Here is a 56446-nt window from a genome sequence, read left to right as displayed (position 1 = left end):
ATCGGTGGCGTCGAGAACCGCGCTGCATGCCCCGGCGGGGAAGATGCTTCGCGCCGTATCGGGCGCGTTGCCGTGGCTGCTCTCGTGGATATCGCCTCGCGGCTCGACTGCGTCACTCTGCGTTCTGCCGGGCACGTCGATCGGAGCCGGCTCGAGCCCGGTGTCCGATGAGCCATCGAGGGCACTGCGGTCCGCCTTCTCCGGTGGCTCGACCGGCGCGCCGGCCTGTTCCCGAACTGTCCAGGGGATTGCGGTGAACCGCAACGGTTCCGGAGGCGGCGGTACGGGCTCGTCGAGGAGGCGGCGTAGTCGTTCCTCGGCATTGCGGACCCGGCCGGCCAGCGACTGCTGAACCCGCCCGCCTGCTCGGTCGTAGGCCATCTTGTTGTTGTCCTTCATCGCCCGGCCCGGCGCCACACGGCGCGCCGTGGTCGCGATGGTTTCGCGTAACCGCTCGGTATCGGACTGCCACTGCGTGTACGCCTGCGCCCACCGCTGCCGCGCCGCGGCTTTCTCGGTCAGGAAGCCTCGGTAGCCGTTGCCGTAGCGGAGCACGCCCCGGCGGTCGGCGTCGACCTCCAGCAGGGTGGTGGTGACCCGCTCCAGGAAGACCCGGTCGTGCGAGACCGCGACCGTTGTTCCCGGGCGGGTCCGCAGATGGTCTTCCAGCCAGGTCAGGGCATTGTCGTCGAGGTGGTTCGTGGGCTCGTCCAACAGCAGCACTTCGGGTGCGGCCGCGAGTAGGGCGGCCAGTCGCAGGCGGACCTGTTCGCCGCCGGACAGCCCGGCGACGGTGCGCTCCCGGGAAACCAGACCCAAGCCGAGTCCGTGCAGGGCGCGCTCCACCCGGGCATCGGCGTCGTAACCACCACGCAGCTCGAAAATGGTGGTCAGTTCGCCGTATTCGGTCAATCCGGAGTCGTCACCCGCGGCCATTCCGGCCTCGAGGCGACGCATCCGTGTCTCGATCCGGCGCAGATCGCTCAACGCGCGGTCGATGATCTGCTGGACCGTCAGCTGTGCCGGTAGCTGTTCGTCCTGGGCGAGATAGCCGATACCGCCCGCGGCATCGACGACGATCTCGCCCTGGTCGGGCGTTGCCTGCTCGGCGAACAGGCGCAGCAGCGTGGATTTACCGGACCCGTTCTCCCCGACGATCCCGGTGCGTTCACCCGCGCCGAGCGTGCAACCGACCTCGTCGAGAACGAGCCGGCCGTGGAACGATTTGCTGACCGCGTGTGCGGTGATCTGAGTGGGCATACAGGAACTCCGAAGTATTCGAGGGCGCGGCCACCGACGACCGCAGGACCGGGGAAACACTTCGGAAGAACATCGGCACCCTCACTAGTGCGACAACAGTTGCATTAGGATGATGCCACGGCACCACCCATTCGAGCAACCGGAAACCGACGATGAACCCACACGACCCGCCCCGCCCCCGCCCCGGCGGCCGCACCGCCCGCATCCGCGAACAGGTCCTCGACGCCGTGCGCGCGGAACTCACCGAACACGGCTACGACGCCCTCACCGTCGATACGGTCGCCGCCCGAGCCGGTGTGCACCGCACCACGGTGTACCGCCGCTGGCGCGATACCGGCGGCCTCATCGCCGACCTCTTCGCCGCAGCCGCCGATATCGACTGGCATCCCCGTGACACCGGGTCGCTACGCGGCGACCTTGCCGCACTCAACGCCGAAATCCAGGAATCCTTCACCGAAAAACCCTCGATCGCCGCGGCTCTGGTCGCGGTGTCGTTCCGCTCGGACGAGGCAGCCCGGGCCCTGCAACAACTCTGGGAAGACCGCTACGCCCAATCCGAGATAGTCGTCGAACGAGCCCTCCGCCGCGGTGAACTCCCACCCCACACCGAACCCCGCGCCCTCCTCATCGCAGCCACCGCCCCCCTCTACCACCACCTCGTACTCCTGCGAACCCCACCCGACCCCGCCCTACCGGACCGCGCTGCCCACGCGGCCACCCTCGCCGGCCGAGCCGGAGCCTTCGCCCCACCGCAGTAGCGCTGTTCGCAAATCGGTCGACACCCTGTATGCCGATCGGGTTGCATCATGCCGTGATCCGATTTCGATTCGAGCTGGCACCGGTCGACGAGGTCCAACCGTGGGGGGTCGACCGGCATCTGCACTGGTTCGCGCTCACCGAGGGCTGGTACTGCCCGGAGGTAGGCGGTATCGAATTACTGCGATATACCGAGCAGACGATCGCCGGTTTGTCCGCCGAAGCTCCACGCACAGGGCCACCCTGGGCGGACTATTACGTTGTCCGCCTATGGGAGGACCTGTTACAGGCATTGCCCCATATTCTCGAGCCCGTGCCGCACGATCTGGTGGACTTCATCGCTGCCGGGTCGTCGCGCCGACGTGACCTCGGTGAAACCGAGTTACCGGACACGGCCTCGGTCGATGCTGCCGTCGCTGCCTACTGCGATCGACTCGTTGACACCGGCTACCTGCGTTTCGGTCCTTGGTTGCAGTGGTGGCGCACAACGGATCCGGTGGACACAGTCACACTGTATTGGCACTTCCCGACCGATCCGGAAGGCGAGATCGGCTTCACCGCACCGCTGTCCGGTCGAACCTCGGTGACCACCGACGAATTCGTCGCCGCAGTGCAGGATCTCGACCGAAGCCTGTTCGAAGCCATGCAGGAACGAGTGGACGGCATCGTCGCCACCGGACCTCCTACCGGGGCCTCCGTCGATCTCCCCGGCCTGTATCGCGAGCACGCCGACCGGCGGACCCGGTTGTCGCGTGCGCTGGCACGCGAAGTCCGCACCGATTGGGATGCGGTGCGGTCCGGTGCGTCGGTATTGCTTCCGCGTTCGGGGTGATACCGGCCTTCCGGTCGTGCCTGATGTGGTGATCAGGGAGTTCCGCCGGCCGTTACTTCGTACTGCCACTGTTCGACCACTCGCCCACCAAGAGATCCGGTGGCGTACTTGTCCTTGTGCCCAGGGTGAGTATGCGGGTGCCCGGTCAGACGGTCAGCAGGACCTTGGTGGCGCGGCGTTCGTCCATGGCGCGGTAGCCCTCGGCGGCCTGTTCCAGCGGGAGAGTGAGGTCGAAAACCTCGCCGGGGTCGATTTCGCCACGGACGATGAGGCCGATCAGGTCGGGTAGGAAGCGGCGTACCGGGGCGGGGCCGCCGTGCAGGTGCACCCCGGAGAAGAACAGCTGCATCCCGTCGAGTTGTACATCGTGCGCGACGCCGACATAGCCGACGTGCCCGCCGGGGCGGGTCGCGCGGATGGCCTGCATCATCGACTCCTGGGTGCCCACGGCCTCGATGGTCGAATGCGCGCCGAGCCCGCCGGTGAGTTCCTTGATCTTCGCGACGCCTGCTCTACCGCGTTCTTCGACGATATCGGTGGCGCCGAACTTGCGGGCCAGCGCTTGCCGGTCGGCATGGCGGCTCATGGCGATGATGCGGTCGGCGCCGAGGTGTTTCGCGGCGAGTACGGCTAGCAGCCCGACGGCGCCGTCACCGACAACCACCACCGTTTTCCCGGGCCCAGCTTCGGCGGCCACTGCGGCGAACCAGCCGGTACCGAGCACGTCGGAGGCCGCGAGCAGGGCCGGGTACTGCGCGGGGCCGGGGGAGCCGGGCACGGGGACGAGGGTGCCGTCGGCGAGGGGGATACGGGCGCGTTCGGCCTGGGTGCCGATCGATCCGATGGGGACGCTGTGCACGCAGCGGCTCTGGTAGCCGGCGCGGCAGATCTCGCACGTGTTGTCGGAGGCGAAGAACGATCCCACCACGAAGTCGCCCACCGCTAGGTTGCGTACGTCCGGGCCGGTCGCTTCGACCACCCCGATGTACTCGTGTCCCATCGGAGCGGGTCCCTCGACCTGCTCGATACCGCGGTAGGGCCACAGATCCGACCCGCAGATACACGTGGCGGCGATCCGGATGATTGCGTCGGTGGGTTCGGCGATCACCGGGTCGGTACGGTCTTCGACACGCACGTCGCCGGGGGCGTACAACATGACTCCACGCATCTCCAGGGTTCTCCTTCTCCGGTGTTTTCGGGGATCGTCCCGCCACCCGGCGGTAACCGTGGGGCGCCACGCGGCGGTGTGATGGAGCAGAGACCAGGCTGTCAGGGTCCGCGTCCAGGGATACACTGCGCCCGGACCGAATCGCCGACCCCGGTCGGCCGAACCCTTGTACGAGGAGGGCCAGTATGCCGCCTGCACCGCTACCGCAATCCGAAGAAACCGATCTGACGCAGCGGGTGGCGCGATTGGAGGCGGTCGAGGCGATCAAGGCTCTCAAGCATCGTTATCTGCGGGCGTGTGATGCCAAGGACCCGAAGGCTTTCCGGGAGTGTTTCGTCGCCGCGGGCGCCGCGGTCGACTACGGGGCGCTCGGCTCGTTCGACGCCGACGGTATGGCGGCGGTGTTCGAGAGGATCGCGTTGCAGAAGGTCGACGGGAAGAACGTGATCCTCGATATGCACCACGGGACCCACCCCGATATCACCGTCCACGACGCGGAGCGCGCCTCCGGGAAGTGGACACTGAAATTCCGTCAGGTGAACTTGATCGAGAACACCGAGACGGTGATGACCGGCGAGTACGACGACGAATATGTTGTCGAGGACGGCGGATGGAAGATCGCGGCCTGCCGGTTCGAGCAGTACTGGTCGATCACGCGGCCGGTCGACGACACCTGCCGGGTCGCGCAGTAGGTACTGCGGGCCGGTTGATGCGCTCGCGTGGAGACGGCGTCAGGCGTCCTCGATACGGAAGAGCGTGCACCGGCCGGCCAGGGCGGCGAACTCGTCGGGGTCGTCGCCGGTCACGACCCCGGACTTGATCATGACCGGTACGCCGGTGGGTACGAGTCGCGGGAATTCCCGCAGCACCGGCTCGCTGTCGGCCGCCGGGATCTCCACCAGGTGCACCGTCCGCTTCCGCCGCCCGACCTTCAGTTCCGCGGTATCGGCAGCCTGGACGTTCTTCACCCAGTCCGCGCCGGGAATACCGCCGAGAACGTACTCGGCGCCCTCGTATTCGAACGGTGTCACCGGTGTGGTACGGAGCTTGCCCGATTTCCGGCCCGGAACGGTGAGCAACGCCATCGGCAGTGCGACCCCGACCCGGCTGACGGCGACCATCGCCCGGTTCATCGGTTTCAGCCAGCCGGGAATCTTGACGGTGTCGTCTGCCATCGCGCGCTCCTCCATCTCGGGCACCTGGTCCGTGCCCCGAACGAAGCGAGCCGTCCGAAGCGGCCCGCTCCGGCAGCGTAGCGGTTGCGGGTGACAACCGCCGTCCCCGCTGAACTCCCGGGCCCTGGCGACCGGTGGACGAGAACTGTCACAGGATCCGGTAGCGAATGCGCGCCTGGCCGGCCGCTGCGATTTGCTCCGGTGGAAGTGGTGCGCCTCGCCGTGGGTTCGGCACACCGTGGTCCGGGGTACCCGAGCCTTATCGTTACGTGGCCCGCGGAATCGGGGGCAGGTGACGGCACCACTCGCGGGACCTCGCCGCGTGGTGGTCCGGATGAGGAACGGAGGAACCATGGGGCAGGTCGACCGACCCCGGGAACAATGGGGTACACGAGCCGGATTCCTGCTCGCCGCGATCGGTTCGGCGGTGGGACTGGGCAATATCTGGCGATTCCCCTATGTCGCCTACGAGAACGGGGGAGGCGCCTTCTTGGTGCCGTACCTGATAGCGCTGCTCACGGCCGGTATTCCGGTATTGATATTCGACTACGCGATGGGTCACAAGTTCCGGGGTTCGCCACCGCTGGCATTCCACCGGCTGTCCCGGCGGGTGACGGCGCTGGGCTGGTGGCAGGTGGCCATCTGTTTCGTGATCGCCACCTACTACGCGGTGATCATCGCCTGGGCGGCCCGCTACGTGGGGTTCTCGGTCGGCCAGCAGTGGGGCGACGATCCCGATGCCTTCTTCAGCGAATTCCTGCACCAAGCCGACGAACCGTCCTTCGGGACCTCCTACGTTCCCGGCGTCGCGATACCGCTGATCGTGGTCTGGCTGGTGACCCTGGGTGTGCTTGCCTTCGGGGTGCGCCGCGGTATCGAATCCGCCAGCAAGATTTTCATCCCGCTGCTGGTGGTGCTTTTCGGCATCCTCGTGGTGCGGGCCCTGTTCCTGCCCGGTGCGGCGAGCGGGCTCGACGCGTTCTTCTCGCCGGACTGGTCGGCGATCACCGACGGGAAAGTCTGGGTGGCGGCCTACGGGCAGATCTTCTTCTCGCTGTCCGTCGGGTTCGGCATCATGATCACCTACTCCTCGTATCTGCGTCGTAAGGCGGATCTGACAGGTTCGGCACTGGTCACCGGATTCGCCAACAGCTCGTTCGAGATCCTTGCCGGAATCGGTGTCTTCGCGGCTCTCGGATTCATGGCGACCCAGGCCGGCACCGCGATCGACGAGGTCGTGACCGATGGTGTCGGGCTGGCGTTCGTCGCGTTTCCCGCCATCATCTCCGAACTGACTGCCGGGGCGGCCTGGTTCGGCATCCTGTTCTTCAGTTCCCTGCTGATCGCGGGTTTGACCTCGCTGATAAGCATCGTGCAGGTGCTGGTGTCCGCGGTGCAGGACCGTACCGGTATGGACCGTGTGCCGACCGTGCTCATCGTCGGCGGTGCTGCCGCGGCGGTCTCCATCGCTCTCTTCCCGACCCGCGGCGGCCTGTTCCTGCTCGACGCGGTCGATCACTTCATCAACGCCTACGGCGTAGCGCTCGCCGCTCTGGTCGCGGTCGTGGTGGTGGCCTGGGGGCTGCGGAAACTGCCGCTGCTGCAGGCCCACGTCGACGCGGTATCGGTGGTGCGCCTGGGCTGGATATGGAAGTTCACCCTGGGCGTCGTCACACCGGTCGTGCTCGGCTGGATGATGATCGATTCACTGCGCGCGGAGTTCGCCGAGAACTACAGCGGTTACTCCGGCAGCTTTCTGATGATCGCCGGCTGGGGTGTGGCGCTCGGCGCCATCGTGGTGGGCATCGTGCTCGCCCTGATCCCCTGGCGTAATGCCGGTCCCGCACCCGCCACGGACGGAACCGGCACCCCGGCACACGAGGCCGTTACTCCGGCCGGAAAGGACGAGAGCTGATGTCCACTGGAGCGATCATCATGCTGATCATTTCGATCGTGGTGGTGTGGGGCGGTCTGGCCGGGGCGCTGTTGCTGATCCGGCGTCACCCCGAAACTCCGGGCGACGACGAGGATGCCGCCGGGGCCTGAGGGCCGGCCGGTACCCACGTGATCTGAGCACGCGAACGCCACCGGCACGAGCAAGGTTTCGGGTGCCCGTGCCGGTGCACGGAGCAGAAGTTTGGTTCCCCCCGTATCGCTACCGGGGGACCGAATCCGCGCGGACGGCCTGCCATCAGGCCATCCAGGTCGGGCTACCTTCCGGCCACGCCAGACCAGCCGTAGTGCCGCTCGATCGAATGCGGCGGCACGACCGCGATGGGCCGGCCGCCGCAGTTGTTGTTGTCGAACAACAGATAAGGCCGTGAACTGCGGTTGTCGATAGTGATGTCCCGCGGGAAACCGCTTGCCCAGCAGCTGTCCAGATTACTGATTTCCGCCTTATTGTCGATGATCACCACCTCCCGGCCGCTCCCGAAACCCGCCGAACCGGTGGGGATCGCAGAAACGACCGGTGCTGCCACAGACATTGCGGTGACGGCGAGTGTGCTTGCAATAGCGAGCTTTCCGTATTTCACACCAGAACCGTACCGGTACCGCACAGCGACACCGTCCGGCGCCTCGGGTAGGTGAACTGCGCCGAGATGATCGACACCGGCGCACAGGGATCTCGCCAAAGCTTCCCGATCCCGTGTGCTCCGCGGGCCGTGCCGGACGGGCGGGTCAGAAGTCCCAGTCGTCGTCTTCGGTGTTGACTGCCTTACCGATCACGTAGCTGGAACCCGAGCCGGAGAAGAAATCGTGGTTCTCGTCGGCGTTGGGGGACAGCGCCGACAGGATCGCCGGGTTGACCTCGGTTTCGTCCTTCGGGAACAGGCCCTCGTAGCCGAGGTTCATCAGCGCCTTGTTGGCGTTGTAGCGGAGGAACTTCTTGACGTCCTCGGTGAGGCCGACCTCGTCGTAGAGATCCTGGGTGTATTCGACCTCGTTGTCGTACAGCTCGAACAGCAGCTCGAACGTGTAGTTCTTCAGCTCGTCGCGTTCGGCCTGGGTGACCTGCTCGAGGCCGCGCTGGTATTTGTAGCCGATGTAGTAGCCGTGCACCGCCTCATCCCGGATGATCAGGCGGATCATATCGGCGGTATTGGTCAGCTTGGCGCGCGACGACCAGTGCATCGGCAAGTAGAAGCCGGAGTAGAACAGGAAGCTCTCCAGCAGCGTCGAGGCGACCTTGCGCTTGAGCGGATCGTCGCCGCGGTAGTAGTCGAGGACGATCTCGGCCTTGCGCTGGAGGTTGCGGTTCTCTTCCGACCAGCGGAAGGCGTCGTCGATCTCCCGGGTGGAGCACAGCGTGGAGAAGATCGAGCTGTAGCTCTTGGCGTGCACCGATTCCATGAACGCGATATTGGTGAGCACCGCCTCTTCGTGCGGCGTCAGCGCATCGGGGATGAGGCTGACCGCGCCGACCGTGCCCTGGATGGTGTCCAGCAGGGTGAGGCCGGTGAACACCCGCATGGTGAGTTGTTTCTCGTCCGCGGTGAGGGTCGCCCAGGACGGGATGTCGTTGGATACCGGGACCTTCTCGGGAAGCCAGAAGTTACCGGTGAGCCGATCCCAGACCTCGGCATCCTTCTCATCGGGTACCCGATTCCAGTTGATGGCCGAAACCCGATCGATGAGCTTCATGCTTTTTCCACACCCTTCCCACGAATCCGACGACAACCCTGCGCGACAACGCTGCGCGTGCCGTAACACTACCCCTTGGGGGTCGAATCACCGAGCGGCACCAGAACTTGTGTTTCTCGCGTCGAATGCGCTAGAGGAGCAGGCACTTCGGCGCACCGGCGACTGCCGGCGCCGAGCGTACTTCAGTCGTCGCCGGGGCGGTTGTGCCGCCCACCGGTTCCACCATCGCCCGAGGAGGAGGGGGACATGGCCAGACCGAAGGCCAGTCCGAAACCGATACCGAGACCGACCCCCAGGGCGAGATTGCCGAGGACCGCGAGGCCGAGCGGGATCCCGATCGCCAGTCCGATGGCGATCCCGATACTCAACCGGTAACCGAGTGAGCGGTCACCACCGGTGCCCATCCTTCGACGGTACCGGTATCACACCGTCTCACCTGCGAGTTCAGTATTCCAGGATGGTCTCGGGGAGGTCGCGAACGAGTAGTCGGCGAGAGATTTCGCGGGCGGGAAATCCGCCGGTTCAGTTCCGGGATCACTCCATCACGTAGGAGTTGAGGCTGTCCTGGATATCGGTGAGTACCGCACGCGCCGAGGTCAGGCCCGTGGTGTGCCAGAGAGCGTCGTCGACCACGAAGGTGCGGCCGTCGGTGGCGGCACCGAGTTCCTCCCACTCCGGCGAGCGCATCACCGATTCGCCGTGTTCCTGGCCCTCCGGTCCGGCGAACATGACATAGATGAGATCGCCTTCCGCGGCCACGGGATCGGATTCGTCCAGCGGCTCCGATTCGTCCCGCTGCGCGGTCGGCCGCTGCGCGCCGGTATCGGCGAGGACCTGCGCAGCGAAGGTTTCGCTGCCCATGATCTCGCTGCCGGTGGCAGTGAACCGGACCAGTGATGCCTCGGTGAACGCCGCGTTGATGGATTTACCGGTATCGGCGGCCTCGGTGCGGTAATCGTCCAGCGCCTCGCGCCCGGCCGTGGCGCGGCTCATGGCACCCGCGAAGGCGCTGAACTGCTCCTCCCAGGTCTTGTCCGTGCCGATCAGGACCGTCGGGGCGATATCGCTCAGGGCGGCGTAGTCGGCTCGGCCGGCCGGTACCTCGCCGATGATGAGATCGGGATTCAGCTCGGCGATGAGCGCCGGATCGGGATCGGTGGCAAGCCCGACACCGGGAACCTCCAGCACCCCGTACCCCAGGTACCCCGGCTGGGGCGCCGGGCCGGGCACGGTGGTGGCGCCGACGACCCGCTCCCACAGGCCCACGGCGCAGGTCGCGTCGAGTGCGGAGGTACCGAGCACCACGATCCGCTGCGGGTCGGCCGGAACCCGCGATTCACCCGAGGCGTGCCGGACGGTGCGGGTGGGGCCGTCGGCCGGATCGGCGGGGGTGGGCAAGGAGCAGGCCTGGGTGGTGTCCCGCTCGATCCCGACCACGCCCGCGCCGGCGATCTTGGTGGTCGTGCGGACGATCGACGCAGAGTTATCGGGTTGGCTCGCACATCCGGCCACCGCCACCGCGATACAGGCGAGCGCAGCACCCACCGAGCGGTGGGCGCGGCGCACCCGGGTGGAGTTCCGGGGTTTGCGCACGGCTGGGGTACGGACAGCAGGGCTCACCGGCATGCCGGGAAGGGTACATGCCCACCGGGAATTCTTGCGCGCCAGCGCCTGCCGCCGACCGCGGCTCCTGCTCGCCGGGGCGGGTGCCGGTACCGCGCGCGTAGGCGGACGGGCAGGTCGTGCGGGTGCGGGCGGCGCCGGCGGCCGGTCGCGCAGCACGCCGGTGCTGCCGTGATCACGCAGCTCGGTGGCCGGTTATCGGGCACTCGGCGCGCAGGTTGTACAGCATTCGGCGGCCCGGTGACACGGCACCCGGTGAGCCGGTAGTACGACACTGAGCGGGCCGGTAGTACGACACAGAGTAGGACCCGTTCGGTCGCCGCTCGGCGGACGGTTTACGATTCGAGAAGCGCAAGCTAACCGTTGGCTGTCCCGCGCGACGGGGCAGCGGGCAAACAGTGGAGCCTGCGGAGCGACCCTAAAGGCACCTTCAGGAGGATCAGTGACTGCCGTAGAGCCCAAGCCAGTCCCGCAGGGGGTGGAAGCGACTCGGCCATTTCCGGCGCGAATGGGGCCGAAGGGGTCGTTCATCTACAAGATGGTGACCACCACGGACCCGAAGGTCCTGGGCATGATGTACCTGGTCACGTCGATCGCGTTCTTCGCCATCGGTGGCTTGATGGCCCTGATGATGCGTGGTGAACTCGCCAGGCCGGGGATGCAATTCCTCTCGCCCGAACAGTTCAATCAGCTGTTCACCATGCACGGCACCATCATGCTGCTGTTCTACGCGACCCCGATCGTGTTCGGTTTCGCCAATGTCATCCTCCCGCTGCAGATCGGCGCACCCGACGTCGCCTTCCCGCGCTTGAACGCGTTCAGCTACTGGCTGTACCTGTTCGGCGCGACCATGGCGACCGCCGGTTTCGTCACGCCGGGCGGTGCCGCGGACTTCGGCTGGACGGCCTATGTGCCGCTCACCGATATCCTGCATTCGCCGGGTGTCGGCGCCGACCTGTGGATCATGGGCCTGGCCGTCTCCGGCCTGGGCACCATTCTCGGTGGTGTGAACATGCTGACGACCGTGGTCTGCCTGCGCGCTCCGGGTATGACCATGTTCCGGATGCCCATCTTCACCTGGAACATCGCCGTCACCAGTGTGCTGGTACTGCTCGCCTTCCCGCTGCTGACCGCCGCCCTGATGGCCCTGGCCTACGACCGGCACCTGGGTGGCCACGTCTACGATCCCGCCACCGGCGGCATCCTGCTCTACCAGCATCTGTTCTGGTTCTTCGGGCATCCCGAGGTGTACATCATCGCGCTGCCGTTCTTCGGTATCGTTTCCGAGATCTTCCCGGTGTTCAGCCGTAAACCGATCTTCGGCTACACCACGCTGGTCTACGCGACCCTCGGTATCGCGGCCCTGTCCATCGCCGTGTGGGCGCACCATATGTACGCCACCGGTGCGGTGCTGCTGCCGTACTTCTCGTTCATGACCTTCCTGATCGCGGTCCCGACCGGCGTGAAGTTCTTCAACTGGATCGGCACCATGTGGAAGGGGCAATTGACGTTCGAATCACCGATGTTGTTCTCGGTGGGCTTCCTCGTCACCTTCCTGTTCGGTGGTCTGTCCGGTGTCATCCTGGCCAGCCCGCCGCTGGACTTCCACGTCACCGACTCCTACTTCGTGGTCGCGCACTTCCACTACGTGCTCTTCGGCACCATCGTGTTCGCCACCTACGCCGGTATCTACTTCTGGTTCCCGAAGATGACCGGCCGCATGCTGGACGAGCGCCTGGCGAAGTGGCACTTCTGGACCACGTTCATCGGGTTCCACCTCACCTTCCTGGTGCAGCACTGGCTGGGTGCCGAAGGTATGCCCCGCCGTTACGCGGATTACCAGGCCGGCGACGGTTTCACCACGCTGAACACGATCTCCACGATCGGTGCCTTCGTACTGGGCGCCTCGATGCTGCCGTTCTTCTGGAACGTCTTCAAGAGTTACCGCTACGGCGAGGTCGTCACGGTCGACGATCCGTGGGGTTACGGCAACTCGCTGGAGTGGGCGACCAGCTGCCCGCCGCCACGGCACAACTTCTACGAGCTGCCGCGGATCCGGTCCGAACGCCCCGCTTTCGAACTGCACTATCCGCATATGATCGAGCGGATGCGCACGGAAGCGCACGTCGGGCTCAACGGTGGAGCCAAACACCACGATCCCGAAGTGGAGAAGAAGCTGGTCAAACCCTGACCCGCTCCCGCAGTACACAGACGCGCCCGTCGGCCCAGGTCGGCGGGCGCGCTGTATTTCGGTCGCGAAACCCAGGGGCCGTCGGCGGAGCGCCGAGTGCCGAACGCTTAGATTATGGAGGGCCTCGCACAGTTCCGAGTCCTCCGAGCGGCACAGCGCAGCGCCCCCCGGATTCGTCCACCTCCATGGTTTGGGGCCCGTCTCGTTCTGGAGCGACAGAGCGGGGGAGCGAAGCGGAGGAGCGGCGGAGTGAAGAACGAGACCCATAGGGCCCCAAACCACGCGGCGCCGGAGGCGCCGCCATGATACAGAGAGTGAGCAGGTTCTTGGCCGAGACGACCGTTCTCGTCACCGTCACCGGGCCCGACCGTCCGGGGGTCACTTCGGTGCTGTTGACCGCGCTGTCGCGGCATCGGGTGAGTCTGCTCGATATCGAGCAGGTGGTGATCCGCGGCCGGCTCACCTTGGGCGTGCTGGTCAGCTGCCCCTCCGATCCCGAGGCCTTGCAGGACGAGCTCGAAGAGGCGATGAACACCGTCGGTATGCAGGTCGATGTGGATGTCGATGCCGATGCCGCCCGGGCACCCGTTTCCACGCATGCCGTGGTGGTACTGGGCGCGCCGGTGACGGCGCGGGCATTCAGCGCGGTATCGCGGGAGCTGGCCGCGCTCGGTGTGAACATCGATCTGATTCGCGGGATCGCCGACTATCCGGTCACCGGTATGGAGCTCATGGTCACCGCCCCGGACCGGGCCGGTGATACCGATTCGCGGTTGCGGACGGCGCTGGCCGAGGTCGCGGTCACCGAGCGCGTCGATATCGCCGTGGAGCGGGCCGGGCTGGCCCGGCGGGCCAAACGGCTGATCGTGTTCGATGTGGACTCCACTCTCATCCAGGGTGAGGTCATCGAAATGCTGGCGGCATACGCGGGTGTGGAGGAGCAGGTGCGCGCCGTTACCGAGGCGGCGATGCGCGGTGAGATCGATTTCGCGGAATCGCTGCGGCAGCGGGTCGCAACCTTGGCCGGGCTGGACGAATCGGTGATCGCGGAGGTTGCGGCGACCATTGCCCTGACGCCCGGCGCGCGCACGACCATCCGGACCCTGAAGCGGCTGGGTTTCCGGTGCGGTGTCGTCTCCGGTGGTTTCCGGCAGGTGATCGACCCGCTGGCCCGTGAACTCGAACTCGATTTCGTGCAGGCGAATGTGCTGGAAGTGGTCGAGGGCAAACTCACCGGCCGGGTGGTGGGCCAGATCGTGGACCGCGCCTACAAGGCGACCGCGCTGCGGGCGTTCGCGGCCGAATCCGGGGTCCCGATGGAGCAGACGGTCGCCGTCGGCGACGGGGCCAACGATATCGATATGTTGAACGCGGCGGGTCTGGGTGTGGCGTTCAACGCCAAACCGGCGCTGCGGGAGGTCGCCGATACGGCCCTGTCGCACCCATATCTCGATGCGGTGTTGTTCATCCTCGGGGTCACCCGCGACGAGGTGGAGGCCGCGGATGCGGAAGACGGGCTGCTGCGGCGGGTACCGCTGGGGTAGTGGCACCGGGGTCGTGGGGCGGAAAACGTCGGCAACCGGCCGAGGCAGCCCGGTGCCGGATCGGTGTATAGGCCACCTGCCCGTACCGGAGCCGGTTGCGCGGACAGGTCCACGGCGGGCGGGGTGCGGATGCGTAGGTAGGCTGTCGACCGGTGTTGGTCGGGTGCTTGGAGGCTTTGTGTGATGCTGCCGGATAGCGGCGGGGATGTGGTGGCGGACGGTCGAGAATGGGCCGAGGTGGGGGACCTGCCGCCGGACCCGGATATCGATTTCTTCGGTGACCCAGGGTTTTCCGAGCGCCACGCGGAACTCGCCGCGGGTTACGGGGGTTCGGGGGACCCCGATGATCCCGCACAGGTCCAGGCCATGCAGATGGTGTTGCATCTGCCCAAGAACGATCCGCCGGCGCGTAGCGATCTGCTCGCCGCGGCGGCCGGTGCAGCGGTGGCGCTGTGCCTGGATCCACGGGTCGGTTCCGCGGGCGAATGGGAGCAGCCGTATCTGGCGTGGAAGCGGTCGCGGATCCGGAAGGTCGCCCGGCGGGCGCGGGGTGCGCAGTGGGCGGCTGCGAACGAGGTGCCCGGGGTGACCGTCGAAAGCGGTGGGGCGCTGGTGCGGGCTTTGGTGCCGGGGCCGGTGGGAGCGGTGGATCCGCGGATCCGGCGGCTCCAGATCGGTGGCACCGACCTGGAATCCGACGATCCGGGCCCGGTTCCGCTGGATGTGCCGGTGTTCTGGGTGAATGCCGCGCTCGGCATGACGGTCGGTAAGGCCGCGGCGCAGGTCGGGCATGCGAGCATGCTGTTCGCCGGCGCACTTCCCGTCGAACAGGCGCGGGCCTGGGCGCAGCGCGGATTCGCCTGTGCGGTGCGCGAAGCCGAGCCCGACGAATGGGAGATGCTGCGCACCGCGGTGGCGCGTAGCGCGGCGACCGCCGTCCGGGACGCGGGTTTCACCGAGGTGGCCCCCGGTTCGACCACGGTGATCGCCACCCGTCCGGCGCGACTCGATCAGCGGTAGCGTGCCCGGTGCCGCGACCGAGTACCTCTCGAGACAAGATGGAGGCTGTGGCGCACCCCGATCCAGATCTGCTCATCGACTTCACCGACGTTTCCATCCGCCGCAACGGGCATACGCTCGTCGGGCCTGTCACCTGGCAGGTCGAACTCGACGAACGCTGGGTGATATTGGGGCCCAACGGGGCCGGTAAGACGTCGCTGCTGCAGATCGCGGCCGCCGAAGCGCATCCTTCTTCCGGGGCCGCCTACGTGCTGGCCGAACGACTGGGCCGGACGGATATCAGCGAACTGCGGCCGCGGATCGGCCTGTCCTCGGCAGCGCTGGCGGCCCGGATCCCCGCCGAGGAACGGGTCGCCGATCTGGTGGTCTCCGCGGGTTACGCGGTACTCGGCCGGTGGCGCGAGAAATACGATGATGTCGATATCGACCGCGCGATCGATATGCTGGAAAGCCTGGGCGCGGAACATCTTCTGGACCGCACCTACGGCACCCTCTCGGAGGGCGAACGCAAACGGGTCCTGATCGCGCGCGCCCTCATGACAGACCCGGAGCTGCTGCTGCTCGACGAACCGGCCGCCGGTGTGGATCTGGGTGGTCGTGAGGAGCTGGTGGAAAGCCTCGGCGATCTCGCCGCCGACCCCGACTCGCCGGCCCTGGTGCTGGTCACCCATCACGTCGAAGAGATCCCGCCCGGTTTCACTCATTGCATGCTGCTCAGTGAGGGCGAAATCGTCACCCAGGGCCTGTTGGACGAGGTGCTGACCGCGGAAAACCTCAGCGAGGCGTTCCGCCAATCCATCGCTTTGGACCGGATCGACGACCGCTATTTCGCCCGCCGCGCCCGCCGCCTCGGCCGCCACCGCTCCCGCTGAGCTGTGTCTATGGCGCCGCCTCCGGCGGCGCGGGGTTCGGGGCCCTATGGGTCTCGTTCTTCACTCCGCCGCTTCGCTCCCCCGCTCTGTCGCTCCAGAACGAGACGGGTCCCGAACCACGGAGGCTGCCTGATCGGATGCGGAGAAACTGGCTGGAATCGTATGCGGACCGGCTGGGCGGTATCCGAAACGGATGTGCCCGGTGGCGGCGCCGAGTTCAGCGGTCCCCACGTTCGCGGCCAAGGCCCGGCGCTGGTGGTGGGCGATCGGGCGCGGCGGAGGGCAAGAGTTACTGTGCAGGGGTGAGTGAGACGACTGTGCCGGAACCTGCCGAGGTGCCCGAAGCCAAGGACGCGTCGACAGTGATGCTGGTGCGTGACGGTGCGGCAGGCCCGGAGGTTTTCCTGCAGCGGCGGGCCGGGGCGATGGAGTTCGCGGCGGGGATGACCGCCTTTCCCGGTGGCCGGGTGGATCCGGTCGACGCGGAAGTCGATATCGACTGGGCCGGGCCGGCGCCGGGCTGGTGGGGGCAGCGGTTCGGGGTATCCGAGGAGCGGGCCACGGCACTCGTCTGCGCCGCGGTGCGGGAAACCTTCGAGGAGTGCGGGGTGCTGCTGGCCGGCCCCACCGCGGACACTGTGGTCGCCGATACCGCCGGATACCGGCGGCAGCGGGAACGGATCGAGGGGCGCGATCTGACCCTGGCCGAGTTCCTGGCGGAGGAGAAGCTCGTCCTGCGCGCCGATCTGCTGCGGCCGTGGGCACGGTGGATCACCCCGACCGTGGAGCGCCGCCGCTACGACACCCACTTCTTCGTCGCGATGCTGCCCGCGGGCCAGCTGGCCGACGGGGCGACTTCGGAATCCGACGGCGTGCACTGGTCCACCCCGGCCGCCGCACTGGCCACCTGGAAAGCCGGTGACCAGGTGCTGCTGCCCCCGACCTGGTCGCAACTGACCTCACTCGGCGCCTACGCCGACACGGCGGAGATCCTCGCCGCCGAACCCCCGATCGAACCGATCCAGCCGGAATTCGGTCCCGTGGACGGGAAGATGCTGCTGCAATTCCCCGACAACATGAGCTATTTCGCCGATATACCGGATGCGTCCCGGCTCCAGGGGTCCAAGGGGATGCGCGAGACCGATCCCTCGCTGCTGGGTGGTTCCGGGCGCGGCGGCGCCGGTTCGGGCGCCCGGTAGCGTATCGGCTCATGGCCGAATTCGTATCCCTGTCCCGGCTCGAACCCGACCACGCGGGCGGTTCCGGCCGCTGCGTGGCGGTGCTGCGGATCGCCCGGCCGCCGCTGAACCTGTTCGGTACCCAGCTGATCCGGGAGATCGCCGCGGCCGCCGTTGCCTGCGGTGCGGATTCCGGAATCGCGGCCCTGGTGGTCTACGGCGACGAGCGGGTGTTCTGCGCGGGCGACGATCTGGCCGAACTCGCCGCGCTACCGGCCGAACAGGCCACCGCCATGGCCGCCGATCTGCAGACGGCACTGGGCTGCCTGGCCCGGATCCCGCAACCGACGGTCGCGGCGATCAGCGGGTACGCGCTCGGCGCCGGGCTGGAACTGGCCCTGGGCGCGGACCGGCGGATCATCGGCGACAACGTCAAACTCGGGCTTCCGCAGATCGGCACCGGAATGATCCCGCTCGCCGGTATCCGGCGGCTGTCGCTGCTGATCGGGCCGGGCGCCGCCAAGGACCTCGTCTACACGGGTCGTTTCGTCGAACCGGACGAAGCCGCGCGGCTGGGTCTGGTGGATCAGGTGGTCGCCCCCGACGATGTGCTCGATTCGGCGATCGCCTGGGCCCGGCAGTTCATCGGTGGTCCTTCCCGGGCGCTGGCGGCCGCCAAAGCGGTGTTCGAGGCGGGACCGCACGGCCACGAACGGGCCCGCACCGAATGGGCACAACTGTTCGATACCGCCGATCAGCGCTTGGGAACACGGTCCTACCTGCGGGACGGGCCGGGGTTCGCCGAGTTCACCGGCGCCTGAACGAGGCTTGCACCACCCGGACCCACCCGGTGGTATCAAGCCACCCCGAAGCAAAGGATAGGCGATACCTCCGCCTTCGCTCCGGCCGTGCGCGGACTGCGGATGGGCTCCGCCCAGCAGCACCCACTAGGCTCTCCGACCATGACGGTACGCCCCGACGACCCCGCACCACATCCGCACGCCACCGCCGCGGAGGTCGAAGCAGCATTCGAGGACACCAAGCTCGCCCAGGTGCTCTATCACGACTGGGAAGCGGAGACCTACGACGACAAATGGTCGATCTCCTATGACGAACGCTGTATCGAATACGCCCGCGGCCGGTTCGACGCCGCGGTCGGCGAGGCGGACCTGCCGTACGAGCGGGCCCTGGAACTGGGCTGCGGAACCGGTTTCTTCCTGCTGAACCTGATGCAGTCCGGTATCGCGAAGACCGGTTCGGTGACCGACCTGTCGCCCGGCATGGTGAAGGTCGCGCTGCGTAACGCCGAGCATCTGGGCCTGGATGTGGACGGCCGGGTCGCGGACGCGGAAACGATCCCCTACGACGACGACACCTTCGATCTGGTGGTCGGACACGCGGTGCTGCATCACATCCCGGATGTCGAGCAGTCGCTACGCGAATGCCTGCGCGTGCTGAAACCGGGTGGCCGCTTCGTCTTCGCCGGTGAACCCACCACCGTCGGCAACTTCTACGCCCGCAATCTGGGCAACATCACCTGGAAGGCCACCACCGCCATCACCAAGCTCCCGTTCCTGCGGGATTGGCGCCGGCCCCAGGAGGAACTGGACGAATCGTCGCGTGCCGCGGCCCTGGAGGCCGTGGTCGATCTGCACACCTTCGACCCCACCCAGCTCGAGGATATGGCCCGTTCGGCCGGCGCTGTGGACGTGGCCGCGCATACCGAGGAGTTCGCCGCCGCCCTGTGGGGCTGGCCGGTACGCACGTTCGAGGCCGCGGTACCGGACGAGAAACTCACCTTCGGTTACCGGATGGCGATGTACCGGGCATGGCTGGGGCTCAGCTGGGTGGACGAGAACGTGATGAGCCGCGTGGTTCCGCGCCAGTTCTTCTACAACGCCATGATCACCGGAGTGAAGCCGGCCGCCGGTAAGTAGATGGGCTACGGCTTCAGCGCGGCCGATATCGCCTATCTGCTTTCGCCGGCGGGCGCGGCCGCGCTGGCCGAGGTCGCCGGGCTGGAGCTCACGGCCGCCTCTCAACTGGCCGATGTGGCGGCGGTACGCCACGCGCATGGAGAGCGGGCGCCCGCGCTGATCGAAACCGTGCGCCTGCGCCGCCGGGCAGCGGCCAAGCTGTCCGGGGCGCAGGACTGGCTGTTCACCGACGATGCGCTCCAGCAAGCCACCCCGACCCTGGTCGCCCGGCATCGCGCCGCCCGGCTGGCGGGTCGCGATGTGCACGATGTGACCTGCTCGATCGGTGCTGAACTGGTCGAGCTGGCGCGGGTCTGCCCACGGGTTGTCGGGAGCGATCTGGACCAGGTGAGACTTGCGATGGCGCGGCACAATCTGTCCCGCCCGGTGTCTCCCGATGATGCCGGACGGGAGCCCGGACCCGCGGCGCGGGCCGGCGTCGGTCAGGAGTTCCGCAGGGACGAGCCGGCTTCGGCGGGGTGCGTTTCGGCGGTACTCGATGCGGGCACGACGCCTGCCGTCGGGCCGGATGCGGTGCCGTTCGCCGGGGCGGGAGGGACATTGACGAACACCCTGCTCGTCCGGGCCGATGCGCTGGTGCCGTGTACCGCCGGCACGGTTGTCATCGCGGACCCGGCCCGCCGGGCGGGGGGGAAACGCACCTTCGACCCGGCAGCGCTACAACCACCGCTGCCGGACCTGCTGGCCGCCTATCCCGGCCGGGACATGGCTGTGAAATGCGCGCCGGGATTGGATTTCGATCGGCTCGGCTGGGCGGGTGAGGTCGAGATCGTCTCGCTGGACGGGGCGGTCCGCGAAGCATGCCTGTGGTCTGCGGGCCTGAGTGAACCGGGCGTCAACCGCCGGGCGACGGTGCTGACGGAGGCGGGTACGGTGACGACCCTTACCGACGCCGAACCCGACGAGATCCCGGAGCGGGCGCCGGGGGAGTGGATCATCGACCCGGACGGTGCGGTTGTTCGCGCCGGGCTCGTCCGGCACTATGCGGCCCGCCACGGCCTGTGGCAGCTCGACCCCCGGATCGCCTACCTCACCGGTGACCGGCTTCCCATCGGCGTCCGCGGGTTCCGGATCATCGATCGGCTCGAGTTCCGGGAGAAGACCCTGCGCGCCGAACTCCGCCGCCACGACTGCGGTGCCCTCGAGATCCTGGTCCGGGGGGTGGACATCGACCCGGATGTACTGCGGCGGCGGCTGAAGCCCACCGGATCCCAGCCCTGCACACTGGTGATCACCCGGATCGACCGCACCGCCACCGCCTTTCTGTGCCGCGCTTCCCGGTGAGTCGAGCTTCCCGATCATGCGCTCTGTGCCGGTGCGGGTGATTCCCTCCAGTTCGAGCCCGTGTCGGCCGACACGACTTGCCTCGTTGTCCGACCGGAATCGAGCGTCGGGGCGACATTGTCGCCGGTGGGATCGTTCTCGGCGCAGTGAACTGGATCGGCCCGTGGCGTGCGCACACCTACCAGCAGAAACACACTGGTGCCGACCACTGTCGGCGGTGTAGACAAGCGGTAACCGACCCGAGGAGTGCCATGCGAAGCGAGTTCTGGCAGCACCCACCCCGGCTACGCGGCGATCATGTGCTGCTGCGCCCCCTCGAACCTGGTGACGCCGACGATTTGGCCGCCGCGTACGACGACCCCGACACCCTGCGCTACTTCCCCGACGGCATCGAATCACAGCCTCCCTCCGCCGAAACCGTGGCCCATGCCCTGTCCTCGGGCCGCCAGGTACTCGTCCCGGTCGACCTGCGCGATAACCGGATCGTCGGCACCACCTCGCTCTACAGCATGGATGAGCGGCACGGCCGGGTGACCATCGGCTTCACCTGGTATTCGCGCCGAGTCCGCGGCACCGTGATCAACCCCGAAGCGAAACGGCTACTGCTCGACCATATTTTCGGCACGCTCGCCGCCCACCGGGCGGAATTCACCATCGACGACCGCAATACGCGTTCCCGCGCAGCCGTCACCGCCCTCGGCGCGACGCAGGAGGGCATTCTGCGGCAGCACGCCCTGCGGCGGGACGGCAGCCGCCGCAACACGGTGGTCTACTCCATTCTCGCCGAGGAATGGCCGGCGGCCCGGGACCGGTTGACCGCACGTCTCGCGCGCCGCGCGGCCGAAGCGGTGTCACCGGAAACGCGCCCGGCGCCGCCCGGCTCGCCCGGGCGCTGAACCGGCCGCCTGCGCCGGCAGCCACTCCGGCTCGCTAGCGGGATTCGAGATAGAGCGGTGGCGCGCCGTTCCTTGCCTCCAGGATCAATATGGGCTTATCGATCGGCAGCCCCTTGTCGTCGAAGTCGAGTCTCCCGCTGGCGGCGTTGAACGCCGAGGCCGAATACAGTTGTTTCATCGCCTGGAGGACACCGTCCGAATCGACAGCGTCACCGGGTACTCCGGCCGCGTTCCGGGTCGCCCGCACGGCCGTTGCCACGGCGTCGTGTTCCATCACGGCCGCGAAATCGTGCACATCGCCATCGGAGAACTCGTTGTAGCAGACCGGGCCTTCGCACTCGGGTGAGAACAGGTCGACCGCGAACATGTTGAATCCGTCCGGGTTTTCGCGCCAGGCATCCGGATGGACGAGCCCGGTGTACCGGACCTTGATATTGGCTTCGAGCGCCTTCCCGGCGAGACTCTCCGAGAGCTGGTAGTACGGCATATCGTCGGCGGTGATCACCTGGATCGGTTTCTCGCGGCAGTCGCGTTCGGTGAGCGCGGTGAGGAATTCGAGGGCGTCGGCACCCCGGCCCGCGAAATAGATGGTGCTCGGCTCCCGGTCGCAGATATTCGGCATGATGGAGCGAAACGCGATCGACACCTGGCCGTATCCGGCATCGTAGGGCTGCGGCCTCCCGGCGAATCGTTGCGAATCGCTGGGGAATTGAGATTCGAAGGCTTCGGCGAGGGTGCGGCCGTAACGGTCGGCCGGGTTGTCGTCGCGGACGATCAGGATTCGTTCGTCGCTGTCGGCGAGGAATTCCGCGGCGGCCCGCGCGTGTTGCGAGGCGGCCGGCGAAACCTTGAGGAAGGCACGCGAGGTCGGAAGATCATCGATCGTGAGTGTCGAGGCGATCACCCCTATAGGCTTCTCCGGAGCGGTCGGAACGGTAAGCCGTTCGATGGAGTCGAGCGCCGGCTCGAGACTGAACGAGATCCCGGTGACCGCGACGATATTGTCGGTGGTGCGGCGGGCCTGTATCTCGCGGACCACTAGTTCCCACGAGGCAAAATCGCTGCCCGGATTCGCCAGTAGTAACCGGATCTTCGGGCTGTGATCCCAAATGCCGGTCTTGTTCGCGGCGAGCTGGGCCAGATGTGCGCCGGCCAGCCGGTGCCGGATACCCGACATCGTGACGAAACCTTCTTCGTTGTCGCCGGACGTCATCGGCGTCAGCAAGACGATGCTCACGTACGGCTCTCCGGATTCCACGACGGCGCTGTTCTCGTCGTGGATCCGCTGTTCGAGATCGGCGATGTCGGGGGTGAAACTCGCGCTGCCGTCGCTGATTCCGACGCATTGACCGTTGTCGTTGCGGGTGACACCGCCGCCGCAGCCGCTGTCGGCCCGGAAGCGATCGGGCAGCCAGATCACCGCGGCGACGACCAAGGCCACCACCAGGAGCCCGGCGGGAACCCACCACCATTTCCGGTAGCCAGGGGGTGGCGGCTGGATCAAGGTGGTCATCGGTACCTCTCCGCTCGTTCGTACAGCAGCAGGGCCCCGCGGCCGAGCCCCCGGGCCAGCTGCCGGAATTCGTTCTCGATGGTGCGATCGAGGGTCCGTTGCGGATCGCCCAGTGGATCGTTGGAAACCCACAGCGCGGCGATCAGCCACGCCATCTCGTGTTCGGGCTCCAGACCGTTGTTCCGGACGATCGCCTCGACCTGTGTGAACGGATTCTCATCGGCGTCCGGGCGACGTGGGGCCGAGGTGATCAGATCCAGATCGGACAGCCACGCAGTGGCCGCGGTATGACCGAATTCGGTCTGCCCGGGCAGGAACGGCCGTTCCAGGTATTCGATGGCGGCACCCAGCCCGCCGAGAGCGAGATCGTGGTAGACGGCCGCTGTTTCGGCTGCTGCCTCGCCCTCCTCGAACTTGCGCCGGTAGACATCCCGGCAGATCATATGGGTGGCATCCCAGTTCCGGGGATCGTCCGGTTCGCGGTCTGCCAGTTCACAGAGCAGGATCCGGCGCAGCCAGGTATCGAGCACCATCTCCGGCTCCGGCCCACCGGCCGTCCGGATCCACAGCCGGTTGCGCAGTTCCTGGAGCAGCGCCTCCCCGTCCGGCAGGGCGGAATCCAGAATCTCCCGCTGATAGAGAACATCCACCGTGCGTCCCGCGGCGGCGGTAACCAGATCGCGTAGGGTCTCGGCGGCCGCGAAATCGCCGAACAGCCGTTCGCGGGCCCGCTCCAGCACAGTGCCGGGTGCGTCGACCGGCTCCTGCCAGGGATCGTGGTGGGTACCTACAGCGCTGGTGAGGACGGACCGCGCGCAGGCGAGTGGATCATCTTCCCCGGTCTGTCCCAGCGCGGCCAGGACATCGGTGGTTGCGGCGGCGTTCCCGCCGGTGAGGGCCCGGACGAAATCCGCGACCCGGGGCACCGAGCGCATCCGCTGATCGGCGGCGAGATCACCGGTGGTCTGCGCGCTCAACCGGCTCAGATCCACGAGATACCAGGGAAACCAGGAGGCCGCCGGATTATCGGCGGACGCCCAGTCGGTGAAGATATCGGGTGGGGTGCGCGGTTCCGGCCATTCGATACCGCCGGTCCGGTGGTCGGGTTCGCGGCGCTCGGTGTGGTCGCTGAAGCGGTGCATGCCGGGACGGTGCCAGCATTCGCTCCAGGCGGGCAGCCATTGCGCGCTGGTGGCGACGACCACCAGTGGATCCGGTTCGGCACCGTTGCGCCGCCGCGCCTCCCGCAGGGTCTGCAGGAAGTGCCGGCCCGAGGGGCTGTGCGCATTGTCCAGCAGCAGTATGGAATTGAGGGTGCGCCCGGTGCCCCGCATACCGCTGTAGGCGTGCCGCAGATCGTGCAGGAATGCCATCCCGAAGATGGCGTCGGCCTCGGCGCGGGATTCGTCGTCGCCGTGTGCCCATTTGGCGAGGTCGATCAGCATATCGTCGCGTTCGACCTCCGCGCCGGTGAGCCGTGGTCCCCGTTTGATACGGCGCCTGATACTGAGCCGGTTCAGGCTCTGCAGCAGGCTTTCCACGGCCATACCCACCCACGGTGACAAACCTTCGGGTACCTGACCGGCGGCCTCGAGGATATCGGCGACGCTCTGACTGCGTGCCTCCATGGGCTGGGCGCTGGAGACGACCTGGCGCAGGCTCTGCAATGCCGCCCGCCGGTTGTCGGCCTGCATATGCAGCGTGCTGCCGACAGCCACGACACACAGCCACAGTTGCGGAAAGGTGATGCTGCCGAATTGTGCGCGTTTGCGGCCGAGTTCGAAGGCGAGTTCGCCGAAGATTTCGCGCGGGGTGCGCTCGCCGCGGCCCAGGTCCACATGGGCGAGTGGAAGTTTCGCGCAGCGCTGGGCAAGCGAGTGCAGCAGAACGGTTTTCCCGCTCCCGGGCGGCCCCACCGCGACCACTACCGGCAGCAATCTGCTACGGCCCTCCGGCCGCTGGACCAACTGTTCGATCAGTTGGCCGGTGATCGGTTCCAGCCCATGCAGTACCGGGCCTTCTCCTGGCATCGCCCCTCCCGCGTTCGGCAATCGATATCCGGCATATCGGTAACCGGTGCCACAGTGTGAACCGGCGCTCGGAGCGGGCCGGGTGAACTGCTGGACGATATCGATCAATGCAGCCATCGTAGGCAAATCCGCCCAGGCTGTTGGAGTAGCCATGAGATCGCAATATGAAACGGGCAGGCGAGAATTGCGTTCCGGGAGCGGCCGTGGCGCAGGGTCGGTCGATGACGGCCGGAACGACCCCGGTGGCGTGGATAGGCCCCGGGGTCGTCCGGGCAGTGGGGTCAGCCTGCGGCGGACGGTCCCGAAATCGAGGCCGACAGCGACGACAACCAGCAGAGGGGAGACGGGGGATACTGCATGGTGCAGACGAGCCCGATGTCCTCGGACGCCTCCCGTTCGGCGGCGGGCTGTGCCTGCGGTACCAGCGGTACGGCAGAGGCGGTGGCCGCGCCCGCGACCGGGATCGTGAACAGGGCCGCTACCAGCAGGCCGGCCCGGAGAGTGCGACGCATGATTGCTTCCTTCCTGACCGGAGCGTACCGATCAGCAGCGAAGATAGTGCCGATCGCCGTCGCCGCCCAGCCCCGAGTTGCCCTGCCCGTGGTTTTGTGGGCAGGACACCGGTGCAGGCCCCAGAGGATGTCGGGGCGCCGGGGTACGGTCGGCCCATGACCAGGTACGCGGCGTTGCTACGCGGCATCATGCCCAGCAATCCGAATATGAGCAACGAGAAGTTGCGTGGTGTGTTCACCGGGCTCGGCCTCGAATCGGTGGCGTCGGTGCTGTCCAGCGGCAATATCGTATTCGCCACCGACGAGTCCCCCGGCGCGGAGCTCGAGGATCGGATCCAGCAGGCCCTGAACGCCGAACTCGGGATCGCGGGCGGCACGATCATCCGCGACCATGCCGAGCTACGCGCCCTGCTCGACCGTGACCCCTTCGCCGGTTACACCCATGGCCGCGAAACCTACCTGACCGTGACTTTCTTCAAGGACAGCGCCCACTCCCGGGTCGAGATGCCCGCCGATACGGACCCGCGCACGAAGGTCGTCGGCTACGACGAGCAGGCGCGGGCCTTCCTCTCGATCATCGACAATTCCGCGCCGAACACCCCGAATTTCATGGTGTGGCTGGAACGGAACTACGGGAAGAACATCACGACCCGGACCTGGCTCACCGTGCAGCGCATCATGAAGAAGATGGAAGCGCTGAAATCGCCGTAGCCGACTGCCGGCATTGTCCGTCGCGATGCTGCGTAGGCCAGCACTCGTGCCGCGATGAGGAGCGGTTCGGCGGACAGACCCCCGTCTGCCGGTGCCGTCGGGGTCCAGGTTCAGACGAGCAAGTCTTTCCCCCGCTGCGGGCGATTTTCCGGCGGTGGTGCCGTAACGGCCGGCGGGCCCGGGCCGGTTACGCGTCCTGCGCGACCCCGTTCTTCTTCCGCTCGATATCGGCCAGTGCCGCCTCCCGAGCGGCCCGCTCGGCGGCACCGGCCTCCCAGGTCGATTTCCGGTTCTTCACCACCCGGGCGGGCGCACCGACCGCGATGCTGAAATCGGGGATCTCACCCTTCACCACCGCGTGCGCGCCCAGCACACAACCCCGCCCGACCCGGGTTTCGCGCAACACGGTGACCTTGGCAGCGATCCAGGTGTCGGGGCCGATCCGCACCGGGCTCTTCACGATGCCCTGGTCCTTGATCGGCAGGGTGATGTCGTCCATCCGGTGGTCGAAATCGGTGATGTAGCACCAGTCCGCAACCAGCGTCGATTCGCCGATCTCGATATCGAGGTAGGTGTTGACCACGTTGTCCTTGCCGAACACCACTTTGTCGCCGATCCGCAGCGAACCCTCGTGGCAGCGGATGGCGTTACCGTCGCCGATATGGACCCAGCGCCCGATCTCGAGCCGGCCCAGCCCGGGGGTGGCATGGACTTCCACCCGTTTACCGAGGAAGACCATGCCGCGCAGGATCACGTGCGGGTTGGCCAGCCGGAATTTGAGCAGACGGTAGTACCGCACCAGATACCAGGGCGTGTAGGCGCGGTTGGCCAGGACCCAGCGCAGCGAATCGCGGGTGAGAAAACGGGCCTGCCTGGGATCCCGGCGCCGGGAACCCTGCCAACGCGTGCGCAACGGTGCGCCCCACATGCTCGTCACGACGTCTCTCCTGATCCTCTGGGCACCGCTCGGCGCCGCCCTCCGTGGTTACGCAAGCTGCTGCCTGCGGGCACCGCCTGCTCGTGCCGGGTATCGCGTGGCCCCTACCGCCGAACAGCCTACTTTCGTGCTCCGCGGGCCCGGCCTATACCCTTCCGTTAATCTCACACATGGCCGGGGCGACAGGACGACGGAGGAGACCAGCAGGTGCGTATCGGCGGCGGCGTACGGACCGGGTCCTGGCTCGCGGTGATTGTCGCGGCGGTGGGCGTGCTCACCGCGTGCGGAACCGATGTGGACGACATCACGGTCGGCCGGGGGCTGGGCTGGCCCGCGGCGGGACACGAGGCCCGTAACAGTGGCAATACCCAGGTCACCGGGTCCCGGGCATTGAGCCTGCAGTGGTCGCGCCCGGTCGGCGGGCCGATCGCCCAGCCGGTGACGGTGGGTTCGGAGGGACAGATCTTCCTGACCACCCGGACCGACGCGAACTGTGAGATCTACTCCTACCAGATGCCCACGGGGCGTAAACGTTTCTGCAACCCGCTGGGCCCGCATGCCATCTACTCGCCCACCCTGCTCGACGGCGCGAGCAATGTGTATGTAGGGCTGGACAGCGCGGTGGAATCGGCGAACCAGCTGGGCCAGCCGCGCTGGCGCACACCGGTGGCCGGGGTGCCGACCGGTATGCAGTTCACCGGCGACGGCCATCTGCTGGTGATCACGCAATCGGGCCAGGTCGATGTGCTGGAACGGCAGACCGGTAAACGGATGGTGCCCACCCAGCAACTGCTGCCGATGCCCGATTTCCTGAAGACCCCCAACCTCGACTGGCCGCCCGCCGGGAAGGGGCTCGAAGATTGCGCCACCGGCGGCCCGGACTGCGCGGTCGCCACGATCGCCGCGATGGAGGTCGATTCCGGGCGGATCTATGCCACGGTGCGCAAACCGGGCGAACCCGATGCCGCCCTGGTGGCGTTGCGCTACGCCGACGGCAAGGTCGTCCAGGAGTGGAGCAGGAAGATCCTGGCCGGCGGCAGCGCCACCGATCCCGCTCTCTCCGCCGACGGGTCCACGCTCTACGTCGGTGACAACAGCCGGCGCCTGCTGGCCCTCGACACCGCCGACGGTAAACCGAAATGGGAAGCGCATCTGGACTGGGAGCCGCGCCGCGGGATCTCGGTCTCCGACGACGGCCTGATCATCCCGGCCGGCGACGACGGCTACCTGATGGCGCTGCGCGATACCGGCACCAGCTACGAACGAGTGTGGCAGCGTAAGGATCTGGCTTTGCGCGGCGCTCCCGTTCAGACCGCCGGCGGTACCGGTTACGTTCCTGCCGCCATCGGCGACGGACTGAACCTGATCACCTTCGATACCGCCACCGGCGCCACCATCGACTCCGATGTGCTGCCCGGTGGATCGGGCACCACGACCGGAACAGCCGTGGGCGCCGAAGGCGAGGTCGTGATCGCGACCCGGATCGGCGAGCTCTTCACCTTCCGCGAAAAAGCCTGATCCGGCCGCGTTTCACAGCGGCTGGCCGGGGTCTCTTTCGGGAAGCGGACGGCGGTCGATCTCCGGTCGGCCGAGGGGGGTACGCACCCGGCGTTTCGCACCGGAGTACACCCCGGCGGTTTCCGCGGCCACCACTTCCCAGGCGAAATCCTCGGTGAGCCGGTCGCGGGCGGCACGCGCCCGTTGCTGGGCGGCGGCCGGGTCGTCGAGAACCGCGATGGTCGCGTCCACCAGGCCGTTGACGTCCGCGGGTTCGAACGATGCCCCGGTCACGCCATCGATCACGGCCTCGCCCAGTCCGCCGGCGGTCGAGGTGACCAGCGGTGTTCCGGTGGCCGCCGCCTCCAGCGCGACGATTCCGAACGGCTCGTAGCGGCTGGGCAGCACGATGGCGTCGGCGCCGTGGAGCCAGCCCAGCAGTTCGGCGTGGTCCAACTGCCCGGTGAAATGCACCGCGCGTGCCACCCGGTGCACGCGGGCGCGTTCCCGCAGCCATTCGAACTGGGTCCCGACCCCGGCGATGGTCAGCGTGGTACCGGGGTGGGCACGGCGGATCCGAGGGAGCGCGGCGATCGCATCCTGGATCCCTTTCTCGTATTCGAGCCGCCCCACATACAGCAGGCGCGGCGGCCCACTGCGTGGTGGGCGAGCGCGAAACGACCAGGCCCCCACATCGATCCCGTTGCGGATCACGTGCACGGGCACCCGGTCGGGCCGGTAGAGCCGTTCCACTTCGTCCTGCATGGACGCCGAGCAGGTGATGAGCGCGTCCGATTCGTTGGCCAGCCACCATTCGACCGAATGCACCTGCCGGTTCACCCGCCCCGCGACCCAGCCGCTGTGCCGCCCGGCCTCGGTGGCGTGAATGGTGGAGACGAGCGGGACGTCGTAGTACTCGGCCAGCGCGATCGCCGGATGCGCCACCAGCCAGTCGTGTGCGTGCACCACATCGGGGGTCCAGCCCTCGCCGATACCGGGTTTGTCCAGCGCGACCCCGGCGCGCACCATCGCATGCCCCATGGCCAGGGTCCAGGCGAGCATATCCTCGCCGAAGTCGAAGATCGGCGGATCTTCCGCGACCGCCACCACCAGCACGCCCTCGGCGACGAACGAATGGGTGGGATGGGTGGCGGGGCTGGTGCCGGTGGGGCGCCGTGCGAGCACCACCACTTCGTGTCCGGCCGCCGCGAGCGAGGTCGCGAGGTGGTGGACATGCCTGCCCAGACCCCCGACGACCACGGGTGGGTATTCCCACGACACCATCAAGATCTTCATCGCGGTCCTTCTGCTGGATTGACGCGTAGCCTACGCGCGTCCAGGGCTCCGAACACGCCGTCGGCCACGGCCCATCCGGCCGCCAATTCCCGGGCTCGCGCGTACTGGCCCGCGCCGACGGCGCCCGCGATCTCGCGGACGGCGTGCGCATGCTGGTGGGCCCGGTCGCGGGCGTATCCGGCGGCGGAATCCTTGCTGACCATGAAGGCCCAGTCGCTGGACACCGCGAGGATGGCTTCGCGCAGGAGTTGATCGGCCACCGGGTCGCGGCCGGTGGGCGCGGTGGCCCGCATTTTCGCGGTGGTGTCGACGGCGAGCCGGACGATTTCGTCGTTCAGTTCGACCAGATCGCGGACCTGGTCCCCGGCCCAGACCCGCCAGTCCTTACCCGACCCCCACGACGAATCGGTGAGCGGAACGGGTTCGCCGACGAGCCCGCGTTCGCGTGCGTCCGCGAGGGTCCCGACGGTAACGCCGGCCTCCGGTAGCGCGCGCAGCACCTGGGCGAGCCACTGCGGGCCCTCATGCCACCAGTGCCCGTACAGTTCGGTATCGAATGCCGCGACCACCAGGGCGGGGCGCCCGATCCGTTCGGATTCGGTGATGAGCCGCTCGCGTACCGTCGCGACGAAATCCGCGACATCCCGCTCTATCTGGGCGGCGGCGAGTTCGGGGTCGTAGGGCGCTTTGTCCGGCCCGGCGACGGTTTTCCCGGTGACCCGGGCGGGTTTGAGTCCGGTGGCGTGGTCGTAATGATGGAAGTCCCGGTAGGCACCATTGCCGGGGTAACCCGATTTCGGCGACCACACCCGGTAGCTGACCGTGAGATCGCGCCCGAACGCGACGACGGGGGAGTCGCGGACCGGCCGGCCGAGCGAGGTATCCCCGCGCAGAGCGGGACCGTCGACCATGAAATGCGTCACACCGGCGGCGGCGTAGCCGTCTTCCATACCCGGTGTGAATCCACATTCCGGCGCCCACAACCCCGACGGTGTGTGACCCCAGCGCAGGCGTGCGTCGGCGAGCCCTTCACGCAACTGGAAATCGCGCAGCCGTTCGTCGAGTAGCGGCTGGAACGGGTGCGCCAGCGGACCGCCGAGCAATTCGATGGCATCGGCGTCGAGCAATTGCCGCCAGACCGGTGCCGCCCCGTGCCGCCAGTTCTGTTCGAACTCGGTCAGCGCGGCCGCCGCGAGCCGGTGCTCGTGCCGGCCGAGTGCCTTGTTGCCGGCCATGGCGGCCTCGTCGGCCCGCAACTGCCAGTTGCCGAGCCAGTGATGCATACCCGCCAGCGAATGCGGATCATCGAGTTGTGCTGCGAGAACAGGGGTTATCCCCAATGTCAGCAGATGCGAGCGGCCCTCGGCGGCGAGGGTGCGCAGTACCTCGACGACCGGCAGATACGAGGACGCCCACGACTGGTAGAGCCATTCCTCGCCGACCGGCCACCGGCCGTGATGGGCCAGCCACGGGAGGTGCGAGTGCAGGACGAGGGTGAACTGCCCGGGTACCGCGTCGCCGGTGTTGTTGCCGCTCACGGTTTCACCGCTCGGGCGACCAGGTCGAGGCTGGCGTCGATATCGACAGGCGTCATCGCGAAATCGTCGACGGTGATACCCGCGACGTCGGCGGTGAGTTCGGCCGGCCAGGGTTCACCGGCCAGCGCCCGCTCGATCTGCGCGTCGATGAAAGAGCCGCCGTGTTTTTCGTCCAGTGCGCGCAGACTCGGGCCGTGGTGCACACCCGTCATGAGCTCCACCCGGAAACCGGCTTCCTCGAGCAGTTCGGTCAATTCGGCGGCGTTCAGTTCGCGCGTGTGGAACGGGTTGAGCGGAGTGTCACGTCCGGGGGAGAAGGTGATCCGGTTGGGGGTGCTGATGAGCAGTTCGCCGCCGGGGCGCAGGACGCGCAGGCATTCGCGCAGGAACTGCACCTGATCCCAAAGATGTTCGATCACTTGGAAATTCACCACGGTGTCGACCGTGTTGTCGGGCAGTGGGAGGGCGGCCAGGTTGCCACGGATCATTCGTACCCGTGGGTACCGCGCGCGCACATGTGCGGCGGCGCCGCGGTCGTAGTCGAGGCCGATCACCGCGGTCGCGATCCCGGCGATCATATTCGCGCCGTAGCCTTCGCCCGATCCGGCTTCGAGAACCACCTTGTCCGCGCATCGCGACAGCAGCCGGTCGTAGACGATCTCGTGCCGGCGGAACCAGTAGTTCTCCTCCGCGATACCCGGCACCGTCCGCTCGCCGGTCAACGGCAGCGGCTCCAGTACGTCAGGGGTAGCCGGTGCGGCGGGAATCACAGCCTCGCTCATTGCGACGAGGTTACTGGTACTGCCCGGTACACGGGTCTCCAGGGAGGCCCTCCGGGCGGCCGCGCTTGTAAGTTACCCACCAGTAACTTAACGTAGGGTAATGTCTCGGCCTGAGCTACTCACATGGACGTACGGCCACTGGAGATCGTGCGACCGCCAATACAGGTAACCAGAACAGGAGGTCGACGAAGACCGATGCCGAATATCGTCGTACTCATCAAGCAGGTGCCCGATACCTGGTCCGAGCGCAAGCTGACCGACGGTGACTTCACCCTCGACCGTGAAGCCGCCGACGCGGTGCTCGACGAGATCAACGAGCGCGCTGTCGAAGAAGCCCTCCTGATCAAGGAGGCGCAGGGCGGTGAGGTCACCGTGCTGGCCGCTGGTCCGGATCGCGCCACCGAGGCCATCCGCAAGGCCCTGTCCATGGGCGCCGACAAGGCGATCCACATCAACGACCCCGCCATCCACGGCTCCGATACCGTCCAGACCGCGTGGGTCCTGGCCGGTGCGCTGGGCCAGGTCGAGGGCGTCGAACTGGTTATCGCCGGTAACGAGGCCACCGACGGCCGCTCGGGTGCCGTCCCGGCCGTTATCGCCGAGTACCTGGGCATCCCGCAGCTCACCCATCTGCGCAAGCTCACCGTCGACGGCGAGAAGATCACCGGCGAGCGGGAGACCGACGAAGGCGTGTTCAAGCTGGAGGCGACGCTGCCGGCCATCGTCAGCGTCACCGAGAAGATCAACGAACCGCGCTTCCCCTCCTTCAAGGGCATCATGGCCGCCAAGAAGAAGGAAGTGCAGACCTTCACCCTGGAAGACCTGGGCATCGACCCGTCGACCGTGGGTGTGGCCAATGCGGGCACCGCGGTGACCGCGTCCACCCCGAAGCCGCCGCGTACCGCGGGCGAGAAGATCAGCGACGAGGGCGACGGCGGCACCAAGATCGCCCAGTACCTGGTCGGCCAGAAGATCATCTGAGTCCCCCGCACCCGCAGCAACTTCTAGGAGAAGAGACAAATGGCAGAAGTACTTGTGCTCGTCGAGCACGCCGACGGTGCGGTCAAGAAGGTGACCACCGAACTGCTGAGCGCCGCCGCCACTCTCGGTGAGCCGTCGGCCGTGGTGCTGGGCGCCCCCGGCACCGCCGACAAACTGTCCGACGCGCTGGCCGCGGCCGGCGCCGCCAAGATCTACGTCGCCGAATCCGACGATGTCGAGAACTACCTCATCACCCCGAAGGTCGATGTGCTCGCCGGCCTGGTCGAATCCGCCTCCCCGGCGGCCGTCCTGGTCGCCGCGAGCGCCGAGGGCAAAGAGGTCTCCGGCCGTCTGGCTGCCCGTATCGGCTCCGGCCTGCTGGTCGACGTCATCGACGTCAAAGCCGACGGCTCGGCCGTGCACAGCATCTTCGGTGGCGCCTTCACCGTCGATGCCAAGGCCACCGGCGATGTGCCCGTGATCTCCGTGCGCCCGGGCTCGATCGAGGCGAAGGCCTCGGCCGGCGCCGGTGAGAAGGTCACCGTCGAGGTCCCCGCGCAGGAAGAGGGCGTCGTCAAGGTCACCAGCCGCGAGCCCGTCGTCGCCGGCGACCGGCCCGAGCTCACCGAGGCGAATATCGTCGTCTCCGGTGGCCGCGGTGTCGGTTCCGCCGACAACTTCTCCGTGGTCGAGACCCTGGCCGATTCGCTCGGCGCGGCCGTTGGCGCCTCGCGTGCCGCGGTCGACTCGGGCTACTACCCGGGCCAGTTCCAGGTGGGCCAGACCGGTAAGACGGTCTCCCCGCAGCTGTACGTCGCCTTGGGTATCTCCGGCGCGATCCAGCACCGGGCCGGTATGCAGACCTCGAAGACCATCATCGCGGTCAACAAGGACGAAGAGGCGCCGATCTTCGAGATCGCCGACTACGGCATCGTCGGCGACCTGTTCAATGTCGCCCCGCAGCTGACCGAAGAGGTCAAGAAGCACAAGGGCTGAGCGCCCTCGCGCTGTCCCACGCCACGGCGTGAGCACGCCCGGCCGGTTACTCCGGCCGGGCGTTTGCCGTTTCGCGCCGGATATCCGGAGGCCCCACGGATGTTCGCGACGTGCTGAACGCACGATCGGCGACCGGACGGCCGGCCACGTGTGGCGGAAACCGCCTGTTGCAGCGCCGCGCAGGTGTGGCGAAAATAACGCTCCACGGATCTGAATCACATCGTGAGTAGGCAGGTGGCGGGGGCAATCGGGCCGACAGTTACGCTCACAACGGTGACCTTGCGGCGGTGAGCTCGTGGCCGGATGCGAATGCTCGAACGCGGCCCGGTGGTCGATCAGCGCAAGGTCGCCGACGATGAGGAGGTACCGGATCCATGCCCGTTCTGCACGAGGAGCTACAGGAGATCTACGACGAGGTACTTCTCCGCAATGCGGGGGAGACCGAGTTCCACCAGGCCGTGCACGAAGTGCTGGACAGCCTCGCTCCGGTGGTCGCCAAACACCCCGCCTACACCGATGCGGCCGTGATCCGGCGCCTGTGTGAGCCCGAACGGCAGATCATTTTCCGGGTGGCCTGGGTCGACGATTCCGGCCAGGTGCAGATCAACCGTGGATTCCGGGTGGAGTTCAATTCCGCACTCGGTCCCTACAAGGGCGGGCTGCGCTTCCACCCGACCGTGAACGTCGGGATCGTGAAATTCCTGGGGTTCGAGCAGACGTTCAAGAACTCGCTCACGGGTATGCCGATCGGTGGCGGCAAAGGCGGCTCCGATTTCGATCCGAAGGGCCGCTCCGATGCCGAGGTGATGCGCTTCTGCCAGGCGTTCATGACCGAGCTCTACCGGCATATCGGCGAGCACACCGACGTCCCGGCCGGTGATATCGGTGTCGGCGGGCGGGAGATCGGCTATCTGTTCGGGCAGTACAAACGCATCACCAACCGCTTCGAATCGGGTGTGCTCACCGGTAAGGGGCTGGCGTGGGGCGGGTCGCAGGTCCGCACCGAAGCCACCGGCTACGGCGTGGTGTTCTTCGTCGACGAACTGCTGCGGACCCGGGGCGAAGGTTTCGACGGCAAGAAGGTCATCGTCTCCGGTTCCGGGAACGTGGCCCTCTACGCGATCGAGAAGGTGCAGCAACTCGGGGGCACGGTGATCGCCTGTTCCGATTCGAACGGCTACATCATCGACGAAGCCGGTATCGACCTCGAACTGCTCAAAGAGGTCAAGGAGCAGCGCCGGGCCCGGATCTCCCGCTATGCCGACGAACGGGGTCCCTCGGCGCGGTTCGTCGAAGACGGATCGGTCTGGAATGTGCCGTGCGATATCGCGCTGCCCTGCGCCACCCAGAACGAGCTGAACGGCCGTGATGCGGCCGTGCTGGTGCGCAACGGTTGTACGGTCGTCGCCGAGGGGGCGAACATGCCCTGCACGCCGGAGGCGGTGCGGGTGTTCGGCGAGGCGAAGGTCGGGTTCGCGCCGGGTAAGGCCGCCAATGCCGGTGGTGTCGCGACCAGTGCCCTGGAAATGCAGCAGAACGCCTCCCGGGACTCGTGGTCGTTCGAGTACACCGAGCAACGCCTCGCCGAGATCATGCGCGGCGTGCACGATCGCACGCTGGCGACCGCCGACGAATACGGTGCGCCCGGAAACTATGCCGTCGGGGCGAATATCGCCGGTTTCATCCAGGTCGCGGATGCCATGCTCGCCCTCGGCGTCATCTGAACGGTAGCCGGACGGTCTCCTTGTCGCCGGGCGCGGAGTCACAGCGACGAGGAGGCCCGTGTGGGGGAGCACGGCCGCCCGTCCGGCTCGCGGGCAGTGCCGCTCGCCCGCGGGTCCGCGATACCGGGACGATCGGTTCCGGTCCGGGGCCGATCGTGCAAGGAAGTCGCCTGCCGCGCAGTGGTACTCAGGGTTGATACGGGCGTAGCCCCGGAGACCGATGTGGTCGGCAGCCGAGGTCGCGAGGATGGTGGGGAGCCCGCCGGCGGGGTGGGCATGCGACTGGAGGGCATATGAAACTGGAAGCCGGGCAGGTTGCTGTCGTCACCGGTGCCGCGAACGGTATCGGTGCGGCAATCGCCGCCGCGTTGGTGCAGCGCGGGCTGCGGGTGGTCGTGTCCGATATCGATTCCGAGGTGCTGGCGACAACCGCTACCGAACTCGGTGACCGGGTGCTCGCCGTGCCCACCGATGTCGCCGATATCGAGCAGGTGCGTGCACTCGCCGACCGGACGCTCGCCGAATTCGGCCGTATCGACCTGGTTTTCAACAACGCCGGTATGGGGGCAGGTGGGCCGAGCTGGGAGGTCACGCCCGCCGACTGGAACCGGGTCTGGGCGGTGAACGTCGGCGGAGTAGTGAACGGTATCCACGTATTCACGCCGCATCTGATCGCTGCCGGGCACGGACATATCGTCAACACGGCTTCGTTGGCAGGGCTGACGGTCGGCCTGTTCGGTGCACCGTACGCGGCGAGCAAGGCCGCGATCATCTCGATCTCGGAATCGTTGCGGGGTGAACTGGACCTGATCGCACCGAACGTCGGTGTGACAGTGGTGTGCCCGGGCCCGGTGGACACTCAGATGTTCCGGGGCCTCGCCGAGCTCGCCACCCCGCCGGAGGACTCGGCACCGGAAGCGGAGGCGTTGCCGCCCGAAGTGATGGCCAAGCTGGCACCCATGATGGAGGCGATCGCCGAAATGGCGAAGGAGATGATCCCGGCGCCCCGGGCGGCGGAGATCATCCTCGATGCCGTGGAATCCGGAAAGCTGTACGAAACCACGCATCCGGAGATGGCGGCCGCCGCCCGTGAGCGAATCGATACGATTCTGGAGTCTTTCGGTACCCCCGCCTGAACCGCTTCGGCGAACTCGCCGGGCCGGTCGAATTCCGGCCCGGCGAAACCCCCGCTCGAGCGTTTGCCTACAAGGCACGGTCCTTGTCCACGCCCATGGCCTCGAGCAGGGCCAAGGCCTGCTTACGCATCTCCACCTTGCGGACTTTCCCGGTGACGGTCATCGGGAACTCGTCGACCACATGCACGTAGCGCGGGATCTTGTAGTGCGCCAGCCGGCCGTCGCAGAATGCCTGCAGCGCCGCGGCGTCGAGGGCGGCGGCGCCCGCACGCATCCGGACCCAAGCCATGAGTTCCTCGCCGTATCTGGGATCGGGGACACCGATCACCTGCGCGTCGAGGATATCGGGATGGGTGTAGAGGAATTCCTCGATTTCGCGCGGGTAGATGTTCTCGCCGCCGCGGATCACCATATCCTTGATCCGCCCGGTGATGGCCACGTAGCCGTCGTCGTCCATGATCCCCAGATCGCCGGTATGCATCCAGCGGGCCGCGTCGACGACCTCGGCGGTTTTCTCCGGATCCTCCCAATAGCCGAGCATCACCGAATACCCCCGGGTGCACACCTCACCCGGCTCCCCGCGCGGCAACGTCCGGCCGCTCACCGGATCGATGATTTTGATCTCCAGATGCGGCCCCACCCGCCCGGCCGTCGCCGTGCGCTGGTCGATACTGTCGTCCGCCCTGGTCTGGATGGAAACCGGTGACGTTTCGGTCATGCCGTAGCAGATGGTCACCTCGCTCATCCCCATCCGCTCGATAACCTGCTTCATCACTTCCACCGGACACGGCGACCCCGCCATGATCCCGGTCCGCAGCGTCGACAACCGGTAGTCGTCGAAACCGGGGTCGGCGAGCTCGGCGATGAACATGGTCGGCACCCCGTACAACGATGTGCACCGTTCCGTCTGCACCGCGGCGAGAGTGGCCGCGGGATCGAACGCCGGTGCCGGGATCACCACCGTGGCCCCATGACTGGTGCAGGCCAGGTTGCCCATCACCATCCCGAAGCAGTGATAAAAGGGCACTGGAATGCATACGCGGTCTTGATCGGTGTAACCACAGATCTCGCCGACGAAGTAGCCGTTGTTGAGGATATTGTGGTGGCTGAGCGTCGCGCCTTTGGGGAAACCCGTTGTGCCCGAGGTGTATTGAATATTGATCGGATCGTCCGCGGACAACCCGTCCCGGGCGGCCGCGAGAGCGGCGGGATCGGCGTCGCGGCCGGTGGAGAGAAGGCCGGACCAGTCCGTGCTACCGAGTAGCACGACCCGTTCCAGCGCCGGACATTCCGAGCGCACCTCCTCCAGTATGGCGGCATAGTCCGACGTCTTGAACGAAGGTGCGGCGATGACCATCCGGATACCGGCCTGCCGGAGCACATACTCCAGTTCATGTGCGCGATAGGCAGGATTGATCGTGACCAGGACGGCGCCGATCTCGGCGGTCGCGTACTGCACGAAAACCCATTCGGGGCAGCTGGGCGCCCAGATTCCGACCCGGTCCCCGCTGCCGATCCCGGCCGCGAGCAACCCCGAAGCCAGCACATCGATCTCGGTCGCCAGCTCGCGATAGGTCCAGCGCCGCCCACCGGCAACATCCACCAGGGCATCGTTATCGGGGAAAGTGGCCACCGTGCGATCGAGATTTTCGCCGATCGTCTCCCCGAGCAGTGGCGTGTTCCACGCGCCGGAGGCGTAGCTCTTCTGCACTGTACTCATCACCGGTCCTCTCCCGGCGTCCGCGCGGACGCCTGTATCCAGGGCCGTAGGCGTAACCCTTTCCGCCGTGTGGCCCGATGAGATAGTGATACAGGTCACTGACCGTCGGCCACCCCCGAACGGGGGTATGACGGACCGCCGCATCGGCGCTTCCCTGAATCGCCGGTACGAGCGGGTGTCCGCCGGGTCCCTAGGAGGTGAATCCGCCGTAGTGGGTGGCGATCGCAGCGGCGCGGTTGTGCAGGCGGAGGCGTAACCACTGTGGGGCCAGAGCTTCGGCGTCCGTGGCGAGCTGCCACAGCGCCCATTCGGCATGCCGGGAATCCTGGAACGTCACCTCCAGCCGCAATCCGCCGTCGGTGTCGGTTTCCTCGCCCAGGACGGCCAGGGCCGTGCCCACCAGCTCGTCACGGCGGATCGGATCCACGAGTACCAGCACGGTGACCTGGTCGCCGCCTGCCCGGAACCGAGTGCTGCGCTCCTGCCACGCGTTGGGTAGATCGACCCGGTCCGGTCGCTGTGCGGGTTCGTGCAGTTCTTCGGCGGCCAGTAGCCGCGACAGCCGGTAGGTGCGGTCCGCGCCGGACCGGGTGGCCAGCAGATAGCCTTGGCCGCGTACCGTGACCAGCCCGATCGGATCCACGGTGCGCCATTTCGGGGCCTGATCCACCGCCGCGTAGTGGATGCGCAGCTTGCGCCCGGCGAGTACCGCGCGCCGGACCTCGTTCACCACGGCGTCGGGCACCTCGTCGTCGGTCACCCGGCGCGCGAGCAGATCGGTTTCCGGTTCGATGAGCAACCGCTGGGCCGCTTCGCTCGCGGTGTTCCGGTAGTTCTCGGGCAACGCGTCGACCACCTTCAGCATGGCCGATGCCAGCGCCGAGCCGAGCCCGAAAACCTCTGCGCCGCGACGTGTTCCGGCGACCAGCAGGGCGAGCGCCTCGTCGCGGTTCAATCCGGTGAGCTCGGTCCGGAAACCGGGCAGCAGGGCGAACCCGCCGTGCCGGCCGCGTTCGGCATACACCGGGACACCGGCCGCGGACAGCGCTTCGATATCGCGCAGCACCGTCCGGGTGGATACCTCCAGCTCGCGGGCGAGCGTAGCGGCCGGTAACCGGCCGTGCCGGCGCAGCAACAGCACCAGCGAGACCAACCGGTCGGCGCGCATACCGGGAAATCTACCCGGAATACATGACCGAGGATGTCGTGATTTCTCGCCAGACTCGTCGGCGTAGGACTTCCGATGAATCGAATGGAGCTGAAGTGACAGTGCAACGCACGGCGGTCAACCCGGTGATGTGGGCGGCGGAGATGGGATTCAACCAGGGTGAACTCGTCGCCGGGCACACCCGGTCGCTCTACTGTTCCGGCCAGACCGCGATGAGCCGCGACGGCAAACCCCAGCACGACGGTGATATGGCGGCGCAGCTGGCGCTGAGCTTCGACAACCTGGAGGCCGTACTCCGCGAGGCCGATATGTCGGTCGCCGACCTCGTGCGGCTCAACGTCTACACCACCGACGTCGATCTCCTCTTCCGGCACTACGGTGTGCTGGCGTCGCGGTTGGGCGCGGCCGGGGTCGCGCCGGCCACCACGATGCTCGGGGTGACCCGGCTCGCGATCCCGGGGCAGCTGGTCGAACTCGAAGGGACTGCCGTCGCCTGACCACACTCTTCGCATAACCACCGCCTGCCGATTCGGAGCCGGCCGAAATCGGCAGGCGGTGGTCGGCCGGCCCGTCCGGCACGGTGGATGCCGTGCACTGCGGCCCGAAACGTTGAATGTCGGGCCCGGCGTGACCGGGGTTGACTGTGCTGCTGCGGCATAGTTTTGACTGTCCGTGCCGGGCGGATCCGCACCGGAAAGACCGAACCCGACAGGAGAGCGATTCATGGCCGCGCAGTGGGGACACAAGGTGCTGAGGTACAAGCTCGGTATGAAGGGCTTCGACTACGACCGGATGGAGCAGGACCTCAACGACCTGGGGCGCAAGGGGTGGGAAGCAGTCGGGACGCTGGCACCGAGCTTCGGTTCGGGGCAGGCCATCGAGGTCGCGCTCATCCTGAAGAAGCGCAATGACTGAGGGCTCAGCAGCGAGTCGACTGCCTGACCAGCGGCCGGTGAGGTTCGGTCGCGCGGCTTTCGCGATCGGTCACTGTTCGGAACTTGCCGATTCGCTCCGTCGGCAAAGTGCACCGTGCTACGTTCTAGAATGAATTTCAGTTTTATGCGTGGTGAGCGGTTTCCGATGGAGTGAGATCGCGCTGCCGCGGATGGTTGGAAGCGTGATATGAGAACAGTTCTGTCCCGCCGCGGCACCGGTAGATGGCGTGCGGTGATCGTGCTCGCGGCCACGGCCCTGGTCGCCACGGCATGTGGCGATTCGAGCGAGGAACCCGACAGTGCGGCACCGGGTGCGCTGATCACCGCCACACCGGTGGAGGTATCTCCGGATTCGGTGGTGCCCGAGGACGCCCGGACCGAACGCATCACCTACCTGTCGCAATCCGCTGCGGGGCAAGAGGTCCTGGTTTCCGGCACGGTAACGGTCCCGGCCGGCGAACCGCCCGAGGGTGGCTGGCCGGTGATCAGCTGGGCGCACGGCACCACCGGCGTCGGTGACGCCTGCGCACCGTCGGCGCACAGTGTGGGCGGGCCGGCGCGGGATTACCTGGCCGTCACCGATCCCGTAATCGCCCGGTGGGTGACCGGCGGATACGCCGTCGCCGCCACGGATTACGAGGGCCTGGGAACGCCTGGTGGACATCCGTATATGAACGGTGTCAGCGCAGCTCATACTGTCACCGATATCGTCCGTGCCGCGCGTGAACTCGATCCCCGGATCGGCGCGAAATGGGCTGTGGCCGGGCATAGTCAGGGCGGGCACGCCGCCTTGTTCACTGCGGCGCAGGATCCCGAATACGCCCCGGAACTCGACCTCGTGGGCGCTGTGTCCTATGCGCCGGGGAGCCGCACCAGCGATACCGCCGCGTATATGGCGGCCGGTGGCCCCGGGGTAGGCGTGGCCCTACCGTTCCTGCCGGTACTGCTGCTCGGTGCCGAGGCCGCAGACCCGGCGCTGTCGGCCGAGGCCATGATCAGCGATGCGGCCCGCCCGCTCCTCGATGTGGCACGCACCGGTTGTATGGACCAGATCAAGGCGGCAGCGGCAAAGGTCCCGGCCGGTGATCTGTTCGCGCCGGGCGCCGATACCGCCGCGCTCACCGCGTACTTCGCCGGCCAGGAGCCGGAGGACCTGAACCTGACGGTCCCGGCGCTCGTCGCGCAGGGCACCACCGACGCCCTGGTCGCCGCCCCGATCACCACGCAGATCACCGAAAAGTTGTGCGCGAACGGTTCGTCCGTGGACTACCGGTCCTACGAAGGCGCCGACCATCGCGGCGTCCTCACGGCCGCCGGCGACGATGTCGACGCCTTCCTGAACAGTTTGTTCGCCGGCGACGACCCGGGCGCCATGTGCGGGCCATGACGTTTCAGGACCTGAGGTGGGGTCCCTGGAGCATCGTGGTCACTGAGCCTCGGGCTACCGCCTCGGTGAACAGTGAAGAATCGGGAGCCCGGCCCGGCAGGAGCAGTTACGGCGCCTACCGGGACGAAGACGGGACCGACAGCCGTAGGCGCGGTGGTGGTCCGGTACCGCAGCCTTCGGGCCCGGCCGCGCCCAGCACGCGGCCGTCACCCGAATGGTCGATTGCGCAGCGATTTCGACTGACGCAAGTGCCGCACTCGCCGGAGCGTGGGCCCTCGGATCAGTCCTTGCGGGCGACCGCGCCGTATGCCCCGGACCGTTCCGGATGCTCGCCGATATCGTCGGGGTGCTCGGGCCGCCACAGCGGGAGGTGGACGAGCCCGGGATCGAGCATCGTCCAACCGGTGAAATAGGCCGCGATCTCGTCGTGGGTGCGGAGCACGATCTCCGTCGAGGTCCGGCCGGACAGTTTCTGTGCCTCCAGAACCTCGGCCGGCTGCCCGTCGGCGGTGGCATGGGTGATCGCCAGATAGCTGCCGGCCGGGACGGCGGTGCCGAGCCGGGTGACGCAGCCGGCGGGATCGGCATCGTCGGTGACGAAATGCAGGACGCCCAGCAGCAACACCGCAACCGGTTTGTCGAAGTCGATGAGGCTCTGGACCAATGGATCGGCGAGGATCGTTTCGGGCCGGCCCGCATCGGCCTGGACCACGGCCGCGTTCGGGTTATCGGCCAGAATGGCCGCGCTGTGCGCGACCGCGACCGGGTCGATATCGACGTAGACGACCCGCGCCGACGGGTTGGCCGCCTGCGCGACCTCGTGCACGTTGCCGACCGTCGGGATCCCGGAGCCGATATCGAGGAACTGTTCGATTCCCTGATCGGTGAGGAACCGGACGCAGCGGCGCAACAGGTCTCGGTTCGCACGCATGGTCTCGGCGACGTTCGGGGTGAAGGTCTCGATCTGCTGGGCGAGCTGCCGGTCGATCTCGAAATTGTGCATACCGCCGACGAAATAGTCGTAGACGCGGGATGCGCTGGGGCGATCCAGGTCGATACCTTCGGGGGCCCAACTCGGTCTGCTCATCGGTCGGTATTTCCTTTCGCGCCAACGTGTTCGGAGTCGGCGAAGCCTGGCGACCCGGGTGGCCGTCATGGTATCCGATCCCGGTGGGAAGTGGGTACGTTCCACATGCGGGGCCGCTTGCGGCTAGCATCGGACCCCATGGGTTGGGATGCCGGGCCCGGTGCGTTACCCCAGGGCTCGTTTGCCGACCTGGCCGGCCGATGGATGACAGCGCTGCGGGAGGGAACGCGCGATCACATCGTGCCTATGAGTGCCGTAGAAACCGCCGGGTTGCTGACCCGGCTGACGGCCGAGCTCTGCGCCGCCGCCACACCAGAGCCGGACCCGGGGCGGGCAGCCGAGGCCGGTGCCGAACTCGCCCGCGCCCACCTCGTAGGCGATGAAGTATTGGGTCGCAGTATCGATGTTCTCGGCACTTATCTCGCCGCCACCGGAGTCCCGGCATCAGCCGTGGCCGCAACGCTGGGGGCCTTCGCCAACGGATACCTGCGCGCCTTCCGCGCCTGGCTGCTCGCCGAGCAGGAGAGCGTCCGCACCGCCGAAATAACGGCCCGGCGCGCCGCCGAAGAACAGTTGCGGGCCAGCGAAGCACGGATGCGCGGTGTATTCGCGCAGGCCGGTGTCGGTACCGGGCTGTCGGATATGACGGGCCGGATCATCGAAGTCAATGCGGCGTTCGCGGAGATGCTCGGGTACCGGCCCGACGAGATGTGCGGCATGCTGGTGACCGATCTCGCGCACCCCGACGACGAATCGGGGATGTGGGAACTGTACGGGATGCTGATGGCCGGCGGATGCGACAGTGTCCGGCTGGAGAAGGCCTACCCGCATCGGGACGGGCACGCGGTGTGGACCAACCTGAACGTCTCCCTCATCCGGGACCAGCGCGGAGCCCCGCAGTACACCTTGGTGCTGGTGGAAGACATCTCCGAGCAGCGAGCACTGCAGGCGAGTCTGCGCTACCGGGCCCATCACGACCAGCTGACGGGTCTGGCCAACCGGTCCTATCTGTTCGACGCGCTCGCCGAAGCGTTCACCGCCCCGGATTCCGGCGTCGGCCTGTGTTACGTGGACCTGGACCATTTCAAAACCGTCAACGACACCTACGGTCACGCGGTCGGCGACGATCTGCTGGTCGCCGCCGCGGACCGGTTGCGGAAATGCGTGACCGAGCCGGGGCAGCTGGTCGCGCGGATGGGTGGCGACGAGTTCGTGATCCTGGTGCCCGACCCTGCCCACCCCGGCGAGGTGGCGGCGCTGGCCGAGACGGTGCTGGCGGCGTTCGCCGAACCCTTCGAGATCAACGGTCAGCGCCTGCGCGTGGGTGCCAGCGTCGGGGTGATGGAGGAACGCTCGGACCGGGCCGATGCGGACGAATTCCTGCAAGCCGCCGATACCTCCATGTATTGGGCCAAGTCGGCCGGTCGCGGCTGCTATGCGGTATTCGACCCCGACCGCGGCCGCCGCGAGCACGCCCGGGCCGAACTGTCCGCCGCCATACCCGATGCCCTGGCCGCCGGGGAGTTCTTCCTCGACTATCAGCCGATCGTGCCCCTGTCCGGGGACCGGATCGATGCCGTGGAGGCGCTGGTGCGGTGGCGCCATCCCGATCTCGGGGTGCTCTCACCCGTCGAATTCATCGATCTGGCCGAGGATGACGGCCATATCCTGGCCCTGGGCGCCTATGTGCTCATGCAGGCGTGCCGGGCCGCCCGGCGCTGGTACGACCTCGACCCCGAGGGGGGCGCCGGTCATCAGTGTGAATGTCTCCGCGGTGGAGGTGGCCGACCCGTCCTGGCTGACCCGAGTGGAGAAAACCCTCACCGAGACCGGGATCCCGCCGCAGCGGCTGCAACTGGAGCTGACCGAGCGGGCGTTCATGGCCGACGACGGTGGACCGCTGGCCGCCCTGCGCGCCTTGGCGGACGCGGGAGTGCGTATCGCACTGGACGATTTCGGCACCGGCTACTCCAATCTGGCGTACCTGGGCCAGCTACCACTCCAGGTGGTGAAGCTGGCGGGCCCCTTCGTCCAGCGGATCCGCGACAGCGCCGGTGCCACCGATTTCGTGGTGCTGGAATCGATCGTGGGCCTGACACACGCGCTCGGTTTCACCGCCACTGCGGAATGTGTCGAAACCCGGTTCCAGGCCGAACAGTTGCGGGCCCTGCACTGTGATACCGCGCAGGGCTGGTATTTTCACCGGCCGCTGACCGAGGAAGGTGTGACGGAGCTGCTCGAGGGGCAGCGAGGTGGGCGCCACGGCTCCACCGACGGAGTTGTCGAAGGAACCCGCCGCGGCGGATGACGGTGGAAGTGCCGGCATCGTGACAGTGCGGGCGCCGGGAGTCGAGCCGGGGCAAGCACGGCCGCTTGTCGAGCTACCGCGGTGGTGGAACACGGCCGCGCGGATACTCGTGGTATGGCGCGATATGAATCGCAGGCACAGCCGCAGTGGCGCGGTACGGGCCATCGGAAGTTTCCGCTGGCCGCCGAGGTCGATGGGCATTGGTGGGTGTTGCGGCTGAACCCGTTTCCCGACCACAGCCTGTGGACCTTGTTCGTCGACGGCGTCGCCCGCTATGACCTCGACGATGCGCCACCGAGCTGGGGCGTTCTCGCTCCGGCATCCGCGCCCCTGCTGGACCCGTGGACCGCCGACGGTTTGCTGGCGCCGCTGCGCGGTTTCATGGTCTACGGAAGTGAGGCCGGGAAACCGTGTGACGACCTGTTCTGCTGCGGCTGATCCCGCGGCCGGTTCTCGGGGAGGCTGCCGGTTCCCAGCCGACTCCCGGTCGAGTGCGCATCCCGGGCCCGGTGAGAAGAAGATCATCGTCGATGGACAGGAACGGCCCGATATCGACCGGGTGATCCTGCGGGAGAACCTCGGCCGGGACCTGCCCTGCTACCAGCTCCCGCCGGGCAGCCGGGGCGTGATCATCCTGAAGAACGGAGACGTCCGGCCGGTACCCGAAGGTGCGATGTTGCACACCCACGGCCGCAGGAGCACGACCGGCCCGGCGCGCCACGGCACCGGGCCGGTCGGTTCCCGGGGGTCCTGCATCGTCCGGCAGTTCGGCCCCTGCCCGGTGCGGTTGTCGAACAAGTGGAGGCCGGTGACCCCGCCGAGCTCGTTTGCGTGTGAAATTCCAGTAGCTTGCGCTGGGGTTCGTGCCGCTACGCTCCGTGCAGCCCGTCGAGGAGTGTCGCGAGGATCGGGGTGCGGCGGGTATCGGCGCGTAGCACCGCGGAAACCGGGATGCGCAGGCGCTGGTCGGCGAGGGAGAGGGTGGCGATACCTTCGGTGGAGCTGTTCGCGTAGAGCGCGGTCCAGGCGTCGGGGTGGTTGATCAACTCCATGGTGGCCGTGTGGTCGGGGGGAATGGGCGGGCCGTAGGTGGGGCCGACAGGCAGGTCGGCGAAGGCGGCGCGGATGACGTTGTGGATGAGGACCTGCTCGGATTCCGGGGGGAGCAGCAGGGGGTAGGCGCTCAGTTCGGCCAGCGTGACATCGGTGCGTCCGGCCAGCGGGTGGGCGGGGGCGGTGGCGAGTGTGAGGTCTTCGACCCACAGTTGTTCGACGATGAGGCCCGCCTGCTGGACGCTGCCGCGGATCAGGGCGAGATCGCAATCGCCGTCGGCCACGGCCGCCACTCGCTGGCGGAAGGGTTTGATGACGAATTCGATCTCGGCTCCGGGATGGGCTTCACGGGCGCCGGCGATAGCGGTCAGCGATCGTGTGGCGAAGGACATATTTGCCGTGAGCCGGATTCTCGGGCCGGTGGTGCGGATGGAGGCCCGGATCGCGGATTCCAGACCTAGCATCTGCTTTGCCAGCGGTAGTAACCTTGTGCTCGCGTCGGTGGGGACGACCGATCGGGTCGAGCGTTCGAAGAGCTGGACGCCGAGGTCGTGTTCGAGCCGGGCGATCTGATGGCTGATCGCCGATTGCGAGATGAAACAGCGGGCCGCGGCCCGGCTGAAACTGAGCTCCTCGCACACCGCGACGTAGTACGTGAGCTGGCGAAGTTCCATCTCTACCCCATTCATGACGAGATCAGATAAGAGTCATCTCAATTATGCGCCCTGAACCCTGAAATATCTGCGTTCTGGATGACGGTTAGTAATGAGTGAAGGAGGCTGTCATGCAGAACGTCACGGAAATCGGCGCCGGCGTCGAGTACGCGGATGTCGTGATCATCGGATCGGGGTTCGGTGGGCTCGCCGCCGCCAAGCAGTTGGCGAAGGCGGGCGTCGATTATGTCCTTATCTCGAGCACGCCGGAACACCTGTTCCAGCCGCTGCTGTACCAGGTCGCCACCGGGGTGTTGGCGTCCGAGGAGATCGCGCCCCCCATCGCGAACATCCTGCGCCGGCACAAGGAGGCGGATGTCCGGCAGGGCCATGTCACCGATATCGAGCCCGATGCCGCGATCCTCACCTACGAGACCCCCGAGGGAACCCGGCGTATCCGCTACGGGTCGATGATCGCCGCCACGGGCGCCAGCCAGTCGTATTTCGGACGTGACGATTTCGCCGACAAGACCTACTCGCTGAAAACCATCGACGACGCCAAGCTGCTGCGCGCGCAGATCGAACGCGTTTTCCGGGAGGCCGCCGACGCCGACGAGGAGACCCGCCGCCGGCTGCTGTCGTTCGTGGTGGTCGGGGCCGGTGCCACCGGTGTCGAGGTCGCGGGGCAGCTGAAGGAGCTGGCGAAGCGGCACTTCCACCAGGAGGTTTCGGTAACCCTCGTCGAAGGAGCTGGCGCAGTGCTGCCGCCGTTCGGTGGCGGGCTCTCGGAGTATGCGAAGAAATCGCTGACCCGCAGCGGTGTGGAGGTGCTGCTGGGCACCTTCGTCACCGATATCGAGGCCGGGCAGGTCACCGTCAAGGACAAAGACGGGCAGCTTCGGCAGATCGACGCCGAAACCATCGTCTGGTCGGCCGGTGTGCAGGCGGGCGGATTCGCGAAAATGCTGGCCGAAGCCACCGGATGCGAAACCGACCGGGCCGGGCGGCTGCTCATCAACCCCGACCTCACCGTCGGCGGTTACGCCGATATCTATGCCATCGGCGATATGACCTCGCTCAACGGCTACCCGGGACAATCACCGGTCGCGATGCAGGAAGGCCGCCACGCCGCCGATATCGTCAGCCGCGATAAGCACCCCGGTACGCCGTTCGTGTACTGGGACAAGGGCAGTATGGCGGTGATCAGCCGGTTCAGTGCGGTCACCAAACTCAACGAGCGGATCAGCTTCCGCGGCACGATCGCCTGGTTCATCTGGCTGGCGGTACACCTGTTCTATCTGGTCGGCTTCCGTAACCGCTTCGCCGCGGTGCTCTCGTGGCTGGTGGCCTTCATCGGAACCGGGCGGCCCGGGTTCGACGAGGTCGACGAGCAGTGGCGGGACGAGGTCCGGGAACCGGAACGTTCTGTCGCCTAGCAGCGGGGAGTCGGCTCGGATCGTCAACTCCCGCCACGTTGGGCTGTGGCAGGAGCGGTCCGCGCCGAGCGACCACGGGCTGGGTGGTTCGTCCGAATCGGCGCCATCTTCAACGGGGTAGGTGGCCATTCGGTTCCCGGCGCGATGCGGCCCCTGGCCCCCCAAGGGGCGAACTCACGGGAAGCTGCTGGTAAACGGCCGGTGTGAGCTGCATCTCGTTAACCGAAACGGCATACCGGCGACACTTCACGGATGCCCGGTCGCAGTGTCGAACTGGCCTCCTAGGCCTTATGGCTATTACGTCCGTGCTGACAGCGCCGGCTCGACCGGCCGGCAGCGAGGATCACCGGTCCCGATACGCACTGATCGTCTCCTCCGATACTGACCATCGCATCGCGGCGCAGCGACTGCGGTACAACGTTTTCGCCGATGAACCCGGTTTCCGGATCCCCGACAACGGCACGGGTCTGGATGCCGACCGCTTCGACGACCATTGCGACCATATGCTGGTCCGCGACGAGCTCACCGGCGAATTCGTCGGCTGCTACCGGATGCTGCCACCGGACAGGGTCGCGGCGGCCGGCGGCTACTACACCGCCACCGAATTCGAGCTGACCCGGTTGGACCCGGCCGGGAAGCGGATCGTGGAGATGGGGCGGGCCTGCGTGGTGCCCGACCATCGCAACGGGTCGGTGCTCACTCTCATGTGGGCGGGGATCCTGCACTACATCCAGCTCACCGGTTACGACTGGGTGATGGGATGTGCCTCGGTGCCCATGCGTAACCGCCCGGACGAACCGGCCGGGGTGAATGTGCGCGGGGTGCGCGATCTGCTGCTCACCAAACATGCATGCGCTCCGGAGAAACGCGTGCGGCCGTACCGCCCGGTCGTCGTGGACGGGACAGCGCTCGACGATCTGCCCGCGCCCGCGCGTCCGAAACTGCCGCCGCTGCTCAACGGGTATCTGCGACTCGGCGCGGAGATCTGCGGGGAACCGGCGCACGATCCGGATTTCGCGGTCGCCGATTTCGTGGTGCTGCTCGGGCTGGATACCATCAACACCCGCTACCTGGATCGTTTACGTGGCGCGGCGGCGAATTTCGACAGCGGGCGGTGACCCGATGCCGCATCGGACGCCGGAAGAACAAGCGGGAGTAGCTGCGCCGCAGCATTCGTGGATGCCCACCAGCCCGTGCGTGGCGGGATGCGTACAGCACAGCGCCCAGGTCGGGGTGCTACGCGCCGGGATCCGGGCCGCTGGTGCGCTGTCGGTTCTGGCCGCCTACCCGTTCGCGCATATGGTCACGCCGCCGTCGCGTCGTTCCGGCGTGCAGCGGCGCTTTGCGGGAATGCTGTTACGCAGCTGCGGGATCCGGCTTCGGGTGGTGGATCGACGGCCCGTGCAGGGCAGATCGCAGTTCGCGCCGCCGGGTACCGGCGTATTGGTGGCCTGCGGGCATATCGGCTGGGCGGATATCATCGTCCTCGCCTCGGTGCAGCCACTGGCATTCGTGGCACGCGCGGATCTGATCGATTGGCCACTGCTCGGGCGGCTGGCCCGGATCATGCGGGTCGTGCCGATCGAGCGGGAGCGGCTACGCCGGTTACCGGAGGTGGTGCAGCAGGTCGGGCAGCGATTGGCCGCCGGTGAGCGGATCGGCTTCTTCCCCGAGGGCACCACTTGGTGCGGCCGGGCTTATGGGAAACTGCGTCCCGCGATCTTCCAGGCTGCGGTGGATACCGGGACCCCGGTGCAGCCGGTGCGGTTGCGGTATCTGGATCCGCACGGCAACAGGTCGACCGTGCCGGGTTTCGTCGGCGACGATACCTTGATCGGCTCGGTGGTCCGGGTCCTGCGGGCGCGGGGGCTGACGGCCGAAGTCGTGCTCGCCCCGGTCGAGCAGGCGGGGGACGACCGGATCGATCTTGCGCGGCGGTGTGAACAGGCTGTCCGGGCGGAGGAGCTCTCGGATGCGGCGCATGCGGTACTCGCCGCGGCCGGCCGGCAGTTGACGAGGGCGGCGGTGGCGGCGCCCGTCTGATCGAAGTATGGGTTCTACGGCCGGGTCCGGGTTACGGGCCCGGCCGTACGGCTGCAACTGATGTGTCGCTGGAAGATGAACCGCCATATAACGGCAACATAGTCCGGGTATCAGAACGCGCTGCCGGTGCCGGGCAGACCCGGGAGCCCCACCAAAGGCAACGGGAGATGGGGGAGCGACGGGAGATGTACCGGCGGGGTCGGCAGGAGGGCCGGAGGGGCCGGCGGAATGTAGGGGTTGGGCACATTCCAGGTCTGGTTCTGGGTGCCGCCGCTGTGGTTGTCGTCGTCCCAATCGGCGGGAGCGTCGTAGTCGCTACCGCGGTTCCCGTTGTAACCCGCATGCGAATCCCGGTCTTCACGATCGGTGTGACCGCTGTTGAACTGGTCGTTCCAGCCGTCGTAGTTGTGCTGGTTGTGATCGCGATAGCCGTACTGGCCGTTGTCGTCCCAGCCGAAGCCGTCATCGTCCCAGCCGGCGCTGTTGTTGCCGTAATCGCTGTCGTTGCCGAAGCCGTGGCTTTCGTCGTTGCCGAAACCGCCGGAGTCGTCGGAATCGCTGATCGCCGTCGCCGCGACGGGGTCGGCGAAGGCGTTTCCGGTGGTGATGGCCAGTGGTGCGAGGGCGAGGACCGCGATCGCGGCGATCCGGGCGGCAATGCGACGGCTGCGCTGTTCGGGGGTTCGGTTCATCGGAGAGTCCTCACTCGTCGCGCCCCGGTGGACCTGCGGGGCGGTAGCGCTTCTGGAGCGCCTCATCGATACATTCATTACCGTACCGCTAAACAACGGCACATTCAATAGGTTCTGAAGATTGGGTGGCTTCTGCTCGGCTGCGTCCCCCGCGTCGAGCTGCTTACCAGCCGTTTCGCGGGCGAGTAGCGAGGTACGCGGGGACCTGGAGCCGGCGCGACGCCCCGTCACCGGTGTTGTGGACCGACGCGAACGGATGCGGCTACGGTGGACATGAACAGGCCGAACCTGCTGCTCTCGATATCGGTGGTGCCGCAATCGAGTGTGTCCGGAACGTTCCCGGGTACCCCCGGGGTAACCCGGGCGCGGCGGCTTCAGCAGGCGGCACCGGTGACCACTGTTATCGGTACTACCGGACGGTTCCGGCTCCGGATCCGGGCAACTACCCAGGAATGTGGGGCAGAGAACTATGGCGATCAGCCAGGTGGCGGTGTATGCGCACCTGAGCGTCACCGAAATCGAGTCCCTCGGGCGCGAACTCGACGAGATCAGGCGTGATGTCGAGGACGGCCTCGGTACCCGTGATGCCGGCTATATCCGGCGCACCATCGCCTTCCAGCGGACCCTGGACGCGGCCGCGCGGGCGACGATCGGATTCAGCCGGCGTCGCGGCGGCTGGCTCGCCGGAACCGGTGGGCTGGCGCTGGCCAAGATCATCGAGAACATGGAGATCGGCCACAATGTGAGCCACGGCCAGTGGGATTGGATGAACGACCCGGAAATCCATTCCACCTCCTGGGAGTGGGATATGGCCGGGCTGTCCGCGCAGTGGCGGCATTCCCACAACTACCGGCATCACGTCTACACCAATGTGCTGGGGCTGGACGACGATATCGGCTTCGGCGTCATGCGGGTGACCCGCGACGAACGCTGGCAGCCCGGACATCTGCTGCAACCACTGCGCAATCTGCTGCTGGCGGTCACCTTCGAATGGGGGATCGCCTCGCAGGGCTGGTATCTCGAACGCAAGTTCGGTCGTGGCCGAGACGGTGGGGCGGGTTCGGCGCGGGCGCTGGCGGCGAAGATCGCCCGGCAAGTGGGCAAGGACTATGTGGTCTTCCCGGCGTTGAGCGGCCGCCGGTGGCGTCGGACGCTCGCCGCGAACGCGACGGCGAACCTGCTCCGCAATCTGTGGGCCTACACGGTGATCGCCTGCGGTCATTTCCCCGACGGCGCGGAGAAATTCGAGCCCGAGGTGATGGCCGAGGAGACCCGGGCGCACTGGTACCTCCGGCAGATGCTCGGCACCGCGAATTTCGACGCCGGCCCGGTACTGGCCTTCCTCAGCGGGCATCTGTCCCATCAGATCGAACACCACCTGTTCCCCGACCTGCCGAGTAACCGGTATCCGCAGCTCGCGGTGCGGGTCCGGGCGCTGTGCGAGAAATACGATCTCCCGTATACGACCGGGTCGCTGCCCCGCCAGACGGTGCTCAGCCTGCGGACCATCCACAAGCTCGCGCTACCGGACAGTCTGCTCACCGCGACCTCCGACGATGCGCCGGAAACCGCCTCCGAACGCCGATTCGACGCCACGGGGGGTGCGGGAGAACACACCCCGGCGCGTGGCCTGCGCACCGCGCTGCGGCGGCGAAAGACGACTTCCCGGGGCCACGGAGAGTAAGGTGGAGAGGGCCCTGGCCCCGCGACCCATCCAGCGCGGGTCCGGACCGTCGGATGACGCGCAATCCGGTCCGCTCGGGCCGAGTCAGGAGTATCCATCACAGCACCGGATCCGTTCGGGACCCGGGCGCTGCCCACTACGCCCGATCGGGCGCCCCGGTGCACGGCGGACGATCGCCGTCCCGCGGGCAGGCGCCGGGGCCGGGCGGCCCGCTGGTGAGGCGGGAAGAGTCGCCACCGGCGACCACCGCACACCGCGCATCGACTGCGAAACCTTCTACGACCGGAGTATCGATATGCACGAGAACAATTTGTTCAGTCACGTCCCCGCGGAACCCGAGGCCTATACGTCCTCGGCTGTCGCGAATCAGCCGGTGTTCTCCAACGCCACGACCGAGAGCCGGGCCGCGGGCGACACCACCCCCGAAGACGGCGCCGAGCGGTCCTGACAGCGCGGGCCGGGCGACGTCCCGGCCACGGATCGGCGATCGGCTGCTACCCCGGCGGCCGGTCGATTTCCCGGACCGGCACGGGGAATATCGGCGGCCGGACGGATGTTCGCCGTGTGAGGGGATCCCGCAGTACGCCGAGGATGCCCGGAAGATATGCAGGTCAACGGTGGGATAGGCTTTACCGGTCATGAAATCGGCTTTTCCGGGTGCGGTCAACGGTGTGCCCACGACGGTTTACCTCGATCATGCGGCGACCACACCGATGCTGCCCGCCGCCATCGAGGCGATGACCGCTGTCTTCGGCAGGGCCGGGAACGCGTCTTCGCTGCACGGATCGGGGCGGGCGGCCCGCCGGCGGCTGGAGGAGGCCCGCGAATCCATCGCCGCCGATCTGGGGGCTCGGCCGTCCGAGGTGATCCTCACCTCCGGCGGTACCGAAAGCGATAATCTCGCGGTCAAGGGGATTTTCTGGGCCCGCCGCGATGCCGATCCGCGATGTACCCGGATCCTGGCCGGTGCCACCGAACATCATGCGGTGCTCGATACGGTGGAATGGCTGGAACGGCACGAGGGGGCGCGGGTCACCTGGCTGCCGGTGGATTCCGACGGAATCGTCGCGCCCGAAACCCTGCGCGCCGAACTCGCCGATAACCCCGGCGAAGTGGCACTGGTCACCGTGATGTGGGCGAACAACGAGGTCGGGTCCGTCCAGCCGATCGAGGAACTGGCGGCCATCGCGCGCGCGGCAGGTGTCCCGATGCACAGCGACGCGGTACAGGCCGCCGCGCAACTACCCATCGATTTCGGGGCGAGCGGGCTGGCGGCGGCAAGTTTCGCCGGCCATAAGCTCGGCGGACCGCACGGAGTGGGCGTACTGCTGCTCGGGCGGCAGGTGGGCTGTGTTCCACTGCTGCACGGTGGCGGGCACGAACGCGATCTGCGTTCGGGTACCTCCGATGTGGCCGCCGTGGCCGGACTGGCCGCCGCAGTGCGGCAGACCGTGGCGGAAATGCCCGCCCGGACCGCGGAACTGATTGCACTGCGCGACGAACTCATCGCCGGGGTGCGCCGGATCGCTCCGGACGCTGTACTCAACGGTCCGCACGACGACCGCAGGCTGCCGGGTAACGCCCATTTCACCTTCCCGGGGTGTGAAGGTGATTCGCTGCTGATGCTGCTGGATGCCGCGGGAGTGGAATGCTCCACCGGTTCGGCGTGTACGGCGGGGGTCGCCTCGCCGAGCCATGTCCTGATCGCGATGGGGGTCGAGCCCCGGGAAGCGCGCGGATCGCTGCGGTTCTCGCTCGGGCACACCTCACAGCGGGCCGATATCGAGGCCCTGCTGGAAGTATTACCGCAAGTGGTGGAACGAGCCAGAGCCGCCGGCCTGGCCGGTGCGAGAGGAGGTGCGTAGCGTATGCGCGTACTCGCCGCGATGAGTGGTGGAGTCGATTCGGCGGTGGCGGCGGCACGGGCTGTCGACGCCGGACACGAGGTGGTCGGGGTCCATCTGGCGCTGTCGAGCGCGCCGGGCACCCTGCGAACCGGTTCCCGGGGTTGCTGCTCCAAGGAAGACGCCGGTGATGCCCGCCGGGCCGCCGATGTGCTCGGTATCCCGTTCTATGTGTGGGATTTCGCCGACCGCTTCAAAGAAGACGTGATCGACGATTTCGTCGCCGCCTATGCCGCGGGCGAAACGCCGAACCCGTGCCTGCGCTGCAACGAGAAGATCAAGTTCTCCGCACTCGCCGACCGGGCGATTGCCCTCGGCTTCGATGCGGTGGTCACCGGGCACTATGCGCGGCTGACCGACGGTGTGCTGCGCCGGGCCGTGGACGCGGACAAGGACCAGTCCTATGTTCTGGCGGTGCTGACCGCCGAACAGCTGAAACGGGCCATGTTCCCCGTGGGGGACACCCCGAAACCGCAGATCCGCACGGAAGCCGCCGACCGCGGCCTCGCGGTCGCGGACAAACCCGACAGCCACGACATCTGCTTCATCCCCTCCGGCGACACCCGCGCCTTCCTCGGCGCGAAGATCGGGATCCGCCCGGGCGCGATAGTGGACTCCGGTGGCGCCGAACTCGGCCGCCACGACGGGGTACACGGATTCACCATCGGCCAGCGCAAGGGGCTCGGCCTGCCCGGGCCCGGACCCGACGGTAAACCGCGCTACGTCACCGAGATCGACCCGGACTCCGGCACCGTGCACGTGGGATCGGCCGACGATCTGCAGGTGTGGTCCATCGACGCCGAATGGGCCGTCTGGACCGACGGCACAGCGCCCGCCGGACCCGTCGACTGCGTGGTGCAGGTCCGGGCGCACGGCGGTACCGCGGCCGCGACCGCGGAAGCGGTGGGCGACGGGCTGCGGGTGCGGTTGCACGAACCGCTCAGCGGTGTGGCGCGCGGCCAGGCCGCCGTACTGTATCGGCCCGACACCGCGGGTGATGTGGTGCTGGGTAGTGGCACCATCGCCGCCACCGCGCGCACGGCACCTGCCGGCGCGTCCCGATGAACCAGGCCGGATTCCCGGCAGGGGTGGCGACAGGGGTCGGGTCCTGGCCGGGGACCGACCCACGCGAGGCCGCTGCGGTGATCGTCGGCGAGCTGCCCGCACTGCCGCATCTGGTGGAATTGCCCGCGCGGGGCGTGGGCGCGGATACGGTCGGGCGGGTTTCGGCCCTGCTGGTGGATATGCGTTTCGACACCACTCCGCGCGGCTACCGGCTCGCCGC

52 protein-coding genes and 2 pseudogenes (1 of these 54 cut by a window edge) are annotated in these 56446 nt (G+C 67.4%); 34 read left to right on the top strand and 20 right to left on the bottom strand.

The features are described from left to right. On the bottom strand, positions 1 to 1260 hold the 5' portion of the coding sequence (locus ON22_RS38060) for an ABC-F family ATP-binding cassette domain-containing protein (protein ID WP_033241220.1). The gene continues 558 nt to the left of window position 1, outside the view; only the first 1260 of its 1818 coding nucleotides appear in the window; its start codon is at positions 1258 to 1260; its stop codon lies beyond the left edge, outside the window. A gap of 152 nt (positions 1261 to 1412) precedes the next feature. Between ON22_RS38060 and ON22_RS18750 the strand changes: the two genes are divergently transcribed. Together ON22_RS18750 and ON22_RS18745 are read left to right on the top strand one after the other, a co-directional pair. Continuing rightward, positions 1413 to 2018, top strand: coding sequence for a TetR/AcrR family transcriptional regulator (locus ON22_RS18750; protein ID WP_033241221.1), 606 nt, complete (start codon positions 1413 to 1415; stop codon positions 2016 to 2018). Between the two features lie 53 nt (positions 2019 to 2071). Beyond that, a complete protein-coding gene (locus ON22_RS18745) occupies positions 2072 to 2848 on the top strand; it encodes a DUF5984 family protein (protein WP_033242141.1) in 777 nt (258 codons plus the stop codon). A gap of 145 nt (positions 2849 to 2993) precedes the next feature. Here ON22_RS18745 and ON22_RS18740 read toward each other — a convergent pair whose 3' ends face one another. Then, positions 2994 to 4016: a zinc-dependent alcohol dehydrogenase family protein gene (locus tag ON22_RS18740; protein WP_033241222.1), complete on the bottom strand. Its 1023-nt coding sequence runs from the start codon at positions 4014 to 4016 to the stop codon at positions 2994 to 2996. Positions 4017 to 4201: 185 nt separating this feature from the next. On the opposite strand from ON22_RS18740, the gene ON22_RS18735 reads away from it, so the two are divergent. Next, entirely contained in the window at positions 4202 to 4708 is a 507-nt protein-coding gene (locus ON22_RS18735; RefSeq protein ID WP_033241223.1) for a nuclear transport factor 2 family protein, read from the top strand. Between the two features lie 39 nt (positions 4709 to 4747). On the opposite strand, the gene ON22_RS18730 is transcribed toward ON22_RS18735, so the two are convergent. After that, complete coding sequence (locus ON22_RS18730; protein WP_033242142.1) at positions 4748 to 5191, bottom strand: nitroreductase family deazaflavin-dependent oxidoreductase; 444 nt, start codon at positions 5189 to 5191, stop codon at positions 4748 to 4750. A 334-nt stretch (positions 5192 to 5525) separates the two neighbouring features. Here ON22_RS18730 and ON22_RS18725 point away from each other — a divergent pair, with 334 nt between their 5' ends. Together ON22_RS18725 and ON22_RS35775 are read left to right on the top strand one after the other, a co-directional pair. Continuing rightward, a complete protein-coding gene (locus tag ON22_RS18725) occupies positions 5526 to 7106 on the top strand; it encodes a sodium-dependent transporter (RefSeq protein WP_231507901.1) in 1581 nt (526 codons plus the stop codon). Next, a complete protein-coding gene (locus ON22_RS35775) occupies positions 7106 to 7237 on the top strand; it encodes a methionine/alanine import family NSS transporter small subunit (protein ID WP_081595680.1) in 132 nt (43 codons plus the stop codon). The genes ON22_RS18725 and ON22_RS35775 overlap by 1 nt, the downstream gene beginning before the upstream one ends. Before the next feature lie 164 nt (positions 7238 to 7401). Here ON22_RS35775 and ON22_RS18720 read toward each other — a convergent pair whose 3' ends face one another. From ON22_RS18720 to ON22_RS18705, 4 genes are all read right to left on the bottom strand, one after another. After that, a complete protein-coding gene (locus tag ON22_RS18720) occupies positions 7402 to 7725 on the bottom strand; it encodes a hypothetical protein (RefSeq protein ID WP_156052181.1) in 324 nt (107 codons plus the stop codon). Between the two features lie 145 nt (positions 7726 to 7870). Then, positions 7871 to 8833 (bottom strand): class 1b ribonucleoside-diphosphate reductase subunit beta, encoded by a 963-nt coding sequence (nrdF, locus tag ON22_RS18715; RefSeq protein ID WP_033241225.1) that lies wholly within the window; start codon positions 8831 to 8833, stop codon positions 7871 to 7873. Between the two features lie 182 nt (positions 8834 to 9015). After that, a complete protein-coding gene (locus tag ON22_RS18710) occupies positions 9016 to 9237 on the bottom strand; it encodes a hypothetical protein (protein ID WP_033241226.1) in 222 nt (73 codons plus the stop codon). 130 nt (positions 9238 to 9367) lie between these two features. After that, the gene (locus tag ON22_RS18705; protein ID WP_081595679.1) at positions 9368 to 10459 is read right to left on the bottom strand and encodes an ABC transporter substrate-binding protein; all 1092 of its coding nucleotides are present in this window, start codon (positions 10457 to 10459) and stop codon (positions 9368 to 9370) included. 439 nt (positions 10460 to 10898) lie between these two features. Here ON22_RS18705 and ctaD point away from each other — a divergent pair, with 439 nt between their 5' ends. The 9 genes from ctaD (at position 10899) to ON22_RS18660 (ending at position 21438) form a co-directional block, all read left to right on the top strand. Further along, positions 10899 to 12647: an aa3-type cytochrome oxidase subunit I gene (gene ctaD / locus ON22_RS18700; protein ID WP_033241228.1), complete on the top strand. Its 1749-nt coding sequence runs from the start codon at positions 10899 to 10901 to the stop codon at positions 12645 to 12647. A 326-nt stretch (positions 12648 to 12973) separates the two neighbouring features. Continuing rightward, positions 12974 to 14191, top strand: a complete 1218-nt coding sequence (serB, locus tag ON22_RS18695) for a phosphoserine phosphatase SerB (protein WP_231508106.1) — start codon at positions 12974 to 12976, stop codon at positions 14189 to 14191. 183 nt (positions 14192 to 14374) lie between these two features. Next, on the top strand, positions 14375 to 15211 hold the full coding sequence (locus tag ON22_RS18690) for an aminoacyl-tRNA hydrolase (protein WP_081595678.1): 837 nt from the start codon (positions 14375 to 14377) through the stop codon (positions 15209 to 15211). A gap of 38 nt (positions 15212 to 15249) precedes the next feature. Next, positions 15250 to 16083, top strand: a complete 834-nt coding sequence (locus tag ON22_RS18685) for an ABC transporter ATP-binding protein (RefSeq protein WP_033241230.1) — start codon at positions 15250 to 15252, stop codon at positions 16081 to 16083. Positions 16084 to 16448: 365 nt separating this feature from the next. Beyond that, a complete protein-coding gene (locus ON22_RS18680; protein ID WP_051157828.1) occupies positions 16449 to 17282 on the top strand; it encodes an NUDIX hydrolase in 834 nt (277 codons plus the stop codon). 11 nt (positions 17283 to 17293) lie between these two features. Then, a complete protein-coding gene (locus ON22_RS18675) occupies positions 17294 to 18082 on the top strand; it encodes an enoyl-CoA hydratase-related protein (RefSeq protein WP_033241231.1) in 789 nt (262 codons plus the stop codon). A gap of 141 nt (positions 18083 to 18223) precedes the next feature. Next, positions 18224 to 19198 (top strand): class I SAM-dependent methyltransferase, encoded by a 975-nt coding sequence (locus tag ON22_RS18670; protein WP_033241232.1) that lies wholly within the window; start codon positions 18224 to 18226, stop codon positions 19196 to 19198. After that, on the top strand, positions 19199 to 20542 hold the full coding sequence (locus ON22_RS18665; RefSeq protein WP_033241233.1) for a class I SAM-dependent methyltransferase: 1344 nt from the start codon (positions 19199 to 19201) through the stop codon (positions 20540 to 20542). A gap of 251 nt (positions 20543 to 20793) precedes the next feature. Next, positions 20794 to 21438, top strand: a complete 645-nt coding sequence (locus ON22_RS18660; RefSeq protein ID WP_051157793.1) for a GNAT family N-acetyltransferase — start codon at positions 20794 to 20796, stop codon at positions 21436 to 21438. Between the two features lie 34 nt (positions 21439 to 21472). Here the strand turns inward: ON22_RS18660 and ON22_RS18655 are convergent, their stop codons facing one another. The 3 genes from ON22_RS18655 to ON22_RS18645 all read right to left on the bottom strand — a co-directional run bounded on the left by ON22_RS18655 (position 21473) and on the right by ON22_RS18645 (position 25493). Beyond that, positions 21473 to 22951, bottom strand: a complete 1479-nt coding sequence (locus ON22_RS18655) for an ABC transporter substrate-binding protein (protein ID WP_033241234.1) — start codon at positions 22949 to 22951, stop codon at positions 21473 to 21475. Continuing rightward, on the bottom strand, positions 22948 to 24981 hold the full coding sequence (locus ON22_RS18650; protein ID WP_156052182.1) for a P-loop NTPase family protein: 2034 nt from the start codon (positions 24979 to 24981) through the stop codon (positions 22948 to 22950). The genes ON22_RS18655 and ON22_RS18650 overlap by 4 nt, the downstream gene beginning before the upstream one ends. A gap of 281 nt (positions 24982 to 25262) precedes the next feature. Then, a complete protein-coding gene (locus tag ON22_RS18645) occupies positions 25263 to 25493 on the bottom strand; it encodes a hypothetical protein (protein ID WP_033241236.1) in 231 nt (76 codons plus the stop codon). Between the two features lie 156 nt (positions 25494 to 25649). On the opposite strand from ON22_RS18645, the gene ON22_RS18640 reads away from it, so the two are divergent. Beyond that, positions 25650 to 26204, top strand: coding sequence for a DUF1697 domain-containing protein (locus tag ON22_RS18640; RefSeq protein WP_033241237.1), 555 nt, complete (start codon positions 25650 to 25652; stop codon positions 26202 to 26204). Positions 26205 to 26391: 187 nt separating this feature from the next. On the opposite strand, the gene ON22_RS18635 is transcribed toward ON22_RS18640, so the two are convergent. Beyond that, entirely contained in the window at positions 26392 to 27141 is a 750-nt protein-coding gene (locus tag ON22_RS18635; protein WP_033241238.1) for an acyltransferase, read from the bottom strand. Positions 27142 to 27348: 207 nt separating this feature from the next. Here ON22_RS18635 and ON22_RS18630 point away from each other — a divergent pair, with 207 nt between their 5' ends. Then, positions 27349 to 28659: an outer membrane protein assembly factor BamB family protein gene (locus tag ON22_RS18630; RefSeq protein WP_231507902.1), complete on the top strand. Its 1311-nt coding sequence runs from the start codon at positions 27349 to 27351 to the stop codon at positions 28657 to 28659. A 12-nt stretch (positions 28660 to 28671) separates the two neighbouring features. On the opposite strand, the gene ON22_RS18625 is transcribed toward ON22_RS18630, so the two are convergent. Genes ON22_RS18625 through ON22_RS18615 form a run of 3 tightly spaced genes read right to left on the bottom strand, consistent with a single transcriptional unit; the run spans position 28672 to position 32254 of the window. Beyond that, positions 28672 to 29934 (bottom strand): glycosyltransferase family 4 protein, encoded by a 1263-nt coding sequence (locus ON22_RS18625; RefSeq protein WP_033241239.1) that lies wholly within the window; start codon positions 29932 to 29934, stop codon positions 28672 to 28674. Then, positions 29931 to 31472, bottom strand: a complete 1542-nt coding sequence (locus ON22_RS18620; protein WP_033241240.1) for a 1,4-alpha-glucan branching protein domain-containing protein — start codon at positions 31470 to 31472, stop codon at positions 29931 to 29933. Before ON22_RS18620 ends, ON22_RS18625 begins: the two co-directional genes overlap by 4 nt. Then, positions 31469 to 32254 carry a class I SAM-dependent methyltransferase gene (locus tag ON22_RS18615; protein ID WP_051157792.1) on the bottom strand — a complete coding sequence of 262 codons (786 nt, stop codon included), beginning with the start codon at positions 32252 to 32254 and terminating at the stop codon, positions 31469 to 31471. The genes ON22_RS18620 and ON22_RS18615 overlap by 4 nt, the downstream gene beginning before the upstream one ends. A gap of 195 nt (positions 32255 to 32449) precedes the next feature. Here ON22_RS18615 and ON22_RS18610 point away from each other — a divergent pair, with 195 nt between their 5' ends. The 4 genes from ON22_RS18610 to ON22_RS18595 all read left to right on the top strand — a co-directional run bounded on the left by ON22_RS18610 (position 32450) and on the right by ON22_RS18595 (position 37091). Next, positions 32450 to 33235 carry an electron transfer flavoprotein subunit beta/FixA family protein gene (locus tag ON22_RS18610; protein ID WP_033241242.1) on the top strand — a complete coding sequence of 262 codons (786 nt, stop codon included), beginning with the start codon at positions 32450 to 32452 and terminating at the stop codon, positions 33233 to 33235. A 39-nt stretch (positions 33236 to 33274) separates the two neighbouring features. Beyond that, positions 33275 to 34231, top strand: coding sequence for an electron transfer flavoprotein subunit alpha/FixB family protein (locus ON22_RS18605; RefSeq protein ID WP_033241243.1), 957 nt, complete (start codon positions 33275 to 33277; stop codon positions 34229 to 34231). 374 nt (positions 34232 to 34605) lie between these two features. Then, a complete protein-coding gene (gene gdhA, locus ON22_RS18600) occupies positions 34606 to 35955 on the top strand; it encodes an NADP-specific glutamate dehydrogenase (protein ID WP_033241244.1) in 1350 nt (449 codons plus the stop codon). A 293-nt stretch (positions 35956 to 36248) separates the two neighbouring features. Next, on the top strand, positions 36249 to 37091 hold the full coding sequence (locus ON22_RS18595) for an SDR family oxidoreductase (protein ID WP_033241245.1): 843 nt from the start codon (positions 36249 to 36251) through the stop codon (positions 37089 to 37091). Between the two features lie 67 nt (positions 37092 to 37158). Here the strand turns inward: ON22_RS18595 and ON22_RS18590 are convergent, their stop codons facing one another. Both ON22_RS18590 and ON22_RS18585 read right to left on the bottom strand, forming a co-directional pair. Then, positions 37159 to 38811 (bottom strand): AMP-binding protein, encoded by a 1653-nt coding sequence (locus ON22_RS18590; RefSeq protein ID WP_033241246.1) that lies wholly within the window; start codon positions 38809 to 38811, stop codon positions 37159 to 37161. 190 nt (positions 38812 to 39001) lie between these two features. After that, a complete protein-coding gene (locus ON22_RS18585; RefSeq protein WP_033241247.1) occupies positions 39002 to 39979 on the bottom strand; it encodes a helix-turn-helix transcriptional regulator in 978 nt (325 codons plus the stop codon). 101 nt (positions 39980 to 40080) lie between these two features. Here ON22_RS18585 and ON22_RS18580 point away from each other — a divergent pair, with 101 nt between their 5' ends. The 3 genes from ON22_RS18580 to ON22_RS18570 all read left to right on the top strand — a co-directional run bounded on the left by ON22_RS18580 (position 40081) and on the right by ON22_RS18570 (position 42301). Further along, the gene (locus tag ON22_RS18580; protein ID WP_033242148.1) at positions 40081 to 40476 is read left to right on the top strand and encodes a RidA family protein; all 396 of its coding nucleotides are present in this window, start codon (positions 40081 to 40083) and stop codon (positions 40474 to 40476) included. Between the two features lie 250 nt (positions 40477 to 40726). Then, a complete protein-coding gene (locus ON22_RS18575; protein WP_197039600.1) occupies positions 40727 to 40894 on the top strand; it encodes a DUF4177 domain-containing protein in 168 nt (55 codons plus the stop codon). 207 nt (positions 40895 to 41101) lie between these two features. Then, positions 41102 to 42301, top strand: a complete 1200-nt coding sequence (locus ON22_RS18570; RefSeq protein WP_033241249.1) for a lipase family protein — start codon at positions 41102 to 41104, stop codon at positions 42299 to 42301. Between the two features lie 280 nt (positions 42302 to 42581). Here the strand turns inward: ON22_RS18570 and ON22_RS18565 are convergent, their stop codons facing one another. After that, on the bottom strand, positions 42582 to 43388 hold the full coding sequence (locus ON22_RS18565; RefSeq protein WP_033241250.1) for an SAM-dependent methyltransferase: 807 nt from the start codon (positions 43386 to 43388) through the stop codon (positions 42582 to 42584). Positions 43389 to 43493: 105 nt separating this feature from the next. On the opposite strand from ON22_RS18565, the pseudogene ON22_RS38055 reads away from it, so the two are divergent. After that, positions 43494 to 45059: pseudogene (locus ON22_RS38055) on the top strand (putative bifunctional diguanylate cyclase/phosphodiesterase); the annotation flags it as partial. On the opposite strand, the gene ON22_RS38050 reads toward ON22_RS38055, so the two are convergent. After that, the gene (locus ON22_RS38050; RefSeq protein ID WP_255218541.1) at positions 45012 to 45143 is read right to left on the bottom strand and encodes a hypothetical protein; all 132 of its coding nucleotides are present in this window, start codon (positions 45141 to 45143) and stop codon (positions 45012 to 45014) included. The pseudogene ON22_RS38055 and the gene ON22_RS38050 sit on opposite strands and share 48 nt — an antisense overlap. Before the next feature lie 4 nt (positions 45144 to 45147). On the opposite strand from ON22_RS38050, the gene ON22_RS38045 reads away from it, so the two are divergent. Then, positions 45148 to 45696 (top strand): EAL domain-containing protein, encoded by a 549-nt coding sequence (locus ON22_RS38045; RefSeq protein ID WP_051157789.1) that lies wholly within the window; start codon positions 45148 to 45150, stop codon positions 45694 to 45696. Positions 45697 to 45810: 114 nt separating this feature from the next. Next, the gene (locus tag ON22_RS18555; protein WP_033242149.1) at positions 45811 to 46134 is read left to right on the top strand and encodes a hypothetical protein; all 324 of its coding nucleotides are present in this window, start codon (positions 45811 to 45813) and stop codon (positions 46132 to 46134) included. 431 nt (positions 46135 to 46565) lie between these two features. Here ON22_RS18555 and ON22_RS18545 read toward each other — a convergent pair whose 3' ends face one another. Next, complete coding sequence (locus tag ON22_RS18545) at positions 46566 to 47423, bottom strand: LysR family transcriptional regulator (RefSeq protein WP_033241251.1); 858 nt, start codon at positions 47421 to 47423, stop codon at positions 46566 to 46568. A gap of 110 nt (positions 47424 to 47533) precedes the next feature. Here ON22_RS18545 and ON22_RS18540 point away from each other — a divergent pair, with 110 nt between their 5' ends. The 3 genes from ON22_RS18540 (at position 47534) to ON22_RS18530 (ending at position 50881) form a co-directional block, all read left to right on the top strand. After that, positions 47534 to 48838: an NAD(P)/FAD-dependent oxidoreductase gene (locus tag ON22_RS18540; RefSeq protein ID WP_033241252.1), complete on the top strand. Its 1305-nt coding sequence runs from the start codon at positions 47534 to 47536 to the stop codon at positions 48836 to 48838. A 290-nt stretch (positions 48839 to 49128) separates the two neighbouring features. After that, complete coding sequence (locus tag ON22_RS18535; protein WP_033241253.1) at positions 49129 to 49956, top strand: GNAT family N-acetyltransferase; 828 nt, start codon at positions 49129 to 49131, stop codon at positions 49954 to 49956. A gap of 61 nt (positions 49957 to 50017) precedes the next feature. Continuing rightward, the gene (locus ON22_RS18530) at positions 50018 to 50881 is read left to right on the top strand and encodes a lysophospholipid acyltransferase family protein (protein WP_033242150.1); all 864 of its coding nucleotides are present in this window, start codon (positions 50018 to 50020) and stop codon (positions 50879 to 50881) included. Between the two features lie 110 nt (positions 50882 to 50991). Here ON22_RS18530 and ON22_RS18525 read toward each other — a convergent pair whose 3' ends face one another. Further along, on the bottom strand, positions 50992 to 51573 hold the full coding sequence (locus ON22_RS18525) for a hypothetical protein (protein ID WP_033241254.1): 582 nt from the start codon (positions 51571 to 51573) through the stop codon (positions 50992 to 50994). 469 nt (positions 51574 to 52042) lie between these two features. Here ON22_RS18525 and ON22_RS18520 point away from each other — a divergent pair, with 469 nt between their 5' ends. The 5 genes and pseudogenes from ON22_RS18520 to ON22_RS18500 form a co-directional block, all read left to right on the top strand. Next, positions 52043 to 53257: a fatty acid desaturase family protein gene (locus tag ON22_RS18520; protein WP_033241255.1), complete on the top strand. Its 1215-nt coding sequence runs from the start codon at positions 52043 to 52045 to the stop codon at positions 53255 to 53257. Positions 53258 to 53552: 295 nt separating this feature from the next. Then, the gene (locus tag ON22_RS36760; protein WP_156052184.1) at positions 53553 to 53705 is read left to right on the top strand and encodes a hypothetical protein; all 153 of its coding nucleotides are present in this window, start codon (positions 53553 to 53555) and stop codon (positions 53703 to 53705) included. 190 nt (positions 53706 to 53895) lie between these two features. Further along, positions 53896 to 55122: a cysteine desulfurase family protein gene (locus ON22_RS18510; RefSeq protein WP_051157787.1), complete on the top strand. Its 1227-nt coding sequence runs from the start codon at positions 53896 to 53898 to the stop codon at positions 55120 to 55122. Between the two features lie 3 nt (positions 55123 to 55125). Continuing rightward, complete coding sequence (gene mnmA / locus ON22_RS18505; protein WP_033241257.1) at positions 55126 to 56226, top strand: tRNA 2-thiouridine(34) synthase MnmA; 1101 nt, start codon at positions 55126 to 55128, stop codon at positions 56224 to 56226. Next, a pseudogene (locus ON22_RS18500) lies at positions 56223 to 56446 on the top strand (methionine synthase); the annotation flags it as partial. The gene mnmA and the pseudogene ON22_RS18500, both read left to right, overlap by 4 nt.

Origin of the sequence: Nocardia carnea NBRC 14403, from assembly GCF_000308515.1 — a bacterium.
In the GTDB taxonomy this organism is placed as follows: Bacteria; Actinomycetota; Actinomycetes; order Mycobacteriales; family Mycobacteriaceae; genus Nocardia; species Nocardia carnea.
This window is presented reverse-complemented; position numbering and strand designations above follow the sequence as displayed.

Excerpts from the sequence above, each read along its gene's own strand:
- ON22_RS18750 (WP_033241221.1), top strand. The coding sequence starts at position 1,413 with ATGAACCCACACGACCCGCCCCGCCCCCGCCCCGGCGGCCGCACCGCC.
- ON22_RS18740 (WP_033241222.1), bottom strand. The coding sequence starts at position 4,016 with ATGCGTGGAGTCATGTTGTACGCCCCCGGCGACGTGCGTGTCGAAGAC.
- ON22_RS18735 (WP_033241223.1), top strand. The coding sequence starts at position 4,202 with ATGCCGCCTGCACCGCTACCGCAATCCGAAGAAACCGATCTGACGCAG.
- ON22_RS18730 (WP_033242142.1), bottom strand. The coding sequence starts at position 5,191 with ATGGCAGACGACACCGTCAAGATTCCCGGCTGGCTGAAACCGATGAAC.
- ON22_RS18725 (WP_231507901.1), top strand. The coding sequence starts at position 5,526 with ATGAGGAACGGAGGAACCATGGGGCAGGTCGACCGACCCCGGGAACAA.
- ON22_RS35775 (WP_081595680.1), top strand. The coding sequence starts at position 7,106 with ATGTCCACTGGAGCGATCATCATGCTGATCATTTCGATCGTGGTGGTG.
- nrdF (WP_033241225.1), bottom strand. The coding sequence starts at position 8,833 with ATGAAGCTCATCGATCGGGTTTCGGCCATCAACTGGAATCGGGTACCC.
- ON22_RS18710 (WP_033241226.1), bottom strand. The coding sequence starts at position 9,237 with ATGGGCACCGGTGGTGACCGCTCACTCGGTTACCGGTTGAGTATCGGG.
- ON22_RS18705 (WP_081595679.1), bottom strand. The coding sequence starts at position 10,459 with ATGCCGGTGAGCCCTGCTGTCCGTACCCCAGCCGTGCGCAAACCCCGG.
- ON22_RS18690 (WP_081595678.1), top strand. The coding sequence starts at position 14,375 with ATGCTGCCGGATAGCGGCGGGGATGTGGTGGCGGACGGTCGAGAATGG.
- ON22_RS18685 (WP_033241230.1), top strand. The coding sequence starts at position 15,250 with ATGGAGGCTGTGGCGCACCCCGATCCAGATCTGCTCATCGACTTCACC.
- ON22_RS18680 (WP_051157828.1), top strand. The coding sequence starts at position 16,449 with ATGCTGGTGCGTGACGGTGCGGCAGGCCCGGAGGTTTTCCTGCAGCGG.
- ON22_RS18675 (WP_033241231.1), top strand. The coding sequence starts at position 17,294 with ATGGCCGAATTCGTATCCCTGTCCCGGCTCGAACCCGACCACGCGGGC.
- ON22_RS18670 (WP_033241232.1), top strand. The coding sequence starts at position 18,224 with ATGACGGTACGCCCCGACGACCCCGCACCACATCCGCACGCCACCGCC.
- ON22_RS18665 (WP_033241233.1), top strand. The coding sequence starts at position 19,199 with ATGGGCTACGGCTTCAGCGCGGCCGATATCGCCTATCTGCTTTCGCCG.
- ON22_RS18660 (WP_051157793.1), top strand. The coding sequence starts at position 20,794 with ATGCGAAGCGAGTTCTGGCAGCACCCACCCCGGCTACGCGGCGATCAT.
- ON22_RS18655 (WP_033241234.1), bottom strand. The coding sequence starts at position 22,951 with ATGACCACCTTGATCCAGCCGCCACCCCCTGGCTACCGGAAATGGTGG.
- ON22_RS18650 (WP_156052182.1), bottom strand. The coding sequence starts at position 24,981 with ATGCCAGGAGAAGGCCCGGTACTGCATGGGCTGGAACCGATCACCGGC.
- ON22_RS18645 (WP_033241236.1), bottom strand. The coding sequence starts at position 25,493 with ATGCGTCGCACTCTCCGGGCCGGCCTGCTGGTAGCGGCCCTGTTCACG.
- ON22_RS18640 (WP_033241237.1), top strand. The coding sequence starts at position 25,650 with ATGACCAGGTACGCGGCGTTGCTACGCGGCATCATGCCCAGCAATCCG.
- ON22_RS18625 (WP_033241239.1), bottom strand. The coding sequence starts at position 29,934 with ATGAAGATCTTGATGGTGTCGTGGGAATACCCACCCGTGGTCGTCGGG.
- ON22_RS18615 (WP_051157792.1), bottom strand. The coding sequence starts at position 32,254 with ATGAGCGAGGCTGTGATTCCCGCCGCACCGGCTACCCCTGACGTACTG.
- ON22_RS18610 (WP_033241242.1), top strand. The coding sequence starts at position 32,450 with ATGCCGAATATCGTCGTACTCATCAAGCAGGTGCCCGATACCTGGTCC.
- ON22_RS18605 (WP_033241243.1), top strand. The coding sequence starts at position 33,275 with ATGGCAGAAGTACTTGTGCTCGTCGAGCACGCCGACGGTGCGGTCAAG.
- gdhA (WP_033241244.1), top strand. The coding sequence starts at position 34,606 with ATGCCCGTTCTGCACGAGGAGCTACAGGAGATCTACGACGAGGTACTT.
- ON22_RS18595 (WP_033241245.1), top strand. The coding sequence starts at position 36,249 with ATGAAACTGGAAGCCGGGCAGGTTGCTGTCGTCACCGGTGCCGCGAAC.
- ON22_RS18590 (WP_033241246.1), bottom strand. The coding sequence starts at position 38,811 with ATGAGTACAGTGCAGAAGAGCTACGCCTCCGGCGCGTGGAACACGCCA.
- ON22_RS18585 (WP_033241247.1), bottom strand. The coding sequence starts at position 39,979 with ATGCGCGCCGACCGGTTGGTCTCGCTGGTGCTGTTGCTGCGCCGGCAC.
- ON22_RS18570 (WP_033241249.1), top strand. The coding sequence starts at position 41,102 with ATGAGAACAGTTCTGTCCCGCCGCGGCACCGGTAGATGGCGTGCGGTG.
- ON22_RS18565 (WP_033241250.1), bottom strand. The coding sequence starts at position 43,388 with ATGAGCAGACCGAGTTGGGCCCCCGAAGGTATCGACCTGGATCGCCCC.
- ON22_RS38050 (WP_255218541.1), bottom strand. The coding sequence starts at position 45,143 with ATGACCGGCGCCCCCCTCGGGGTCGAGGTCGTACCAGCGCCGGGCGGC.
- ON22_RS18555 (WP_033242149.1), top strand. The coding sequence starts at position 45,811 with ATGGCGCGATATGAATCGCAGGCACAGCCGCAGTGGCGCGGTACGGGC.
- ON22_RS18545 (WP_033241251.1), bottom strand. The coding sequence starts at position 47,423 with ATGGAACTTCGCCAGCTCACGTACTACGTCGCGGTGTGCGAGGAGCTC.
- ON22_RS18540 (WP_033241252.1), top strand. The coding sequence starts at position 47,534 with ATGCAGAACGTCACGGAAATCGGCGCCGGCGTCGAGTACGCGGATGTC.
- ON22_RS18535 (WP_033241253.1), top strand. The coding sequence starts at position 49,129 with ATGGCTATTACGTCCGTGCTGACAGCGCCGGCTCGACCGGCCGGCAGC.
- ON22_RS18530 (WP_033242150.1), top strand. The coding sequence starts at position 50,018 with ATGCCCACCAGCCCGTGCGTGGCGGGATGCGTACAGCACAGCGCCCAG.
- ON22_RS18525 (WP_033241254.1), bottom strand. The coding sequence starts at position 51,573 with ATGAACCGAACCCCCGAACAGCGCAGCCGTCGCATTGCCGCCCGGATC.
- ON22_RS18520 (WP_033241255.1), top strand. The coding sequence starts at position 52,043 with ATGGCGATCAGCCAGGTGGCGGTGTATGCGCACCTGAGCGTCACCGAA.
- ON22_RS36760 (WP_156052184.1), top strand. The coding sequence starts at position 53,553 with ATGCACGAGAACAATTTGTTCAGTCACGTCCCCGCGGAACCCGAGGCC.
- ON22_RS18510 (WP_051157787.1), top strand. The coding sequence starts at position 53,896 with ATGAAATCGGCTTTTCCGGGTGCGGTCAACGGTGTGCCCACGACGGTT.
- mnmA (WP_033241257.1), top strand. The coding sequence starts at position 55,126 with ATGCGCGTACTCGCCGCGATGAGTGGTGGAGTCGATTCGGCGGTGGCG.